Raw genomic sequence first — 57,671 nt, forward strand, 5'->3', positions numbered from 1 at the left:
GTCTTTTTTGTTTGGTTATACAAATTTGGCTTGTTGCTGTTCTATCCAGCGACGCATCTTGATAAATACAGGTACAAATAGTACACCAACAATAATGCCTTTAATAATATTAAAAGGGAGAATACCTACAAAAATAGTACCTATCATAAATGAGTGTGTCACATCCCACCCCATCATGAGACCATAAGCAGGTAAAAGGATAAAGTAATTAAATACTCCCATGCCGACAGCCATTATAATCGTTCCAGTAATCAGACCGGACACAATACTTTTCACACTCTTAAATTTGTGGTAAAGGATTCCGATTGGAAGAACTAGTAAAGCACCTGCTAGGAAGTTTGCCGCTACACCAACTATCTCTCCACCACCAACTGCTAAATAAAGCACATTCTTAATCGCTACCACGATTACACCTGCTAACGGGGAGAATATTAGTGTTGCCATAATAGCTGGTACATCACTAAAATCAACCTTCAAATAGCTAGGTAGTAATGGGAGTGGAAAATTAATAAAGAATAATAATAACGAAACGGCTCCCAGTAAAGATAAAATAATGAGTCTTGCTAAGTTGGATGATTGCTTGTTAGTTTGTTGCATCATCATACTCCTCCTTCATCTAGTTATCGATTCCAATCTCGTGATGAAGGATAGCCTATTCCTAAACATCGAAAGAACCCTAAAGCCTGACCTAACCGGGGCTTTAGGGTTCATCATTAATCAATAGGAAATAAAGGTACCTTATTGTACCAAAGTTCAGCTCGACATCTTCTCCCATCCAGACTTTAACTGTCGGTCCTGGATTTGCACCAGGTCAACCATTTGATGAAGTTCAAATGGCTCACGGACTTAGAACCTTTGTTCATTACCGTCGGTCGGGAATTTCACCCTGCCCCGAAGATGGAATCGATATTTTATTGTCAACTAACATTATACATCCCTTCTCATCATTTGAAAAGGGGATTGCTCAATATTCATTAATCTAATGGATTAAGGCTTTCTTCTCCTGTTAAATTACTTATCATCTCTACTAAAAGATTAATCTCTTGATCGATATCATCAAGACTTGCAGTTTCCACCGGGGAATGCATATATCGTAATGGTAAAGAAACTAGTGAAACAGGAACTCCTCGTCCGGTATAGCGCATTTTATCGGCATCAGTTCCAGTATGTCGTGGTGTTAATTCATATTGTACATCCATTTGTAATTTCTTTGCCGTATTTTCCAATAAATCATTAATTTTCCGATTTATTGGAGCTCCTTTGGCAAGTACAGGTCCTTTTTCCAGACGGACATCTCCATACTTATTTTTATTCACACCAGGATAATCAGTTGCAAATGTAACATCACAAGCAATTGCCATGGTTGGCTCTACTCCAGCAGCAGCAAAGTATGCACCACCCATATTTGTCTCTTCATTTACTGTGCTAGCAGCATACACGCCAACCTTGCACCCTTTTTTCTTCAACTGTCTTAGCACCTCAGCCACAATAAAGGCACCTGTACGGTTATCAAGACCTCTTCCAGATACATAGCGGTCCAGTAAAATTTCAGGCTCTGTTTTATAAACTACTAAATCACCGATTTGAACATATTGTTCCGCTTCTCCTTTTGTTCTGAAGCCACAATCGATGAACAAATCATCTAAATCAAAATCATTTTTCAAACCGCCGTGATGCTGGGCATTTACACCAATTACACCTGTTACAGTTTTCCCGTATCCTAATACCGTTGCCTTCATGCCAACCGCTGCTTTCGGATTGATTCCGCCCATTTTATCAAAATGTAGAAAGCCATTCTCATCAATGCGATTAATAACTAAAGCTATTTCATCACAATGCCCAGCAAGCAACACTTTAAATGATGCTTCCGGATTCAATACACCAATTACATTCCCTGCATTATCTGTTAAGACATCATCAGCAAATTCCTTATAATAAGCTAGCATCTTTCTTTGGATTTGCACCTCATCACTCGAGGGAGATGGTGTACGTAATAGTTCTAATAAAAAATCTCGATTAGTATTGTCCAAACTAGGCAACTCCTTTGTATGTATATCTTAGGTTTATCATAACAAAATAATCCTACCCAAGCACAATTATTTACGCAAAAATCTAATATGTTACAATTTATAGGAAAAGCGTAAGTGACTAAAACGAGACATCTAAGTAAATACTTAACTTTTTTTAAAAAATGAAATGAACTAAGGAGGATATCCCATGACATTAAACGATTGGTTCAACAAGGCAATGACACACCAGGAATACATCGATGCGATGGAAACACATAAAGAAAATCTACTACATATTTATCATTCCTATACACTACCAGAGGATACGGACTTCTTCTCCACACTACGTGATAAAAAATTACGGGTTATCGTTATAACGGAAGATTGGTGTGGTGATGCAATGTTAAATACACCTATTCTACTTCACCTGGCTGAGAAGACGAATATGGAGGTTCGTATGTTACTTCGTGACCAAAATCTCGAGCTAATGGATCAATATTTAACCAATGGAAAATCACGTTCTATCCCCATCTTTATTTTTATCGATGATGCGGGAAATGAAGTTGCTAAATGGGGGCCACGTGCTGATTACATTCAAAACTTTGTTGATGAAATAAGAAAAGACTTACCTTCACAAGATTCAGAGGAGTACAAAGAGAAGTTTAACCAAATGATTAAAACGATGACACAAACATTTGTTTCCGAAAAATCTTTTTGGAATGAAGTATACACTAGCTTAAAACAAACGCTGTCCAAAATTTGATTAAGATACCTTAACCTACACCCACGTGTAGGTTTTTTTTATTCATGAATGAATCAAGAATACTAATAGTTTTGCATCAATCGTACATACTAACTAAACACATACATGGTAAGGTGAGAAAATGAATATAGAGCTCTTTAAACATATTTACTTTCGACTTCCCATCCTTATTCGATTGTTCCTAACGATATTATTTGTGATGATTCTCTTCGGAACGGTAATACACTTTATCGAACCGAAACAATTCCCAACTATTTTTGATGGAATATGGTGGGCTGTCGTTACAGGAGCAACAGTTGGTTATGGAGACTTTGTCCCCTTGACTACTCTTGGACGATTTATAGGTATTGTCTTAATTCTTACTGGAGGAGGCTTACTAACCTTTTATATTACCCAATTTGCAGCGGCAACTGTTCAACATGAAAACGATCTTTCGCAAGGGAAAGTAACGTATAAAGGTAAGAACCACATCATTCTGGTAGGCTGGAATGAACGAACTCGTATTCTTATGGATCATATCTTAAAACAGGATTCCAAAGCAGAAATCGTGCTAATTGATCAAACACTCTCTGAGATGTCTTATCAAGCCTTCCCGATTCATTTTATTCACGGGGATCCTACAGATGATTATTATTTACAGAAAGCAAATATTGCCGAAGCGGCAAAAGTCGTTATCAGCGCTGACAACCATAAAGCTGAGAAACAAGCAGACAATCAATCGATTCTAACTGTAGTTGCTGTAAGAGGGAATCATGCATCCATTCCAATTATTGTTGAAATTATGACGATGAGTCAAATTGATAATGCCCTCCGTGCAGGTGCAAATACGATACTGCGCCCTAATGACTTTATGAGTGCATTACTCTTTCAAGAGGTATTCAAAAGCAAGTCAAAGCCCTTCGAAACAGTTTTACATTTACTAAAAACGCAACAGTTTCATCATTTTCTCGTTCCCGAGGAACTTATCCATAAGCCATATATTGAGGCGATGTATTCACTTAAAACAACCGATTCTCTACTAATCGGAGTTATAAGAAATGAGGAATGGATCCTCAACCCAGCAAAAGATTTTGTCATAGAAAAAGAGGACATCCTAATCACATCTATTCAATGGTAATCTTAAAATTTTGCCCTAATCCAAAATCTATGATAAAATTATTTATTGTGTGAAAAAGAAACAGAAACATAGGTATAGGAGATGTTCAGCATGGCAGAGAAGTTAGAAGTAGGACAGATATTAAAAGGGAAAGTAACAGGAATTCAACCATACGGTGCGTTCGTTGCACTAAATGAAGAAGTACAAGGTTTAGTTCATATTTCAGAAGTAACACATGGTTTTGTTAAAGATATTAATGACCATCTAACAGTTGGTGATGAGGTATCAGTAAAAGTACTAAGTATTGATGAAGAAAAAATAAAGTATCTTTATCTATTCGTGCTACAGAAGAGCCTCCAAAAAAACAACAACAAACTAAACCACAGGCTAAAAAAGCTGTAAAACTGGAAGAAAATACTTCTGGATTCAACACTCTAAAAGAAAAATTAGAAGAGTGGATTGAACAATCTGAATTTAAGAACTAATAAATATTGACTGCTAGAGGCTTCCCCCATCAACGTTACGGTTACGTAATATTGATGGGAGAAGCCTCTTCATCTATAAATATATTTATTTAACAGTATTTTGTTTTCATAAAAGCGAAAACTATTTTATAATGACTTTTTAGAAGGAGGATATTATGACACACATACAATTTTCATATCAACATGCATTAGATTTCATGAACAAAGATGAATTAGATCATTTATCTGAGTTCGTAACGGTTGCCCATCACGCAATACATAATAAAACAGGTCCAGGTAATGACTTTTTAGGTTGGGTAGATCTTCCGAAGAATTACGACAAAGAAGAGTATTCACGTATTAAAGCAGCATCAGAGAAAATTCAGAAAGACTCCGATATTCTACTAGTTATCGGGATTGGTGGTTCTTACTTAGGTGCTAAAGCTGCTTTAGAAATGCTTAACCACTCATTCCAAAGTATGCTGACAAAAGAGCAACGTAAGGTTCCTCAAATTATTTTTGTTGGACACCATATGAGTTCGACTTATATGCAGGAATTATTCGATGTATTAGAAGGTAAAGATTTCTCTATCAATATTATTTCTAAGAGTGGTACAACAACAGAGCCAGCTATCGCGTTCCGTGTATTCAAGAAACACTTAGAAGAAAAATACGGAAAAGAAGAAGCGAAATCTCGTATCTATGCAACCACCGATAAGGCGAGAGGTGCCTTAAAAGGAGTTGCTGATGAAGCAGGTTATGAAACCTTCGTTATTCCTGATGATGTTGGTGGACGTTTCTCGGTACTAACTGCAGTTGGTCTTCTTCCTATTGCTGTTAGTGGAATTAACATTGATGATATCATGCAAGGTGCTACTGATGCATCAACTGATTTTAACGAACCTTCTCTAGAAAAAATATTGCCTATCAGTACGCTGCAGTACGTAATATTCTGTACAATAAAGGTAAAACAATTGAGATGCTTGTAAATTACGAGCCAAGCCTTCAATATTTCTCTGAATGGTGGAAGCAGCTCTATGGAGAAAGTGAAGGAAAAGACCAAAAAGGGATATTCCCAACTTCTGCTAATTTCTCAACTGACCTCCATTCATTAGGTCAATATATTCAAGATGGTCGCCGTGATTTATTTGAAACTGTAATCCATGTAAATCAATCTAAAATAGATTTAACATTAGAAGTAGAAGAAAACGACTCTGATGGCTTGAATTATTTAGCAGGTAAGACCGTTCATGAGATAAATGATAAGGCATACCAAGGTACATTACTTGCACATACCGATGGTGGGGTTCCAAACCTTATTATTGATGTACCTGCACTGGATGCGTATACGTTTGGTTATTTAGTGTATTTCTTCGAAAAGGCTTGTGCATTAAGTGGCTACCTATTAGGAGTAAATCCATTTGATCAGCCTGGTGTGGAAGCATACAAGAAGAATATGTTTGCTTTATTAGGAAAACCTGGCTTTGAAGCGGAAAAAGCGGAATTAGAAAAACGCTTGAAGTAAATAGAAAGACAGCTCCAATTAATTGGGGCTGTCTTTTTGTATATGTTTTATTTTCCATATATCATTATCTTTTATCATTTCTATTGTTAATAATTTCGTTTTCCCTACATCCATTTTTTCCCAATCCGTAAAAATAACCGACGCAGAATCATCATCATGATATTCTGTTAGTGCATAACCAGCTAAATTTCTTAGATCTTCCCATTTTGTAACGGCTGGTTGATAAGTTTTTTGCGATAATAAAGTGGAATAGGTTTCCTTATCTTCCTTCTCATAAGAATAACCAAATAATGCTACTATCTCGAAGGGACTTAAATTTAATAAGTAGGTTGTATCCAAATTGCTACTATATTCTTTATAAACCGCACCAATACCACCCACAAATGGCCATCTACCCATTACAACAATATCTTCATAGTTAACATTATCATATTCAAAGAGTAAGTCTATTGGCTCTGGGGTATACGAATGTCCTTGCGTTCTCTTCCAATCATTTGCTTCCCATTCAGATAAGTAGCTCTGCACAACTTGTGCCACTTTGGTATCGGGATAATTGTTAATAAATGAATAATATTCGTTCTTTTCTTCCTCCGAAACTTCGTAAACGTCTCCCCAGTATCGTAAATAGCTATACAAATGCTGTTCTATACTATTATATAGTTCTCTTCGCATCTCTCTATTATAGGAATCACCATATGTTACTAATAGGGATTCAGCCTCTATTAAAATATTAGCTAACTCCTTCCAATTGTTCCAATCGAAATCATGGGCAACCACATAATAATCTAAATAGGCTAAATAGGCATCTCCATACCCTTTTTCGGCTAACTGATTCTTCAACCTTCCCACATCAATATCAACCACTAAATAATTATCAAATGGATCCTTTTTAACTAGATAGCCTTGTTCATTAAAAATCTGTAATAGTGTTTTAATATCCTCAGGTCCGTTGTAATTCTCAGGATTATCCTGCAGTTCATAGATAACATCATATTCTTCAATTGGCAATTCAGAAAGTAGTGTAGCTAAATAATTCTGAAAGTGATATTCATAATTATAATAAACACCAAATGTTTCCATTAATGAATACGCCTCTGTATCTTGAGGAGCTTTCATCTTCTCTAACTGTGCTGCTGGAGGAGTTAACATCATATCAATATAATTTTTCGTTTCCGACACATCCGTACCTATCACATGATCAGGACTCTGATACAAATCATAGATAATAGTCTGGACCTCCACAACAATAGGAAAGTCACTTACATCTTCAAGCCCTAATTCTAATGCAAAATTATCAATTGCTTTTTCAAGATATTCAGTAATTTCTGGATTAAGCTCCCGCTCCTCTTTAACTTGATCTGTGTCTATTGGATTTGGCATCTGATTCGACTTTTCCATCTCCTTAGCAGCCTCTATCGCAACCTTTTGTTCTTGCATATAATTCAACCCAAAAACAGCAAAAACACAAAGGCCTACGACCGCTCCAACAGGAGCAATATATTTTTTCCAATGATTCTTTTTCTAGACTGCTCTACCCTTGTCATGATATCTACCGTACTCGTAAATTCAGGTAAAAGTTGATAACGATAATTCAGATCACGGAATACAGCTTCAAACTTATCAACTAGGTAAGGATTTTTTGTGGCTGCCTCCTTGTATGAATCTGATAGTAGGTTTTCCCCTTGCTGGATTCTCTTTGTTATCGTTTCTTGATTCATTTTAAGAATAGTTGAAATATCTTCCAACTTTATATCGTGATAGTGATTTAAAATAAGTGGGAGTTTATATTTATTATCCAGCTTAGCTAAAGCATCTTGTATCGATATATGTCCGTGATTCTCTAAGTAATAACCATAACTAATAGGCTCGTCTAAAGCACGCCCTATCTTTTTGGCTTTTTTTTGTTTACTTTCATATTCTCTAAGTGTTCGAATGACCACATGATAAAACCAGCTAGATAAACTTCCAGGTTCTTGTCTTTTAATCTTCTGGTCAACCTTAATAAAAACATCTTGTACTACCGTGGATATTTCCTTTGGTTTCACCCCATATTGAAAGCATAATCGTTCCGCTATTACTCTATACCGTTCAACGATATGCTCCAAGGCTTTCGGGTCATTGGAATCGAAATGAATTGCACCTTCTCCTTGCATTGGTATCCCCCTTGTCTGGATCATCTGTATGTAAACATATCCCATTATGGGAAAGTTTCAAGATTACGAAAAAAAATTAAAAACATAGGTTTAATTTTATTCTAACAGGGTATAACTATTAACGTAAGACTTTCTCGTATTCCCCCTGTAGGCAAGGCGTTATGAACGCTTTGCTCTTTTTTTTGGCTTTTTTAGGATATAATGACATTAATGATATTCTGGGAGGCTATTACTATGGAAAATTTTGAAACGGTACATAACCGAAAAAATACTCGTTCCGTAAAATGGGATATGGTGAGAGAACTATTTCACTCTGAAGATGTACTGCCTATGTGGGTTGCTGATATGGATTTTAAAGCTCCAGATGCAGTTAACCAAGCCATCATCGAACGGGCCAAGCATGGTATATATGGTTATACTATAGCAGATAATTCTGTGAAAAACTCGATTGTAAGTTGGATTTCTAGAAGGCATCAATGGACGATTCAATCGGAATGGATCTCGTTTAGTCCTGGTGTCGTTACAACGCTACATATGGCTATCCAATCGTTAACTGAACCAAATGACTCCATACTAATCCAGACACCAGTCTATACACCCTTTTATCACGTAATTAAAGCACATAATCGAAAAATAGTTAAGAGTCCATTAATTCGAGAAAACAACTATTACCAAATAGACTTCCAAGACTTTGAGGAGAAGTTAAAGAATGGTGTTAAAGCTTTTATTCTTTGTAATCCTCATAACCCAATTGGTAGAGTATGGACAAAGGAAGAATTAACTAAGATTGCAGAGCTTTGTAAACAGTATAATGTACTTATTATATCGGATGAAATCCACTGTGATTTAACATATCCAGATCACAATCATATTTCAATCGCATCTTTATCAGAAGAAATCGCTGATCGAACAATAACTTGTATGGCCCCATCCAAAACTTTTAATTTGGCAGGTTTGCAAGCTTCCTATGCGATTACTTCTAATACAATAATGCGTAAAAAGCTAGAACGACAATTTTTAAATCAAGGATTTCATGGATTAAACACCATGGGAACGACCGCATTAGAAGCTGCATACCATCATGGGGAAGCATGGTTGGACGGATTACGAGAGATTCTTAAAGGTCACTATGATTATGTAAAAGAAGAAATTGAGAAACATACGCCTTTTCAAGTAACTATCACGGAAGGTACTTATTTAGTATGGATAGACTGTAGTGCTTTAGGTTTAGACTCCAAAGCTTTACGTAAATTCTTTAATGTGGAAGCGAAAGTAGGCTTAAACGCTGGGGTAGAGTATGGGGAAGAAGGCGATCAATTTATGAGGATGAATATCGCTTGTCCTCGAGCTATTCTTGAAGAAGGCGTTAACAGGATAATTGATGCTCTACAAAATAGATAACAAGTATCCCCTAGGGAAATGAGTGGTGTAGGTATTAGAATTATTTCCAACTAGTTTGACCGAGCTATAAAGGTTTACCATAATTAATATTAAGGTTTATTAAAAATAGGAGTAAGCATCTATTTCGATGATACTCCTATTTTCGTTGGTTTATTCTTGCTGCTCCTCATTAAATTCTGTCGGATCTGTCGGTGACTCTGTTGCCTCCGCTTTTTTGCCTGATTTAATTTCGCCACAGATAATTCTTGCTCCAGCATTACCGCTCGGTTGTGACACCCCATCATCTTGCCCTTCACTTACAATCAAAGAGGTTCCTTCTCCTCTTAAAATAGACATCTTTCCTTCTTTTAAGGTTGCTCTTGGTAACATTAAGTCAGCATCAACTAATCCACCAGCATCCGCTTCAATATTTGGCATATCACCTAGATGGGCCCCTTTAGGATGTATTAGTCCATGCTCTTTCCCCTCTGGATCTAAATGATTTCCTGCCGTCTTAAAGTCAGGCCCCTCACATTTAGCGTACTCATGGACTGCAATTCCATGTAAACCTGGCGTTAATCCTTCGAGTTTTAATTTCACCTGGATCCCATCAGGAGACTCAAGTAATTCGGCAGTACCAACCATATCACCAGATGTATTATACATCTCCACTGATTTCGATGTTTCTTCCTTACTTTGACAGGCTGTTAAAACACTAATGGATAAAAGGAATAAAAGTATGATACGCATCTCCACTACTCCTTTTTTGCATGATAAAGATAGTATTCGCAAAAAAGGTAAGGATAAACACATAAAAAAAGACAAGGTAGCCCTTGTCTTTTAATTAGACTTATTTTGTTCCTCTAATTTTTGTTGGTACTCCCTATTAAACTTTTCTTCTTGTTTCTTTGAGTGTTTCAGGAAAAAGTATAGTGCTACTACTGCTGCTATAATAAAAATCGCTAAAGTTATAACCGCAGGAATATATTCTGATTTATCCTCAGGAAAATACAAAAATGGCATCATGCTCTCATCACGTCCTTCTTTGAATCAGTATATCAAATTTGTTGCATATGTTTAAAGCATGAATATATATGTTCGCTAATTTGTTGAAAATTTGGCAAAATAGATATAACGAAAGGAGTTGTTTTTGATGAGTGATTTATCAATTGGAGATTTAGTCCAAGCTCCATATAAATCGGGGATTTATGTAGGTGAGATTATCGAAGAAAAACAAGATAAATATTTACTTAAGATTAATGCTGTGTTAAAACATCCCATGCAAGGTGATTTACACCACCCAAAACAAGTGGAAAATGTAGTATTCCATGAAAGAAAAGCTTTGTCTCAATTTGAAAAGGTCTATGTTCTAAAGGGAGTCATCACCCCTTTTAAAGAAAGTAATATAGATTATGGCATATCACTCAAAGAAGCTGTAGAAACGTATCGTGCGCAACTAGCAAGTAAGGATACTACATTTAATAATCAGGCACTCAAAGCACTAGAAATTGTTGAGTCCAGTTATTATACCGGTCGTTATTATGAATAATACAAACCTAAAAAGGCTGTTACAGGAATATTTCCTAAAACAGCCTTTTTATTACTCACCTAAGTTTTCTTTAATTACTTCAGCAAGACCTTGGATTGCTTCCTCTTCATCATTACCAGTAGCAGAAATTTTAATTTCAGCACCTTTTGGAATTCCTAGAGACATAACACCCATAATGGACTTCAAGTTTACAGTCTTATCATTATAAGTAAGTTCGACTTCTGATTGATATTGTCCTGCTTTATTTACTAATAAAGTAGCTGGGCGTGCATGTACACCAGTATCCGCTGTAATTGTAAAAGTTTGTTCTTTCATTATTTTCATCCTTCCAACTTAATATTCGCTAGTACAAATTTTATGTACTTTCTTATCAATTATACAGATAAATGCTCGTGAATAATTGAACTATCTATATTATAAACAATTTTTGTCTAGATTGAAACTAATATGTTAGGTAATTATTTGTCTTTACAGAAGGGTTATGATAACTTTATTTTGTATGAAAGGAAAGATTTCACAGTTGTAGTCATGATAGTTTTTCACATTAGCTCATATAGGCTAGTTATTACATCAAGTTATATTAGGAGGAATAAAACATGAGTGTACATATTGGAGCAAAAAAAGGCGAGATCGCTGACAAAATATTACTTCCTGGAGATCCGTTACGTGCTAAATATATTGCGGAAACTTTCTTGGAAGATGTAACTCAATATAATCAAGTTCGTGGAATGTATGGATTTACAGGAACGTACAAAGGAGAAAGAGTGTCTGTACAAGGAACAGGTATGGGTGTACCTTCTATCTCCATCTATGTAAACGAATTAATTCAAAGTTATGATGTTCAAAAGTTAATTCGAGTTGGAACTTGTGGCGCCATTCAAAAGGATGTTAAGGTTCGTGATGTCATTCTTGCACAAGGATCTACTACAGACTCAAGAATGAACCAATTAATCTTTAATGGTATTGACTTTGCTCCATTAGCGGACTTTGACCTATTGCTTAAAGCATATGAGGCAGGAACTGCAAAAGGCTTAAATCTTCGAGTAGGTAATGTATTCACTAGTGACACATTCTATCGTGATAATGCGAAAGAAGTGAACGAATTGCTAGCTAAATATAAGGTTCTAGCAATTGAAATGGAAACAACAGCTCTATATACACTTGCAGCTAAATTTGACCGTCAAGCACTTTCTATCCTTACAGTATCTGACCATATTATCACTGGTGAAGAAACTACTGCTGAGGAACGCCAAACTACGTTCAATGAAATGATGGAAATTGCGCTTGAAGCAGCAGTTAAGTAAGTAGTTTAAAAAGTAAATAATGAAAAAATAAGAAACGCTCGGTAAGTATTCCGAGCGTTTCCTATTTTTTCATTTACTTTCATTTTTATTACTGCTTCAAGCCCCTTAGTATAAGGGAATTTATGCACAGAACGAATATTGTTATAATATTCAACTCGTAAACACTTGTGTAATTCTTATATCCTTTTCTATTCGTTCAGTAAAGTCTCCTCTAGTAAACTCCTTGATGACATTTCTCCAAAATACCTGTGCCGGTTTATTTTTTTCAATTTCGAATACTTCCCAATTCCCTTTATGTAAACGAAATATATCACTAGCGACTGATTTTCCTAAACCTAGTCTTCGATACTTTTTCATAATAAAGAATTCAGAAATCGAAAAATAGGATTGTTTTTCTGTAACCTCCAGTTTCACTAAAACAAATCCTGCGTAATTTCCGTCCAACCTAATTTAATACGCAAAGTGATTATTTTCCGTCCAATAATCTTGTAAAGGGTATTCACCAAATCTTCCATCCTCTTCAACATGTGCATCAATAAACTCTGTAAAATCATAAATGTAAAATTGTATTAAGTTCCTAAGTGTTTCTTGATTTTCTTGACTTACTTTAACAATCTCGTAGTTCATTCGTAACGTATTCTCCTTCCATATCTAGCTCTTTAATTCAGGACGACATCGTTTGAATTAAAGAGCAAGAAGGAATGATTATGTTCAATCCTCATTCGAAAATGATTCATTATTCTTATCTGTTCTTCTGATAATTTGTCTTTATTCCAATACATGTGCATGAGGCTGTATTCAAATATTTCTTTTAGTTTTATAAATAAGGGAAGACTTTCTAACATTTCCTTCGAAAATTCGTTTTCCTTTTGATATCCTTCGATAATTGCTCTTGTTATGCCTCTTCCGTACTCAACAATGTTACCTCCACCGACAAACGAATACTCTATTGCACTATATATCGGAACAGCTAAATCGAAAATATAAAAATTTTTCTCGCAATCTTGAAAGTCAACGATTGTTAATTGTAAATCCTGATCAACTAAAATATTCTCTAACCATAAATCACCATGTAACAAGCCATAATTCGAGACGCTTTTTGGCATATCTTTTACTTGTGACAGAACCTCTTCCGCAACAGTTCTAATGACTGTTTCTTCCTCAGGAATATATTTAAGAAATGCGTATTCCTCATTCTCATGCCAATCGTTGATGAATTTAGTTGGATGTAACTTTTCATATTCTTTTGAAAAACGATGCAATCTACCTATTTGTCGACCTAATTCTTTTAAGACATTAGCATTCCATTGTTTTCTTGGTAAGTGTATACCTGGTGCCGCCTTATAAAGAACCGTTAAAACTTCATGGTGGTTAAGTGTAATCTTCTCTACAATATTGCCATTTAATGAAGATATTGTTGGTGAAACACCTAATCCTTCTTGATATAGGAAGTTTGTATAATTAACTTCCTCTAATTGTTCATCATAACTTTTATAGTTTGTGATTCTTGCGAAATATTCACCTTGTTTTGCAGTACAACGATACATCTCATCTGTTACGGACTCGACTTTAATTAACTCAACTGGATATATTTCATTAAGTAATTCAAGAATTGTTTGTTCCATTTTTCTTCCCCCAATAAATAAAGATATCTTAGGATTAAGTAGCTACTCTATTCTGATATCATCCTCTATCTTAACTGTTGTTTATATTTTTCTTACGATAACGATCCTTGCTAATATTAATAAGGTTCTTCTAACTTTTCCATAAGTGATTTTCATGCTGGGAGCGAATAACAAAGATGCAGGATCCATTATGTTGCCCACATAAATTTCTCCTGGAACTATTTTTTGTTATTACTGCATCACAATAAATAACTCTTGATTCGTACTTCTATCAACCTAGATACTTTACTGTAATCACTCTCTTCCAATCGATAAATCAAACAAACAAACCCTTTTTACAGTTTTTAAGATATATCCCATTTTCCCTCGGTATATCACTCAATTTTTAATTTCGTAGAGAAGAATAATATCATCATTGGGCAATTTCATCTTAACCAGCAACCCTTTAACTTATCTGTTAAAAATAAAATAAGCCACAGAATTATATACATAACCCTGTGGCTAGTTGTTTGTTATCACGATACAAAAGCCATGCTTACATTTGCCAATACTAAAATCTTCAGGATTAAACTAATATCCCTTACAAGATCTAAAAGAATGAGAGGCATTATGTTTACATACCAAGGTTATCTTCTCTAGAATTCTCATTTTACCTCTCACTCCCTTCTTTAATATTATGAAAATTATAGCAATTTATTTAAATGAAATCAACCACAGCTTGTGAAACCCTGGATTTTTACTGTTTATAGACCAATTTAGTTGTGAACTTGAAGTTTATTTCCACTTGGATCGTAAAAACAGAAAAAGTTATGCCCCTGATCCTCTTGTATGGGTTCTACTCGAACATCTCTTTCTGCTAGGTAAGAGTGAAGTTCTCTAATTCTAGTTGTGGTAAATCCAACTGAAAATTCAGGATGTCCGTTAACTGTAAAATGCCCTTGTGAATCATGATCTGCTTCGACTAATACATAAAGAGCACCTGATTTAAGTGCTAATACTGCCAAATTATCCTGAGTAAACCTCAGTTGAAGTCCTAAAACTTCTGTATACCATTTTAAAGATTGTTCTAGGTTATTTACTGGAACTCGAAAATAGTGTATTTCTTCTAAATAATTATTACTCATGATTCGTTTTCTCCTTCTGTTAGTGGTCTTATTATTCTTGCTTTGTACTAATTCAGCACGTTACACGAAATTAATTATATATAATTTTTGCGAAAAAGTAACTATATGTTCTAAATTTTTAAAAACAAAGCAAAATTACAGTGCTATATTAAAACCATTATAGCTCCTATTGTTAACCATTTAAATAATAGGTTGACAATAGGGGTATTTCTTATTATTCTATTGTTAATAAGAGAGGAGAAAAATAGATGAAAAGGCTTAAACCAATCGAAATAACAGTTGGTGCATTATTTGTTTGTTTAATGGCTATTGGTGCGAATATCACCGTTTGGTTCCCGTTTCTTGCTATCCCTATTGGAGGAGCAACGGTACCTTTATCTTTACAGACTTTCTTCGCAATTTTAGCAGGACTTATGCTTGGTAAGAGACTTGGGAGCTTTGCAATGATTACATACATATTAGTTGGTATTGTCGGTGTCCCAGTTTTTGCAGGTATGAAGGCTGGTCCAATGCAATTAGCAACACCAACGGGAGGATTTATTATTTCATTTGTCTTTATTGCACTTCTTTCTGGTTGGCTAGTAGAACGTCATCGAAATCCTACTGTTCCAACCTATGTATTGGCCTCATGTTTAGGACTAGCGGCTAACTACGTTATTGGGGTATCACTCATGTATTTGGCCATGAACACGTGGTTAGAACTAGAGATTAGTTATGTAACAGCATGGGCTGGAATGATACCATTTCTAATAAAGGATATCGCATTATCATTTCTAGCTGGAATCTTTGCGGTAAGGATAGCAAATCGCATACCGATGAATTGGAAAACTGCAAAGGCTTCTTAATGAAATGGGAGAGGAGGTGTTCAACCTCCTCTCTTTTAATGTTAGGTTTTGATCAAATTTAATGCCAAAATGGAAAAGTTTTTGCTTGACATGATATTCATTCCCACTGGCTTTGGAGTATGATAAAATGACAACAAATATATAACCGAAGGGAATAACATCATGGAATTTTTATCTAACTATCCAATCGTGTCCTCCTTATCCGCTATTGTTTTCGCTCAAATCATAAAGATCCCCATTCATTTCATTGCTACCAAAGAATTCCTACCTGGTCTAGCCTTTAGTACTGGTGGTATGCCAAGCAGTCACTCTGCTGCAGTAACCTCTCTAACTGCTGCAGTTGGATTAATTGAAGGTTTCGATTCTACTCTGTTCGCCGTAGCAGCAGTATTTAGTATAATCACCATGTATGATGCTTCAGGGGTTCGGAGACACGCAGGAACACATGCCACTCTATTAAATCAATTAGTCAAGGATTTCCAAATACTAATTGACGGAGCTAAAAACTGGGAGAATAAAGAAAAGTATCAAAAACGAGAAGATTTAAAAGAACTACTTGGACATCAACCTATAGAAGTATTCTTTGGAGCGATAACGGGTATTATCGTTGCTATTTCACTTTATCAACTATATTAAAAAAAAGGGCTAATGTATTATACATGTAGCCCCTTTTCCTTATTCTTTGCTTTTATTAATTTGTTCTCGAAATACTTGTAATGCTTTATTTTCATTTAGTGTATTTAATACTTCTTCTGATAAATCACCGGAACCTTGTTCAATAATATAGACTTCTACTTCACGTTTCCCCCACTTCGAATAAACCTCTTCAACGGTTGGAAAATATAAGTCTATCTTATTACCATTGATTGCCCCACCCTTATCGGCAACCACACCAAATCCGTAATCTGGTATCCATAAGATCGTACCAATTGGATAAACATTTAAATCAGCTGCAATTGTAGAATATAAGTCCCGCTTTACTTTAACACCTGAATACGTAATACCATATTGTGGATGATCTGGTGTTTTGCCAGTAGATTCAACCCCAGCTGTATAACCAGTGGCAATTACGGTGGCTTTTGGATAATCCTGAATATTGATAGCCTCTTCCACTGATTTCGGCCCGTCAATTTGTTCACTGGATATATATTGCTCCTGAGCCTGTAGCACCAAGAAATCCTTCTCCTCTAAAGCTACTTTTCTATGTTCCGCAGGTTGAGATTCCATATACGTTGCAGAAACAGGGTAGCTTTCTCTCAGCATGACTGCAATATCTGCATAGGTGACATTGGATAGACTGGATAGAGTTGTACCAAATGCAAGCAAAAATAATATTGCCATGCCAATTCTTCTAAGAATTTTTTTGATTTTCAATAACAACACCTCTCTGGATGTCATCATTTCCAATCTAGTAAGATTTTATTCATGGTAAGTAGTTAACTTGTATTTTGGAAGCCTTCAGTTGGACATTCTATAAAGTGATAGACTTTAAAAAATATATGCTTAGAAAAATGATTATCGGGGATAATAAAAAAACCAGCACGTATCTATGCTGATTTTTTAGACCCTTTTTAAAACATCTGATAACCGCTTTTTCGTAAGAACTTGATGACAAAACCTGAAACAATTGTACCTAGAAAACCTGCAGACAAGATTACAACATCCCAAGTATTAATGGTTATTAATTTAGAAAAAGCTTGTGAAAATGCATCACCTGGTGATGAGAAATACTTGCCAATTGAAATATCATCTACAATAAATAACACAATAATAGGATAGATAAATGCCATCAACCAAGTTCTTCTCAGTAACATGTTTAAGATAAATGCAATTCCAAAAAAGATAACAAAAAATAAAATAACAGAAACAATTAGTTGTATCAATTTATGTATTCTCCTTTTACATGAAGGTCTAAAGTCAATCTTTGGTCTTATATATAGTAAAGTAATACAAATATACATATCAATTCTATAAGCAAATCATAAAAAAAGCAAAGACGAGATATCGCCTTTGCTTATAAACACTATTTTTAATAAAAGAAATTAAATTTACCTTTTTTAAGTAGTAATCCAATACCACCTAATTTTAATAGGTAACGGTTGTCACTCATTTTCTTCATGAATGTAGCTTTCCAACCGAATAATTTCTTATTACCAAATACAACACCCATTGCATCATTATGACCTAAAGATGCTAATGTACCTAGTGGCTTATACTCAAACCCTTCAAGCTCTCCATGCCCTTTAACCAGTGATACTACGTTATGAGCAACTGTAGCAGATTGCTGAATAGCAATTTGAGCAGTTGGTGGGAATGGTCTACCACTTTCTTCATTCATGATTAATGCACAGTCTCCAATTACAAACACATTATCATACTCAGGAGAACGCATATCTGGACGAACTTCAATTTTACCACGGTTTGTTTGGAATCCTGATTGTTCAACGATAGAGTTCGCTTTAACACCAGCAGCCCATACAGTAGTTAGAGTTGAAATTTCATTCAGTTTACCATCTTTTTCGTATACAACACTGTCAGGCTTACTTTCCTTTAATAAAGCACCTGTAACAAATTCTACTCCACGAGCTTCCAGTGAATTCATTGCGTATTCTACTAGTTCGGGATCGAATCCTGGTAGTACAGTAGGCGCACCTTCCACATTAATGATACGAACTTGTGATTTATCAATATCATATTCCTTACATAGTTCAGGAACTTTATTCGCTAATTCACCAACAAATTCGATACCAGTGAAGCCACCGCCACCTACAACGATATTTAAACGAGCAGGGTTTTTATCTTTGTGGTACTCAGCAAAGTTAAATTCTAAATGCTCTCTGATTAAACGTGAAGAATTAATATCGTTAATCATAAGTGCATTTTCTTCTAGTCCAGGAATACCAAATGTTGCAGATTCGAAGCCTAGACCGATTACTAGATAATCATATTCTAGTTCACTGTTCTCTAACTTCACTTTATTTTCTTGTGGTTTAATTTCTACAACAGTATCTTGTACAAAGTTTACTTTATGTGGATTAATAACATCTTTAATTTGAACTCTTGCTTGATCTTGATGAACTGTACCTGCTGATACTTCATGTAACCAAGTTGTTTGATAATGATAGTCATTTTTGTTTACTAATGTAATGTTTGCTTCGTTTGCTCCTAATGACTTCTGTAATTTAACAGTCGTCATGATACCACCGTACCCAGCACCTAAAACAACGATGTTAGGCTTCTTCATTCATCATCACATCCATTTTTTATTATTCTATTACTTTTGTATGTGACATTTTTCACGAATTAAAATAAAAAAAGAGATAAAAGCTAATTTTAAAGTGGATGTCACATATTCGTAATATATTGTCCACTCTATATGATAGACCTTTTACATCTAATTTTCAAGCCTTAATATTTATTTAAATAGATTACCAATATAAAGAGGATTTAAGAATAACTTCTGTCTGTAAGGGTTTTCCCCTCACCAAGTGTAACTTATCTACTTTATATGCTGGAAAAATTACAAGATTAACTATTTGTGGTACGATGTTAGTGGAATTTTGTCCATGGAGGTATTGATGATGACGGAAAAAATATTCGACGTTACAATAATTGGCGCTGGACCTGTTGGCCTTTTTACCGCATTTTATGGTGGAATGCGTCAGGCAAGCGTAAAAATCATTGAAAGTTTACCACATACAGGTGGGCAACTTACTGCTCTTTACCCAGAGAAATACATTTATGATATAGCAGGTTTTCCAAAGGTTCGTGCACAAGACCTTGTTGATAATTTAGAAGAACAGGCAAAAATGTTCGACCCAACTATTGTTCTTGGACAATCCATTAAAACAGTAGAGCGCGTAGAGGACAACATTCTAAAGCTAACCTCAAATACTGGAGAAGTTCACTATACGAAAACGATGATTATTACCGCAGGAAATGGTGCGTTCCAGCCCCGTAGATTGAACCTTAATCATTCGGAAGAGTTTGAAGGTGTAAATCTTCATTACTATATTAAAGACATGAATCAATTTAAAGGAAAGAAAGTGGCTATCCTAGGTGGTGGGGATTCTGCAGTTGACTGGGCACTAATGCTAGAACCGATAGCAGAGAAGGTTTCACTTATTCATCGCCGTGATGAGTTCAGAGCTCATGAACATAGTGTTGAAGTGTTAAGAAATTCTAAAGTAGAAATCTTAACACCATTTACAGCCTCTGATATTGTTGCATCTGACAAAATTGAAAAGATCCTATTAGAAGAAGTAAAAGGTGAACGTAAATTAGAGCTTGATGTAGACGATGTTATCTGTAACTATGGGTTTATTTCTACACTTGGACCGATTAAGGACTGGGGTCTAGATATTGAAAAAAATAGTATTGTCGTCAATACGAAAATGGAAACAAACATACCTGGCATTTATGCTGCAGGCGATATTTGTACGTATCCTGGAAAAATAAAATTAATTGCAACAGGCTTTGGAGAAGGCCCAACAGCAGTAAACAATGCAAAACAATATATTGATCCAAAAGCAAGAGTCCAACCAAAACACTCTACCAGCATGTTTGAATAGAGAAATGTGTGACTGGTCCCTTGTCCCACAACAACATAAAGAACCTTCGGGAATCACTACAAGAAATTAATACAAAAAGGTTCCAATCATCAAAGATTGGAACCTTTTTAGTTATCGGATGACTTGCATTAACATTTATCTGGCGCACCTACTGTTTCTTTCGTACGGAATGACGAGCCACAACCACATGACATGATGGCATTGGGGTTATCAATACTGAATCCGCCACCCATCAGGTTTTGTTTATAATCAATTGTCGTCCCATCGATTACTGGGATATCCAGTTTCGATATAATTACTGGAATATCTTTAATTACTTCTACCATATCTAGTTCTTCATTTATTTCTTCATCAAAGCCGAGGGAATAAGATAATCCGCTGCAGCCGCCACCTTTTACACCGAAACGTAGATGTGCATTCCCTGTTTCGTCCTTCATCATTTCTTTAATTTGAAGACTTGCACTATCTGTAAGCGATATTACCATCTTTATTCCTCCTAGAGTATCCTTACTATATAGTATACATAGTGTCATGAAAGGTTTTCAAATAAAAAGATTTTCCAGTCTCTTATTCATATTGATAGAGACCTTTTGCAATTAACTTAGCCTCCCCAGTCATCCATACCGTACCATTCTCGTCCCACTGAATGACTAAATCACCACCTTGAAGGTGAACGGTGATAGGTTTACCGATAGGTATATGATTATTAAGCGTTGCTGCAACTACTGCTGCACATGCACCAGTTCCACATGCTAATGTAACACCTGAACCCCGTTCCCAAACTCGAAAGTTAAGCTCACTATCGTTCACCACTTCCACGAATTCAACATTCACTTGTTCTGGAAAACGAGAATCCTTTTCAATATCTTCCCCTAATGTATACAGTGGTGCATCATGAATATCATCTATAAAAAATACTGCATGAGGATTCCCCATTGAAACAGTAGTAACGAATAATTCTTGTCCTTTTACGACAAATTTTTCACCTACTACTTGATCAATATCTGAGCCAACCATCGGTATTAGAGACCTTCTCAGAATTGGTTTCCCCATATCTATCGTAACTTCAGACACATGATGATTTTCTTCTAAGACCTCAGCTTGCACAATTCCTGACCTAGTTTCAATTGTAAACTGTTTACTGGAAACGATTCCTGCTTCATAGGCGTACTTAGCGGTACATCGTAAGCCATTCCCACAGTTCTTTCCCTCTGATCCATCCTTATTAAAGATTCTCATTCCAACTGCAGCTTTATCACTTGGATGGATTAAAATTAAACCGTCAGAACCAATTCCTGTATAAACGTTCGACACCTTTATAGCGATATCCGATAATAATTCCTCAGGTAAATCGTTTTGAAATAAATCAACATAAATATAATTATTGCCTAGTGCATGCATCTTAATAAAAGGTATGTCCATTATTCCCCTCATTTCTCAGCATCCAGTAACGCAATATCATGCTGGTCTAACGCTTTATAAATTGTCTTTAATTGAGGGATTCCTTCCGCTACCATCTGATCATTTACAAAAACAATCGGATAAAACAAATCCTCTTCAAGGATTTTCTCAACAAAATCTCGACGTTTTTCCTCTTCTTGTGGTTCATTTATATCAATATATTCATAGCGTATACTTTCCGTCACGTATTTACGGCCAATTGCTGCTTGTAACCATTCATACGTATCTTTTGACCCTGGAGCTCCTACACAGCTTGCACAAATTTGTTCTGCTCCATAAACGGTAATTAATACTTCTCTATTTTCCACCCTTTACTCCCCTCTCCCTAGACATCTAGTTTCTTTTATTTTACAAAATCTTTATATAAAGATAAAATAATATTGACTAACATTAACGTTCAAATAACAATAGATTTTTAACCTTTACAATTATATAATGATATTAGGAAAGGAGAAGATGGATAATGCGTGAACAGGTACAAGAAGTATTAAATAAATTACGCCCATTTTTACTTCGAGATGGTGGAGATGTGGAGTTAATTGATGTTGACGATGATGGCATTGTACTTCTTCGTCTCATGGGTGCATGTGGTAATTGCCCGAGCTCTACAATTACGTTAAAAGCTGGTATTGAACGTGCATTAATGGCAGAAGTACCAGGAGTAAAGGAAATCGAACAAGTATTTTAATATATACTGAAGCAGGCAACCGAATAGTTGCCTGCTTTTTTTATACATCCTTCTCCGTTATAGAGACTAGTACTCTTTTCCATTTTACTCTTTCACAACTGGAATCCAAATCTCACTTTTCACGTCGGGTGAGGTCAAATCTTTTGATTTAATCGATAGAATTTCTGGTCCTTCTGTCAATTGATAATTGGAAGAAGGAAACCACTCCGAATATATTCTTCCCCAAGTTTCTTGTAGAGTACCAGGAAAAGGTCCAAATGATTCAAATACCGCCCATGTTAATGCAGGAACTTCCAGCATGGAATACCCCTCTGGACATCCATTGGTGGTTGCCACTCCTATAAATTGATCAAGCTCTCCTTTTTCATCCATACGTCCATCGGAAAAGTTTACAGATGCTTGTATCATTCCTTTCGGTTCCACATTAGAAAGCTCTTTTAACTGGGTTATCTTTTCCATTGTAAATGATTTCCACATTTCTGCAATTTCCGGATTTTCTCCTTCGAAAATAATAGGAACTCTTTTCATCAAACCAACAATCTGAAATGCTTTTTGTTGTTCTATTCGGTAATTCATTTCATTTCCTCCTCTAATTGATAATTGGAAGGTCATGGGAGGGAAGGCTTTTAGTTGCTTTCCTTTGATTCTTGCCTCAGATGGTATTACACCATGTAAATGTTGAAACGCTCTAGAAAAAGAGTCTGGTGAATTATAACCGTATTTAACGGCGATATCGATAACCTTTACATTACTATTGGTAAGATCAAATGCTGCCAAGCTTAGTCGACGACGACGAATGTATTCTGATAAAGGTATACCAGCAAGGAATGAAAACATTCTTTTAAAATGATATTCAGAGCATTGAGCTATTCTCGCTACTTCATTAAAGTCTATTTGGTCAATAAGATTGTCCTCGATATATCTCATCGACTCATTCATACTTTTAAGCAAATCCATTACATGACCTCCTTTCTCGATTAGAATACCAGAAATACAAGAGTATCGACCGACATTTTGTGCACGATATTGTCGGATTAATTAAGCCTATAACAGATTTACTCAATAACTATTATTTCACAAACCACTCAATCGTCGGGATAGCCAACTCTTCAACATCTACATTCAGATCATGAAATAGGTTGCCTAATCGGTATTCATATTCGGTTTGTTTTTGTAACATATTCTTCAACTCTTCATAGTATTGTTCAAAAGAATTCCCATGAAATTTCTCTTCCATAAAATCAAATAAATGAATAGGAAAGGTTAAACGGGCATATAGGAGTCTCCAGCTAAATATAGATAGAGGTCGCTCACGTTGATAGTCATGCAAGAACGTTACTATCTCTTCCTGGCTTACTGTATCATCTAGTAAACGGTACCGAATAAACTCTGCTATATCGCGTGTCGGATGATCATAAACAAGGTCATCCATCCATATGATTGGATTAAGCATATTTCCTCTGTACCTTCTAAACGAAAATACACCTTGATCACTTTGATCGTAGCGTTTTTCTGTCTCACTTTCTTGCAAGTACTGAATCGCATTTTCACTAATACCTATAATATAAGGAAAGCTATCCACCAGCAGCCGATAATATCGGTTCATGTTTGCTGATGCTTCTTGCTTTATTTTCTGTTCAAATGCGGTTAGTTTCTGAATCCACAATTCCTTCCACAAGCCATAACTAGATATCTCTTTTGGTTCAAAACTATATGTAGCGCTGACATGATGAAATTCAGCTAATGCTTCTCCGTGCGAGCTTTTTTGGTCATTCCGCAAATCAGATACACGTAAGACCATGTAATATTGATTATCTTTTTCTACAAACCATTTATTGTGAATTGTAGGTATAGGAATTGCTGTATGATAGTATCCATTTTCGGTAAGATAATAGGCAAGTGCTGCTTGTTCTAAATGAATCATTTCCTTGTCAACAGAGGAAATGATAAAATAATAGTAATTCTTATCCCGATACCCAGTTCGTTCGTTTACACTTAGTTGTTCTATTGCATGAATATTGTAATTGACTAAAAGTAATTCTTTCATCATAATTCCCTCCCACACACCATTACTATAAATGTATGAAAAATTTAACCAATCTTAACCTATAAAAGGAGAATCAATAATAATTATGGAGAAAAAAATTAAGAATCAAGAACTAGAGCAAAAAGCTAGAGAATTATTGGAAGAAAGAGGTGTTACATTAAACGATATAGCAGAGTTAGTATATTACTTACAATCAAAATATCACGAAGACCTAAGTATGGACGACTGCCTATATAATGTAAACCGAGTGTTAGAAAAACGTGAAGTGCAGAATGCGATACTTACTGGAATACAGCTAGACAAACTTGCAGAGAAAAAGATGCTAGAAGAACCACTGCAATCTACTATCGAGATCGATGAAGGCTTATATGGGATTGATGAGATTATTGCTTTTGCCATTGTGAATGTTTATGGATCTATAGGCTTTACAAATTATGGTTATATTGATAAGCAAAAACCAGGAATATTACAACGTCTTAATGATAAATCAACTGGTGAGTGCCATACGTTTCTTGATGACATTGTTGGAGCAATTGCTGCTGCCGCTTCCAGTAGACTAGCACATGCTGCTGCAGATGATCATGTCGAGTAATTAAATAGAGACTAAATATCATTCGTAAAAAACAGTGGGATGAAGAATCCCCACTGTTTTTTGGTTTTCCTTAGTTTGTAAACCACTCACTTAAATTTTGCACAAAATAGGTTGGTTTAGTTGGTAATGATTGATACTGCTCAAAAGGAGTGACACCGGTAAATACCATTAAGGTATCTAATTCTGCCCGAATACCTGCCTGAATATCCGTATTGTAATTATCTCCCACTAAAATAGTGTCCTGTTTCTCTGTCCCTAAGACTTGAAGCGCTTGTTCAACAATAATGCTCTCCGGTTTACCGACAAATTGAGGCTTAACTCCTGTGCTAACAGAGATAACTGATGTTAACGCACCATTCCCTGGAAGAAAGCCCCTTTCAGTTGGTAAAGCATGATCACTATTTGTTGAAATGAAGTGAGCTCCATTTCTTACTGCCAGACAAGCTTTTACTAATTTTTCATATGTAATATCTCGATCAATCCCAATAACAACAACATCACATTGTTCACTGTCTGTTACTTTGATGGATTCACGTTCCAATGCACGAAATAGCCCTTCTTCCCCAATACAATAACAAGTTGATCCAGGAAAAGTATCCTTAATATATTTCGCTGTAGCCATACTGGAATTAAATACGTTATCTGGCTTAGATTCAATACCTAAGTCATTTAGTTTTTTTGACACTTGCTCCTGTGTTTTGGAGGAGTTATTCGTAAGAAATAAATAAGGAATTCCTCTCTCATTCAATTCCTGAATAAATACTGGGGCATGTTCGATTACTTCATTCCCACGATACATGGTTCCATCTAGATCAATTAAATAGCCTTTATAATTCTTCAACTCTGTTACCTCTATTCTTTCGTAAAAGCGTTCGCAACTCCGATTTCATTGTCTAGATAAACACGAATACGAGTGGAGAATTGCGTTAGTACCGAATAATTTTCATTTATTACTTCCGATAATTTATCATGGTTTATTTCTAAATAATCTTTTACCAGCATTTTACGTAGCTCAATTACCGCTTTATACGGTTTACTCTCTGCGGTAGGAATCACTTTCTCATCTTCTAGAATATCAATGATGTCCTCGTAGCTACCCGGATCTCGCATGATAAATCCATCTATCATCATATTTCCAACATCAATAATAGACTCTATCAGTAACTGGACAAGCCTTTCCAAGGCTAACTTTTCCTGGTAAGATTCTACAGTCATCTTTTCATATTCTGTTAAAAGCTGTTCAATAAATTGCAGTGTCATTTCTATTTTTTTACGTTCTACAAAATACATCCCTATTCCCTCCAACTTTCTTGTACTCCTTTATCATAGCATAAATAAATACCAATGAATAAGTATCCAGGTTTCTAAAATATAACCAACAAATGGAATAGTAATATTTTCTTGTATCGGAAAAGCTAATTATAAGAAAGGGTGGAGGTTTATGGGAAATAAAGACAAAAAACGTTATTCTGACTTCTCTAATGTTCGTGACCAAAAGAACTATTTGATACCTGAGGAATTTCCTGATGGGTCGTTTGGTTCTAGTATAAATAAAAATGATCCCGTTGAGAGTAAATCAACGCCTTGGGAAGAAGGTCAAAGGAGATTAAGTTCATTTGTTTATCCTTATAAGGAGTTACACGAGGATTTACCAAGACAAATTGATGGGGCACATCCCATCCATGACCATCCAGATGACATCAATCCTGAACAGGAAGAATAGGGGATTTACGGATAAGAAAAACTGCCTCATACAAAATGGGGCAGTTTAAGGGTTAATCTTTCTTTTGCAAAACAAAATAAGCACAACCAAAATTACAATACTCATAAAGATAGTCATCAAGTGCACTGATTTTAGCGTCCTCAGATGCTTTCGTGTTGTGATTATGATAGAAGCCTTTTAGCCTCAACTGTTCGTAACCCCAATCACCTACTATGAAGTCATATTTCTTTAGAATGTCAGAATACCGATCTTCTAATGCTTTTTGTTGAAAGCCATCTTTTACATTTTCAATTAACTCGTAATTTTTACCAAATAGTTCTATCAACAAACTCACCTCTCTTGCGTTGTCTATAGTTTACCACATTTTTCAGACTGTCAGCTATTCTGTTTTTTGTTGCATGATTTCTTATGTTTTCAACAAACTACAAATAACACTAATTGTAATTACTTAGGAGGAATATAGAAATGATTCGTTTATTAAGCTTCCTATTATTAGGAATCATGCTGGCAGCATGCACTACCAATGAAAATTCATCCGGAGAACGAGAGCAAATGTTAGACGAACTGGACCCAAATCGAGAAAATAAAATTCAAAACACATCGAACCTAGATGATAAATTAGGTTATGTAAATTACACGAGAGATCAATTAAACGGTGATGAATCACAACACGAAGGAACAATTGATCGTACAAAAATGGCTGATATGATTGCCAGAATCATTTTAAGAACAGACGGGTTTAACCGAGTAGCAACCTTAGTCACAGATGAAGAGGTATTAATTGCCTATGACCGAGATGAAGAATTAGACGAAAACATGGCTGCTGATATAGCAAGTAAGACAGCCGTTTCCGTAATGCCTGGTTTTTACCATGTATATGTCAGTGATGATGAGATGCTCATACAGGATATTCAAAGCTTGCATAACTCTTCAAGTGCAGACAAGGACTATGACAATACTTTAAACCAGATCATCACACGCATGAAAGAATCGCCACAAGGAGTTGAAAATAGAGGGGATGCAGCGGACTAACACAAACGTTAGTCCGATTCCCTTTTGGAAAAAGAGGTGAACAAATTGAAATATAAACATCTATTCTCCTGTTTTTTTGCGGTTATCCTTATCTTCTTTACTAGTCATGTCATCATAGCAGAGGAAAAAAACATATATGAAGAACGCATAGCTCTATACAAAAAAACGGAAGCTGTAAGTGAAATACCATGGTATTTCATTGCAGCAGTTGACCAGTATGAACGTCAAATCTATAAGGATATTGAGGACGACCAAATCATTTCGATAAGAATACCACAAGAGTTATGGTTTGGTGCTGGAAATCACGCCACTGATAAACATGCGATTCAACTATTTGATGGGATAGGTAAAGACGGAAATGGTGATGACCAAGCAGACCCAAATAACGGTGAAGATGTATTATATACGATGGCAATGTATATAAAACAATTTGGCCATTCAGAAGAAGATTTTAAAATTGCATTATGGAATTATTACAAAAGAGATCTCACTGTACAAACAATTAAGAACACTGCCCGTGTATTTAAAAAGTTCAATGGAATTCATCTAACCAATCGTGATTTCCCCGTTGCGATTAACTATAACTATAGTTACCGTAATACATGGGGAGACAGAAGAGGTTTTGGTGGAAATAGAATTCATGAAGGAACTGATATATTTGCTGACTATGGTACACCCGTACATTCCACAACATATGGTGTAGTGGAATTAAAAGGTTGGAACCTTTACGGAGGATGGAGAATCGGCATCCGCGATATCTTTAATATTTACCATTATTACGCGCATTTAAGCGGGTTCGCTGAAGGGATAAAAGTAGGACAAATCGTGCAACCGGGCGATGTTATCGGTAGTGTTGGTTCTACCGGTTACGGTCCACCAGGAACATCTGGGAAGTTTCCTCCTCATTTACATTATGGTATGTACAAGGATAATGGATATAGTGAATGGTCGTTTGATCCTTATCCATATTTGAGGAAGTGGGAAAGAATGGCTAAAACTAAAGATTGATTGCAAGTTAAATGGAGACTGTCCAAGAACATAGACAGTCTCCATTTTATTATCTTGCTTCTTTCGCTTTTTTAACAGCCCACCAAATACTTGCTGCTAATCCTCCCCATACAATAACAATTGATAATATCATGAAAAAGACCCACATATTATTGTGCCTCCTTCTTGTATGTTTCCTCTTCTACTACAGATGACTTTTTCCATTTCGTTAGCGCCATAAGAATACCGATTACCAACGCTCCAATTGCTACAGACCAACCGCCCCATAGGATAAATGAATCTGTGTAATTCGAGTAATTACCAGTATCCGTTTCAAACTGTCGAAGTAAGTTTTGCTTCAGTAATCCATACATCATATAACCAAGAACGATTGGTGTAATACCAACTAAACTAACTGTCCACCATGCGCCTAGTTTAATATCCGATATTTCATTCGCATGCTCTTTAAGATTTTTCACTTCTCTTAAGATCCAAGCAATTAATACAACCTCAACAAGACCTAATAAAGCAACACCAAACTGATTGATGAAATAATCAGCGGCGTCAAGGAAATTAAGTCCCCCTTGAGTTGCGAATAAAAGGGAGATTACTGCTGCTAATCCCCCACCAAAAGCAACTGCTTTCGTTCGGGATATCTTAAACTTATCCATTAATCCTGCTACATATGTTTCGGTTATTGACATTAAAGAAGTTAAGCCAGCCAATACCAAAGATGCGAAGAACAGGAATCCAAATAATGCATTTAACCCTGGGAATTGATTGATAATTTCTGGGAATACGATAAATGCTAAACCAACCCCATCAGACACTACTTGATCTACTGCAACACCGGATTGAACTGCCATGAATCCAAGCACTCCAAACACACCAATACCAGCTAGGAGTTCAAAGCTAGAGTTTCCAAAACCTGTGATAAAAGCATTGTTCGTCAAATCAGATTTTCTTGGTAAATAACTCGAATAGGTTATCATAATTGCAAAAGCAATTGATAAACTAAAGAATATCTGTCCATATGCTGCGACCCAAACATCAGGGTCTAATATCTTACTAAAATCTGGTGTAAAGAATGCCTCAAGACCTTCAATTGCTCCTGGTAGAGTTATCGCTCGTATTACTATTATAAGAAAAATAATAACCAATGCCGGAATAAAAATACGGTTTGCAATCTCAATACCTTTTTTAACTCCTTTAAACAGGATACCTAAAGTTAAAACCCATACAAGAATTAGTGGAATTAATACACCAGGTACAAAACTTCCTACTTCTCCTGCGTCAGCAACTTTTAGATAATCTTGAAATAAAAATGTTTGTGTATCGGAACCCCAGTTTAAATTAAATGAAAACACAGAATAGGACATTGCCCAGGCAATAATAACCGAGTAATAAGTCGAAATAACAAAGGCTACCAAGACAGCCCACCAACCAATAAATTCTGTCTTTTTATTCATTCTACGATATGTTAATGGTGCTGATCCACGATATTTATGCCCCATCGTAAATTCCAAAATCAAAATTGGTATACCTGCTGTTAACAAGGCAAATAAATAAGGAATTAAGAATGCACCACCACCATTTTCATAAGCTACAGTTGGAAATCGCCAAATATTCCCTAATCCGATGGCCGAACCAACTGCAGCAAGAATAAAACCTGCTCTTGTTCCCCATTGAGAACGTGTTTCCATCAAAAGACCTCCTCGTCGTAGTTTTCCTTATTACTTTATGTAATTAATTAGTAATAAGCATAATGATTTTTAATTTTTCAGAAATTACTGAACTTGTCTGTATTATAACGGTACTTTTTGCTTATGTCAAAGTATTTTTTAAATTTTCCCACAAATACAAACAAAATAAAAAGGGCCTTATCTCTTTAGCTTTATTCATACAAATTACCAAGCATTTACGAGATTTAGCCCTTTTATTTATTAGTTTGTTTTATTTTGCAATAGTTTTATGATAACAGCCGTAGCGATAATGATTGTCAATGTTGCTAATAAGCCAATAAATAAGGAGTCAGTCAATCCTATTAACATATAACCTACTATCGATGCTACTGCAACGATTATTGCATACGGCAGCTGGGTAATAACGTGGTCAATATGATTTGCACCTGCACCTGTTGATGATAAGACAGTTGTATCCGAAATCGGTGACACATGATCCCCAAATACTGCACCAGCTAAAACAGCAGATAGTGATGGGATAATAAGCGTTGGATCTGCAATCGACATAACCTCCGCAGCAATCGGTAGCATGATCCCAAAGGTTCCCCATGAAGTCCCTGTTGCTAATGCCATAAATCCGGAAACAACAAAGAAGATTACAGGTAACATACTAGAGTTTATATTCGCTGTCTCCACTAGATTCGCTAAATATTCACCAGTTTGTAAAGTAGAGATTATAGAACCTATCATCCAAGCTAAGAATAGAATATAAATAGCTGGCAACATAGCTTTAATACCTTCTATCAACACAAGCCCTGTCTTAGCATTTTTATTTCCTTGTACAAGATATAAAATAAACGATACCAAAACAGCAACCAGTCCACCTATAAATAATGAAAAGTTTACATTCGTGTTTTCAAATATGGTTAGTATCGTTACATTTTCACCGCTTGCATTGGCACCGGTAATTAGCATTGAACTTATCGTTACAATTAATAGAACAACAATTGGTATGATTAAATGGTAAACTCTGCCATTTTTACTCGGTTCAAATGCCTGCGACAAATCTCCTGGAACTGTTTTGTCACTAGGCATCACTTCTCCTGTTTCAATTGCATGGTTTTCATGTTTTTTCATCGGACCAAAGTTTATCTCAAAAATGGCAACCAAGAACACAAGTAAGATTGCACCTAGTGCATATAGATTGTACGGAATCATTTGAACGAACGCTTCTAACGGTTGAAGTCCTGTCACAGCTACTAACGGTGCAACAACAGCAATCAAATATGCACCCCAACTGGATACTGGAGAAATTACTGTAACGGGCGCTGATGATGAATCAATGTAATAAGCCAGTTTCGCTCTTGAAATTTTATATCGATCTGTAATAGGACGTGCAATCTGTCCAACTGCTAAAGCATTAAAGTAATCATCAATAAAGATGATGATACCAAAAATTGGCGCCATTAATTGTGCACCTCTTCTTGTTTTCACTTTACTAATCATCCAGTCTCCAAAAGCACGACTGCCTCCAGAAGCTTGTAGAAAAGCGGTCATGATTCCTAATAATAAAAGGAATCCGATTAACTGCATATCACCTGTATTGAAGGTACCGTCAGAAATAAAAATCCCGAAAAAAACAGAGCCTATTTCTTTTACTGTTTCAAGAACATTAAAATCCTGGATTAATAATGCACCAACAATGATCCCTACTCCAAGTGAAAGAAGAACCTTTCTAGTTAATAATACTAATACAAGCATAATAATTGCCGGAATAAGTGAAAAAATTGTTCCTTCCATAAACTTACCTCCATTGATGTTGTTAGTTTGTGCTGTCGTCGCATGGAGATACGCTTTTAGAAAAAACAATTTTTTTCTGCGCAAAAAAGCAATGATAGAAAATAACCTACCATTGCTCATGTATACGTTATCCTCCATCTCGATCTGTAGTCCTCCATGCGACGTACGCATGACAGTGTGCTCCTTATTTAAGAACACCCCAGCGAATAATAAGTTCGACACTTATTACGCTTCGGCAAACAAGCCTTTCATCAATAATCATAGTTGTCATCCTCCTATTGACTACTCATCTTGTTCGCGCCTCTACCTCACCGATCTGATAAGGTTCACTATTAAGTTATGACACTACTATACTATATTATTCCTCATCCTGCAAGTCATCTTTCGGAACCGCTACATTAGGTGTTTTTCCTTCTCCACCACCATAGAATTCAGGTACATCACCCATTACTAGATTTTTATCAATTAGTATTTTCGTTGTTACCGTAGTAACATCCGTTGTAAAGGGAACGACGATTTGAACATCTGCCTCTACTTGCACGTATATAGAAACAAAGACATTATTTATCTGCATTGGTTCTTTTTCTTCAATTAACTCGGTCCGAACACTTCCAACCAACTCTAGATTAACTGGTATCCTAGGACCCAAGTTAGCTAATATTGAATTCCCGGTTGCCTGACCGATAGGGATTTCAATAACTGTAGGATCCCTATCTACTAGCTCATCAACTGTATCACCATATACATCCGGTTCCCCAAGTGGATCACTGTATTGTGGTGGAGTACCACGATTCATATTATGAAAGAACTCCTCCACACGATCGGTTGCAGCACGATTAATTTTATTTACCACCGAGGAATTCCATCCAACAATGGAGATATTGCCTTGTTCATTCGTTTTAATATTCGCTACATCTTCAAAGGTATATTCTTCGGCAAATTTAACTGCTGAATTAATCCCTCTCGTTGCAAATTCAGTCACCTTGACCTCAGCAACTTCCAAGATGGTGGGAGTAATCCGTTCATCAACAAATTCAAGACTAAAGTATGTAATAACAATAAATAAAATAAACGATATCATTAAAATATATCTCGATGGAGGTGCTTTTCTCCTTCCGATAAATCCCACTCGTCGTCTTCGCATACGAAAACCCTCCTCAGTACAATCTATGCTTGTTCCAAGGAGGGTATACATGAATGTGCAACTTTATCTGTTATACTAGGTCACATTCTGTAATGGTTATCGTCAATTCTTTTGACAAATCAATCGTATATGGTTCAATCGCATTCGACTCTTCTTTTAAAATTCTAATTATCGGACGATCACATATATGTTTGTTTTGCTTCAGTACAACACCTAGACGATTATCATTTAATTTAACTGTTATTCCATTCGGATATACCGCTACACTATTTTTAAACGCTTCAACAATTCGGATATCAAATTGATTGATAGCACTCGTGTATAAGAGCTCCAAACCTTCATGAGGAAGCATTGCTTTTCGATACACTCGAGTACTTGTAACAGCATCAAATACATCTGCTACCCCTATTATTTGCGCATATAAGTGGATATCCTCCCCCTTTATCCCACGAGGATAGCCCGTCCCATCAATTCGTTCATGATGTTGGAAAGCACAATGAGCAATAACAGAAGAAATGGTATGATTCTTACGAAGAAATTCATATCCTAGGGTAGTATGTGTTTTGATTATTTCATATTCATCATTCGTTAATTTATCTGGCTTCTGTAAAATTTCGGGATCAATAAAAACTTTCCCAATATCATGTAAAAGAGCACCTTTACCTAATTCGGTTAACTCGCTCGCATTTAGTTTCAAATTGGCACCAATTGCTAGGGCATAAATGGTTACATTTAATGAATGCTGAAAGATATAGTTATCAGTTAAATATATGTCTGTTAGGAGATTTATCGTTTCTTCATGGTCGTTCAATTCATCCATGATTTTTGTAATGATATCGGTTATCTGTTTACCATGGTCATCTAAGGCAAATGATTTTGTTAGTAATTTTTCTTTACGAATCTTCGTAAAAATTTCCTTCATGGATGAAGTAGCTTCCTGCCTCAACCGTTCTGAAATAGCAGGTTTGATTTCTATATCCTTTGTTAATTCATCCTGTATGTATACATAAGTTATTCCTCTTTCCTCTAATCTTTCAATTAATCTTTCTGATAAGGCAACTCCACTATGAAGCAAAACTGTTCCATTATCACGAAAGATGGATTGTCCCAGTATCTCTCCGGGTTTAATAGAGGTTGTAGCAACTAATCTCATTATGTAACTCCTAATCCGCCATCATCTCGGCACTTTTCGACAAAAATACATACGTTTATCGTATCAAATCTAGCCATAAAAATCTATTGGAGATAAGCAAAAAAAACAAAAATGTCTCACTAGGAGACATTTGACTATGATATTCGTTTTAATGCTTCCTTTCCACTCATACCAACTTGCCAACCGAATTTTTCTTTGGAAGCATCTGTAATTTTTTCTAATGGAGCGTTTAATAAGTCATCTATAGTTCGAACGCCGACAGCACGTGCAGCAATAACCTCACGTTCCTTCAATTTTTCACTAAGTAGGTCCACGTCTAGAGCTCCACACATAATGTATCCAATTTCATTGGTAATCATTAAAAGATTTGTTTTTGGAAGTTCAACTTTTATCGCTGTAAACATAATTCCATCTACTTCGAGGGGATTAATTGTAATCATGAACAAAATTCCTCCTTCGTAATGTACACTATATTACTATGCAAGAAGGATGATATGTGTCACGACCCAAATTTTTCTCTTAATGTATCTGCTAAGAAATCCCGTATAAATTCAGGTAAGATATACGTCTTCTTTTCCGATTTTGCTACTTCAGGTAATAATCTACCAAAAGTAAATGCATCTGCTGTAACGACTGAATATACCTTTTCATTATCAAGTGGCTTGTCATACATCAAGATCTCTTTCACATATTCTTGACCACTCGGATGTCTTCCTGTCTCAACTTGTATACCGGAGAATATCATTCTCCCCAATACTTCCCCTCTAAAGCCAAATCCTTTTAAGTGGTACTCCATAAATTCTTTTGTTAAACTCGCTCGAACAACTTCTGTAATTTCATTTCCTGATAATTCCACAATACACGGGTTTATTGGATGAGGACATATTCGATGGATATCCCCTAATGTGATATCCCCCTTCGGAAACCCGTCCAATAATAATCCCGTATTAAACATGGCACACTCCGCACCTGTTTTTTCCCTTATAAAATCAGTTAAAGACTGCATAATATCAGAATGTATATACCAGTCCATTTCTATTGGATTATCAATTGTAACAACTGTTCGATCAAGGATATTTTCCGATTTCATTTGTAATATTTGAAGTTTGTCCACTGTTCCAGGTTCTTGTGGGAAATCTGAAATATCAGTCGTGTACGCTTCTTTCTTAACTAGTTTATTTTCATCGTGATCCCATGTGAGGATAACTTCTCCAACATCATAACAATGCTTTCCAGCAGCTGTTATGATAGCTTGATTAACTTCTTCACCTGTTCGAAGTAAATGATGTGTATGTCCTCCAATAATAACGTCTATCTCGCTAAATCGCCTTGCAATCTCTTGATCCTCACTGATGCCTAAATGGGATAGTAGCACGATAATATCTACCGTTCCTTTTAATGCTCTTATTATTTTTTCAATTGTGATATATGGGTCATCTATATGCCACCCTAATAACTCATAGTAATCATTAAAAGGAGCAGTAAGTCCAATCACAGCGATTTTTACACCTTGGATTGATTCCAATTTAACGTATGCTGAAAGCCAATCCGGTTGATTATTATCCAGACTCACTAAGTTAGCACACACTACTTGAAAATTTGCTTCATCATATAGGTGGTATAAGTCCTCATGGGAAAATGTTATTCCCTCATTATTACCAATTGTGACAAGGTCGTAACCAATATCATTTAACAGTTCAACATTACCTTTCCCCCTGAGCGCTTCAGAGATTGGATGAACACGGTCTACGTGATCACCAATATCAAATAGCCAATACGAATCCTTTTTTCGTTTGGCCTTGGCTTCTTTCATATATTGGGCAACTTTTGGCCATTGACCAAAATTACTGTGTAAATCATTAGTATAGTAAAAGTATATTTTTTCTTGCACGTTATAAAACTCCTTATACGGATAAACCATTCATTATCATACGTATTCCAATAAGTATTAACGTTACTCGTAATATCCATTCGAGGGTATTTCCTTTTAATAATTGGCTAATTTTGGCACCAACCTTTCCACCAATCCAAGCTCCCGGAATGAAGAATAATACATATTCCCAAGCAATATGTCCAAGAAAAATATGTGAACTTGCTCCCATCATACTTACAAAAAAGATCATAAACATGGAAGTTGCTGTTGCAATATGTACCGGGAATCCAAACAGTAAGATCATTGCCGGCACCATGATAGATCCCCCTCCAATTCCAAATAACCCCGACAAAGTTCCCACTACAAGCGCTAAAATAATAGCTAACGGTATGGAAATGGAATACTCATAGACGTTATCTCCCACTTGGAAACTTCTCATACTATTTCCATTCATTCTCTTCTTTTCTGGATTTCTCTTCAAAAATAGTAGCATGGAAATTAGAATAATTAAGACTCCAAAGTAAAGTAGAAATTGTTCCGTTCTCATAAATTGATTTAACCAAGAACCTAGCATACTACCGGGGATGCTTCCAATTAAAAATAACAATCCCGTCTTATAGTCCACTCTTTTTTCTTTAAAATAGGTTAGTGTTGAAGCAAGGGAGGTAAATACCATGGTGATTAATGAAATCCCCACAATAGACTGTGGAGTTACCCACTCGAACCCTGGCACAAATTGTTGTAATAATAACAAGCTTGGAATGAGAATAACCCCACCTCCAAGACCAACTAAGCTACCTAAAAATGCTGTTAGTATTCCAATTGTTAAGCAAATAATAAATATCATATTAATATCCTCTGTATCTATTTGTAACTATTATTTTAACATTGTTTTGAAGAGAAGCCTATACAGTTGGATGTAAAAATGCTGTTAAGAGGTGTAAGTGCACTTAATCAGGATACTCACTCGGTCCATACTCTTTCTTGAGAGGGGTAAATATTAACTTGCGCCTATCTTAGTTAATGTCACGCGGGATATTCTATTGCCCACGCGGCAGGATGGTACTCTCGTGAGTTTTGTGTTTCCCAGCGCTATCTATATACTATCTTGCGCGGAATTATTAGAGGGATGCGTTACATTTGTTTCTAGTCATGCGAAGGATGCAAGCTCACGTGGGTTCAATGAATGATTAGGCGCAAATAATAGTACTGTATTACGCAAGACAGTATAAATCTCGCGCTTGTATCTATTACATGCGCGCGGCATAATTTCTTTCTAACGCGGGTGCATAGTTCTCGAGCAAGTTTCAAAAAACCACGCGTAACTTTTATTCGCACCCGCGCGATACAAACTATTAGTGGCGTTACTACGAGGAATCCCCCCACGCTCCCCAAGTTTGTTTTTTGACACTATATAAAAACCCCCTAATACAACATCTGTACTAGGGGGAGAATTTATAGGTATTATCCAATAGAACCTTCCATTTCGAACTTAATTAAACGGTTCATTTCAACCGCATATTCCATTGGAAGTTCTTTTGTAAATGGTTCGATGAAGCCCATTACGATCATTTCTGTAGCTTCTTCTTCTGTTAAACCTCTACTCATAAGGTAGAATAGTTGTTCTTCTGATACTTTAGAAACTTTTGCTTCGTGCTCTAATGAGATATTGTCATTTAGAATCTCATTATATGGAATAGTATCAGAAGTAGATTCATTATCAAGGATTAATGTATCACACTCGATGTTCGCACGTGCGCCATCTGCTTTACGTCCAAAATGAACGATACCACGATATGATACTTTACCACCTTGTTTTGAGAATGATTTTGATACGATAGTAGAAGATGTATTTGGTGCTAAGTGATGCATTTTTGCACCAGCATCTTGTACTTGACCTTTACCTGCAATCGCGATAGAAATTGTATTACCACGAGCTCCTTCACCTTTTAGAAGAATTGCAGGGTATTTCATCGTTAATTTAGAACCGATGTTACCATCAATCCATTCCATTGTTGCGTTCGCATCACATACAGCACGCTTCGTAACTAGGTTATACACGTTGTTAGCCCAGTTTTGGATTGTTGTATAACGGCAGTATGCATCTTTCTTAACGATGATTTCTACAACCGCACTGTGTAGTGAGTTTGTTGTATAAACTGGTGCTGTACATCCTTCTACATAGTGAACAGATGCGCCTTCATCCACAATAATTAATGTTCTTTCAAACTGTCCCATATTCTCAGAGTTAATACGGAAGTATGCTTGAAGTGGTGTATTTGTTTTAACACCTTTTGGAACATAGATAAATGAACCACCAGACCATACTGCAGAGTTTAAAGCAGAGAATTTATTATCAGAGTATGGAATTACTGTTCCAAAATACTCTTTAAATAAATCTTCGTTTTCTTTCAATGCAGTATCTGTATCTTTGAAGATAATACCCATTTCTTCAAGATCTTCTTTAAGGCTGTGGTAAACAACCTCTGATTCATATTGAGCGGATACACCAGCAAGGTATTTCTGTTCTGCTTCAGGTATACCTAGCTTATCGAATGTTTGTTTGATTTCAGCTGGGACTTCATCCCATGTTCTACCTTGTTTCTCCGAAGGTTTTACATAGTAAACAATCTCATCGAAATCTAAACCAGATAAATCTCCACCCCATTGAGGCATTGGACGCTCATAGAAATGCTCTAATGCTTTTAGGCGATAGTCTAGCATCCATTCAGGTTCTTCTTTCATCTTTGAAATTTCTTCTACGACTCTACGTGTTAAACCACGTTCTGTACGGAAAATAGATACGTCTTTATCACGAAAGCCATATTTATACTCTTCTATTTCAGGCGCTTTCTTTGCCATGTTGTACCCTCCTTTTAGTATTAATCCATACTAATTACTTGTCATTTACTCCCTTTTCCATTGCCTTCCATGCTAAGGTAGCACATTTAATTCTTGCGGGAAATTGCGAAACACCGCTTAATGCTTGTGCATCTCCTAAATCGGTATTCGAATCAACTTCTTCCCCTAGCATCATTTCAGAGAAGACCTTGGACATTTCTAATGCCTCTGCTATTTTCTTACCTTTAATAGCTTGAGTCATCATGGAAGCAGAAGACATACTAATGGAACATCCTTCCCCTTCAAACTTTGCATCCTTCACAACGCCATCTTCAATTTGCATTTGGAGCTGTATACGATCACCACAGGTAGGATTATTCATATCCACTGTAAGTGCATCACCTTGGAGTGCACCGCGATTTCTAGGGTTTTTATAATGATCCATGATCACTTGTCTATAAAGTGTTTCCAAGTTGTTAAAAGACATCACCGAAAAACTCCTTCGTTTTCAAGAGTCCGTCCACTAATTTTTCAACATCATCTTCTGTATTATATAGATAGAAGCTCGCTCTAGCTGTTGCCGTAACATTTAACCATTTCATAAGTGGTTGGGCACAATGGTGTCCTGCACGAACTGCAATCCCAAAAGAATCTAATGCAGTAGCTACATCATGTGGATGAACATCACCAAGATTAAATGTTACAAGTGCTGCGCGATGTTCCGGACCATATACCTTAATGTCTTCAACAGTACGTAAGCGATCCATCACATAATCGGCTAGTTTTTGTTCATGTTCTAGAATATTATCCATTCCAACATCTTCTAGAAAGTCTATAGCAGCTGCAAGTCCAATAGCACCAGCTATAATAGGTGTGCCACCTTCAAATTTCCAAGGAAGCTCCTTCCAAGTAGATTCTTGTAGGGAAACAAAATCTATCATTTCTCCACCGAACTCCACTGGTTCCATATTCTCAAGCAGTTCTCTCTTTCCATAAAGAACACCAATACCTGTTGGAGCTAACATCTTATGTCCAGAAAAGGCGTAAAAGTCACAATCTAAATCTTGTACATCCACTTTCATATGGGGTACACCTTGTGCACCATCCACTACAAGTATTGCACCCTTTTCATGGGCAATCTTTGCTATTTCTTTAATTGGATTTATAGTTCCCAAGACATTTGATACGTGTGCAATTGCAACAACTTTCGTATTTTCCGTTACAAGCTTACGAATATCCTCAAGAGCTACTGTTCCATCATCTTGTAATGGAATATAATTTAAGGTTGCTCCAGTTACTTTTGCAGCTTGCTGCCAAGGAATGATATTACTATGATGCTCCATTGGCGTAATAAGAATCTCATTTCCTGGTTTTAAGTTTTCTCTTGCATAACTTAATGCAACTGAATTAATCCCAGTTGTTGTACCACGATTAAAAATTATTTCTGCAGTACTTCTTGCATTAATAAATCTTCGGACCTTTTCACGAGCACCCTCATATTGATCCGTTGCACGTGAACCTAGAGTGTGAACACCACGGTGCACATTCGCATTATCAAAACGATAATAGTTTTCCACTGCCTCAATTACAGAGATTGGTTTTTGCGAAGTAGCAGAAGAATCAAGATAAACTAATGGATGACCATTGACTTCCTGATCGAGAATCGGGAACATTTGCCGGATGGCTTTAACATCCATTAGTTAACTTTCCTTTCAATTACTTGTTTCAACTGCTTCTTAACTGCAGCTATCGGTAATTGAGCGACTACTGGATCTAGGAATCCATGAATAACTAATCGTTCTGCTTCTTCCTGTGTGATACCACGACTCATTAGGTAGTAAAGCTGCATCGGATCTACTCGACCAACAGATGCCGCGTGACCTGCAGTAACATCATCTTCATCAATCAATAGAATAGGATTTGCATCACCACGTGCTTTTTCACTAAGCATTAGAACGCGAGATGTTTGTTCGTTGTTAGCTCCTGAAGCTCCATGCTCAATTTTACCAATAGCATTAAAGATTGATGTTGCACTTTCTTTCATAACACCGCGTTGTAAAATTTGTGCATCAGAATTCTTGCCCCATTGTGCGATTTTAGCAGTAAAGTTTTGGATTTGTTTTCCACGACCTACTGTAACCGCATTTGCATTGGAAACTGAACCATCACCAATTAAGTGTGTTACGTTTTCAGATACTGTATTACCATCGTTCATTTGTCCAAGTGCCCAGTCAATTGTTGCATGACGATAACCAACACCACGACGGTTTACATAAGTAGTCGTACCAGCAGCAAAGTTATCAACCGCGCCAAATGAAACCTTAGCATTATCTTGAGCAATCACTTCTGTTACAATATTTGCAACAGTTGCTTCTTCTTTATTATTAGAAATGTAGTTTTCTACATAAGTTAATTCACTATTTTCTTCCGCTACAACTAGCACATGGTTTACTAATGCTACTTCTGGATCTTCTTGCCAGAATACTGCTTGAAGTGGTTCTTCGATTTGTACATTTTTGGGTACATATACAAATACTCCACCATTCATTAGTGCTGCATGTAGTGCAGTTAATTTATGTTCCTCAACAGCCACAGCATCTTTCATGTAATAACGTTTCACTAAGTCTTCATGCTCTTTAAGTGCAGTGAAGATATCTGTAAATATTACACCTTTATTGGATAGCTCTTCGTTTAATTGTGCGAAGGCTACCGTATGGTTACGCTGAATAACAATATTTTCTGGTAAATTTTCCACATCAAAGAAATCTTGAATCTCAGCAGGTAAATCTGTCAAAGAAGCTATTTTTTCACCTGTAGCGACATGTTTAAAACGTGTGAAATTCCAGTTACCAATTTTAGTTTTATCTGGTTTAGGTAATTCTAATGACTCAGCTTGATCTAAAGCGTTTAAACGTAATTCTTTCATCCATTCTGGTTCATTACGCTCAGCTGAGAACTGTTCGATATAACTTCTATCATAAGGTAGCTTTGTGTCTACAGTCATATTACCCCTCCTAACTTTTAAGCGTTTTGCCCAACTGTTTCGTCTTCGATACCTAATTCTTCTTTAATCCAGTCATATCCTTCAGCCTCAAGACGATGAGCTAATTCAGGACCACCAGATTTTACAACTCGGCCTTGCATCATAACATGTACAAAGTCTGGAGTAATATAATTTAATAGGCGTTGATAGTGGGTGATGATTAAGCAACCGAAGTCTTCTCCACGCATTTTGTTAATACCTTTTGAAACTACTTTTAAAGCATCGATATCTAGACCTGAGTCTATTTCGTCAAGGATAGCAATATCAGGTTTAATTTGCATTAATTGAAGAATTTCATTACGTTTCTTTTCCCCACCTGAAAAACCTTCATTTAGATATCTAGTAGCCATGCTTTGATCGATTTCTAGGAAATCTAGGTCTTTATCTAAATCTTTAATAAATTGCATTAAAGGAATTTCATTACCTTCTTCACGACGTGCATTAATCGCTGAACGTAAGAAATCAGAAGTAGTGACACCACTAATTTCACTTGGATATTGCATAGCAAGGAACAGACCAGCACGTGCACGCTCGTCAACTTCCATTTCTAGTACGTCCTCACCATTAAGAAGAATGCTACCTTCCGTAATTTCATATTTTGGATGTCCCATAATAGCAGATGCTAATGTAGATTTACCAGTACCGTTTGGTCCCATGATTGCATGGAATTCCCCACCCTTTACTGTTAAGTTAACACCCTTTAATATTTCTTTACCTTCAATTGAAACATGAAGATTTTTGATTTCTAATGTAGATCCTGCCATATTGATACCTCCATAAATTATTAGGTTTTTGGATATATGATAATATTGATATCCATTCTCAATTTAGTCTCATTACAATCTTATAGCATTTAGAATTTATAATCAACTTTTTTAGGTTATCCAAGCTTGTCTATATAATAATAGGAAACTTTTAGTACTAGCTTGCTATTTTTCTCTAAAAATAAAATACTGGTACTCTCTTAAAAGCACCAGCATATAAGCCATTCTTATTTAAATATATTATTATCTATTTCAGAAACAATCTGCTTACTTTTTTTATAGTTTTCTGTTCGCTTACGTTCAACCTTCATTCGTTTGTCTAAATTTCGACAGTAATCCGCGTACCCAATTCTATGTGACGTTTGCATGGCCTTTTCCATTTCCGAGGTATAATTCATTTTAATCTCACTATTGATAGTGAACCATCCTTTCATTTGTTTGACAATTATAATTTTAGCACTAGGATACTGCGGACACCAAGTTTGATAGAATCCCTTATCAGGATGAATTCAGCTTAATTTCTACATGAAGTTTATATAATATTCATTTCTATAAATATTGAGGAAGTTCCTCGAGAATGCTCCGTATCAGATGAAATTTAGAACTGGATAAAGGACGCACTGTTTTATTAATACGTACTTACTTTACTACCATTTAACGTAAAATAGGCGTCCATTATACGTTCACCTATCCTAGCATTCACATGTTCACCTTCTCCTGTATGTGGTACAACAATTGCCATGGCTATCTCCGGATTTTCCATTGGGGCATAGCCAATCAATGTAAGATTCTCCGTATATTCACCGTTCACGACATTTTCTGCTGTTCCTGTTTTTCCAACAGGATCATATTTCTTATCACGGAACTCTGCATAAGCGGTACCACGTGGCTCTTGGAAAACTCGTCGAAATCCTTCCTGTACACGTTCTATATATTCCTGTCTTATTTCAATTTGATTAAGCGCCTCCGTCGGATTACTTTTGTATACCGTTCCAAGACTATTCTCGAAAGGAGTTGGATTACGAATTTCTTTTAAAAAACGTGGTTTAACACGTAAGCCATCATTAGCTATTGTGGAGACATATTGAGCAAGCTGCATTGTCGTATACGTATCATATTGTCCAATAGCAAAGTCCATTAGATTCCCAGCAACAGGGTTAGTCCCTCTATAACCAATAGCCTCATTTGGGAAGTCAATTCCTGTATGCACTCCTAATCCGAATTGATAAAAGTAATTTCGCATTACTTGAAAGGCATCCTTTCTAAACGTAACTGGGTGATTATATTGATAGTTATACTCGCCACCCATCCTCAGTGCAATATAGAACATGTAAATATTCGAAGATTCCTTCAATGCATCAATATCATTTAACCAGCCCAGAGCATTGTCAGTATAAGAACTTTTTTCTGGAGTCCCTTTAATTTTCATTGGCGTATCATATAACATTTCTCCAGGAGTAACTACTCCAGATTCCAACCCTGCCAATACAGTAGCTCCCTTGATTGCAGATCCCGGAATATGTTGTTCGTAAATCGTTTTATATGCGGCATCTACAAAAGAATCACTTTCTCTGTTATAATGCTGACCAGAAACTGCTAATAATTCCCCTGTTCTAGGTTCTATAACTACAGCTAAAGCGTCATTCATATGTCTGTTTTCATATGGAAATTTCTTAATCACACGCTCTAATTCTTCTTTTAATATCTTATCGACTAACTGCTGAAATTCTATATCAAGGGATAGGACAACATCTTTACCCGCTAGACCTTTGACTAATATTTCTTTATCTACAATCTCCCCAAGTTTATTCGTTTTATAGCTTATTTGTTCTTTTCTCCCTTTTAGAACTGGTTCATATTTCAGTTCAAGACCACTTTTTCCCACTCGTTCATTACGACTATAGCCTAGCGCTAAGTAATCATCTGCTGTTTCAGCAGGTATTCCCTCTTTATGGGTTGTAACTGTTCCAAGTAAGCTTTGTATCGCATCTCCATACGGGTACAATCTATTCCAATCTGTTGTAACATTCACTCCTGGAAGCACCTTTAAGTTTTCAGCTATCTTGGCATACTCCTCTGTAGTTACTCCATCATTTTTAATTGGAAATGGGGTGAGCTCTACCGCTTGGTCCAACCTTTTTTTTATCGTTATAACCTTTTTATCATAATTTGTAAGATTACCTATTTCATTCTCCGTTATTAACTCCAGTATGGCATTATACTGTTCCCCATTACTCATATCATTCTTTGTTAATAACCTATTATTTGCTTCCTCCACATTTAGTAAGTACCAATATTCCCTTAAGTCTCTATTGGTTAATTCTTTATTATAAAACGTATCAGGACTCTCTCCTTCAGGAACGATTTCCATCCATTCAGAGAGTTTTATTGCTATATCCAGTCGTTCTTCAGATGTGGTTCCCTTCGGTGGGGTATAAGTTATTGCTTTCACTGGTTGATTATCGACGATTACACGATGATTGCGATCATATATTTTCCCTCTTGGTGTAGGATTATGGATAACATCCTGACTAGTTCGGTCAATCTCAGATTGAAACTCCTCTCCATTCAAAATCTGTACCACACCCAACTGAATTATTAATGCACAGAATAAGATAAAAGTGATAATGAACAGAATATTTATTCGGAATGGTAGCTCTTCTTTTCTCTTTTTAACCATAATTTTTTTCTCTCCACTTTTATTTAATGTAGGTAGAATTGAAAGATGTCCTTGACTTTAGGAAGAGCATAACTACTGCCTCCTCTGTCCTTTACATCCTCAATCATCATGGCCAATAAAAGTTTAGAATTCTTACTATCAAGCCCAATAAACCAACCATTCTCTGTTCCGTTGTCATCATTTTTACTCGCTTTTATCTCTGCCGTACCAGTTTTTCCTGCAATGGACATACCAGAGATGTAAGTACCGTGTGCACTACCGGCTGGATTTTCTACTACTTGAAGCAAATAATTGTGCAATAAAGCTACTATTTCGGGTTTAATCAGATTCTGCTTCCAAACCCTCCGTTCATTTTCTAGTAATAGAGTTGGGTATAACATGTCTCCATTATTTGAAATTGTCGTATATATGGCCGCAAGATGAATTGGGCTCATCATTACTTCACCTTGACCATACGATGTATCTGCCAATTGAATTTCATTATGAATTCCATCATTAGAGAGAGTGGAAGGTATAATCGAAAACGGGAAAGGAATTTCCTCATTAAATCCATATTTTGTTGCTTCCTGAAGAAATACTTCGGTTCCCATATCTAACGCTTCTTGAGCAAAAAATATATTATCAGAGTAGACAAAAGCATCTTTTAAATCAACGGATGGTCTCTCTATAACACGTGTTATATAATAATCCCCCCATGATTCATCCTTCGTCCAATATCGTCCATCTATCCGTCTAACTTCATCTGTTTTAGTAACACCTGTTTTCAATCCTATCGCACCAGTAATTGTTTTAAAGACAGAACCAGGAGCATAGCGATTCGTAAATCGATTTAAAAATGGACTATCAGGGTCGTCACTCCACTCTTTCCACTGTTTCTCTGTAAGTCCTCGAACAAAAGCATTTGGGTCAAATGAAGGTGAACTGACTAAGGACAAAACCGAGCCAGTTAAAGGATCTAATGCTACTGCAGTCCCAGCATCTTTTGCAAATTGTTTATAGACTTCAACTTGTAACATTGCATCAATAGTTACATGTATGTCCTTACCATGTTCAGGCTCTTTTTTGGCAAGTGTCTCTTTAAAACTACCATCTGCTTTCTTTATGGAAATATGCCATCCGTTTTCCCCTCGCAGTTCCTCTTCAAACATAGACTCTAGACCTATTTGACCTAAAATATCTCCAGTGGAATAGCCTTTTTCTTTTAACTTAGAGAGTTGCTCTGCATTTATTTCGCGAACATAACCTGTTAAATGTGCTGTCGCTTCTCCAAAGGGATATGTACGAACAACATTTTCTTGAATTGCTACGCCCGGAATTTCCAGGTAAGGTTGTATATCATTCTCATCCATTGGAAGTATGGTAATTGGTACAAAAAGATCGGGCTTTACCCAAGTTGCATTTAATTTACTATTTATCTCATCAACCGAAATACTTAATAATTTCGCAAGCTCTGAGATACCACTTTCAGAATCCTCCCCAAGTTTACTTGGAACAATTCCAACTATATTTGCATTGGCATTAATAGCTAATCCACTACCACGTCTATCCCTAATTTCACCTCTTGAAGCTTTCAATTTCTGTACGGAAACCCGATCACCTTCTTCTAAAGATGGAAATATAAGTGATGGTTCCCAGTCAATATACCAATCTTCTCCTGAATCATTGTCTTCCATCACTATAGTTGCTGTATGCTTATATTCAATCTGACCTGCTACCGTCTGCATGGTGACTTGATAATCAAAAGGTATCGTTTGATTATCTTGATTTTCAGTCATCGTAAACAAACTTTTCATGTGTAGATTCGTTGCATTTATTCCCGAGTAAATATTCTTATATCGCTCGATAAATTCTTGTTTATCTATCATTTCCTTTGATCGTTCAGAGAGAAGTTCATACATAGCTTCATAGTCCATTTCTTCCCAACTTGACAAGTAGGAGTTTATAATTGCCTCAGGATTCTTATCCTTTGAACATCCTATTGTGCATACTAGTATTCCGATTAAAACGAAAGCGTACAAGCATCTATTCAAACAAAACATCTCCCTTCCAAAAATGTATATAAAATTTCAAACTTGTTTAGACTACATTTGTAATACAATACTACAAATGTAGTCCAAATATGTCAATTACTTTACTCCTTTATTTGCGATTTGGTTAACAAAATGCTACTATTTTTGTATTACAATTGAAATCTCAGAAGAATGGAGATGAGTAATTTGTTCCTTACTCAGCTTAGCCTATGCTTTATGGTTTCTTCCTACACTGTGGTAATCATAATGCTAATAAAAAAGATTTTTCATAATCAACTTTCAGCAAAATGGCAGCACCACATCTGGTACTTCTTATTTCTTGGATTAATGCTCCCGTTTATACCTAGTAACTGGATAGATATAGGTGAAAAATTCACTTTCACTTTTTTTAATTGGAATTCTGGAAATAGAAGTAGTATCGGTTCATCCATTTCTGAGACTGCACCATTACAAACCCAGGAAAATTGGATACAAGACTTTACCGTTTCCGTGAACCAATCCACATCAGGGATTCTAAATACAGTAATTGGAATCATTTGGATATCTGGTATATGCTTATTTTCGATATTAACGTTGATTGCATGGTTTAATTTGAGGAAGATAAAACAGAGTATATCCGAGGTGGAACACGAAGAATATTGGAGAATATTTGAACAATCCAAACAAAAATTAAATATTTCTAAACGATTAATTATCGGAGAGTCACCGCTAATTAAATCTCCCATGACCTTTGGCATCTTCAAAACGTATATTGTATTACCGACACATTTTGATGAATATCTTTCAAAAGAAGATATCAACCATATATTTCTGCACGAGTTAAATCATTATAAATATAACGATATAGTATCAAATTATGGGATTGTATTTTTTCAAATTATATATTGGTTTAACCCCCTAATTTGGTTCGCCTTTCGAGAAATGAAGTTAGATCGAGAAATAGCTTGTGACATGGCTGTATTAAAATCAATCGAATCTGACAACTATTCAGCATACGGAAAAACAATTCTTCGATTTATTGATTTTTCGTCTAAACTGAAGCGATTCTCGCTAGAAAACCAACTTAATGGTTCCAAAAAACAAATAACAAAACGTATTAGAAAGATTGCGGCTTTCCAATCCGAAACCAAACAATTACAACGAAAGAGTATTACCATATTCTTATTAGTTGGTATTATAATCATGGGGCAAATACCATTTATTTCTGCAATGGCGGTTGACCATAATAAGTACCAATTTAATAGTAACAAAGCAGAATATGTCAATTTAGATGAACACTTCAAGGGATATGATGGAAGTTTTGTGCTGTATAATACCCGATCAAACCAATACGAGATTCACAATAAAGATTTAAGCACTACAAGAATTTCGCCAGATTCTACTTATAAGATTTATAGTGCATTAATAGCCCTAGAATCCAATGTCATCTCACCTAGTGATTCTTACAAAGAATGGGATGGCACAGAACATCCATATGAAGCATGGAATAATAACCAAGATTTATCTACAGCAATGACTAATTCTGTGAATTGGTACTTTCAAGAGATTGATAAAAACGTTGGAATAGATACTATTCATTCCTATGTTAAGCAAATAAATTACGGAAATCAGGATCTTTCTGGTGGCATTGAGCAGTACTGGTTAGAGTCATCGTTACGGATATCCCCCGTTGAGCAAGTTCAATTGCTAAATGCATTCTACACGAACCAATTTGGGTTCAATCAACAAAATATTGAAACAGTAAAATCTGTGATGAAACTAGAAGAAAAAAACGGTTCCATACTCTTTGGTAAAACCGGCACAGGTACAATCAATGGTAAAGATATAAGTGGTTGGTTTATCGGGTTTGTTGAAACGACCGATAACACGTATATATATGCTACCAATATCCAGAGTGAGGCTAATTCCAATGGAAGTACGGCAGCGGAAATAACCTTAGCAATATTAAATGATCTTGGTATTTATTAAGATAACAATGTAGGGAGGAATTTCTATATGTCCAAATATGTTCCTAGTATCTCTGAGGCAGAATGGGAAGTCATGCAAATTCTATGGAAGAAAAATCCCATAACTGCAAATGAAGTAATTCTTTCTTTAGAGGGAAGAGTAGATTGGAAGCCTAAAACCATTCGTACGATGTTAGATCGTCTTGTTCAAAAAAGGGTAGTGGGAGTTAATAAAAATCAAAAAGTATATACTTTCTATCCTCTGTACTCACAGAATGAATGTCAAAGAGCTGAAGCCCAATCATTTATCAAACGTATCTATGGAGGTACACTCAAGTCACTTCTAGTACAATTTATGGAAGAGGATTCCTTATCAGAAGCCGAAATTGATGAATTGAAGAGCATCTTAGATAGAGGCAACAAAGAACCTTCCACCACAAACAAAAAGCAAGCCAGTAAATGATTGATCATTTACTGGCTTTTCTATTGATTAGTTGTTCCCACCAACAGGCACAACAGCTCCACTATAATTCTCAATAATGAAATCTTGAATTTCTTTTGATTGAAGAACTTCTACAACTTTCTTAAGGTCCTCATTATTTTCATCCTCTGCTCGGGCAGCAATAATATTAACATAATCGGATTCTTCACCTTCAATAAATAAAGCATCCTCTAGTGGAGATAACCCACCTTCAATTGCATAGTTTGTATTGATTGCTATAAGTGTATCTTCTTCTGTGTTATATGTTTCAATTAAGAATTCAGGGTTTACTTCACCGAATAAGAATTTAAGGTTTAACGGATTTTCGGCAATTGCATCTTCTGTTACATTTTGTTCATCGATATCATCTGCTAATGTGATTAGTCCTTCTGCTTCAAATAATTCTAGAATACGTAGATGGTCTGGGACGTTACGGCTAATGATTACTTCTGTTCCTTCAGGGATATCATCGATGTTCGTGATGTTTTTAGAATAAATCCCCATTGGCTCTACATGGATTCCACCTAGATTCACTAAATCATATCCTTTATCTGGATCAGTTGTTTCATCTTCAAAGAACGGAATGTGTTGGAAATAGTTTGCATCAATTGTTCCTTCACTTAAATCAAGGTTTGGTAAACTGTAATCTGAATACTCTTCAATCTTGATTGTAATACCTTCTTCTTCAAGAATCGGCTTTGCTTCTTCTAAAATTTCCGCGTGTGGTGTACTTGTAGCACCAATCTTGATCACATCTTTGTCGCTACTACCTTTGTCACTACCACAAGCAGCTAATAATCCTACAATTAATAAAACTAATACTGCTAATAATTTCTTCATTCTTTTTACTCCCCTTTAAGTTTATAATTTATCTTTTATCTAATCTATTGGTAATAAAATCACCAATAGATTGGAAGATGAAAACAATAATCACAATTAATACGGTACATACAAACACGACGTCAAAATCACGACGTACAAATCCGTGGAAATAAGCAAAATCACCTAATCCACCTGCACCAATTGCACCTGCAACCGCAGTGTAGCCAATTAATGCTATTGCAGTTACGGTTGCCCCTGAAACCAATGCTGGCATTGATTCAGGCAATAACACTTTAAAAATAATCGTTTTTGTTTTTGCACCCATTGATTGAGCTGCTTCCACTACACCTTTATTTACTTCTCTCAAACCGATTTCAACCAATCTTGCATAGAATGGAGCTGAACCGATAATTAATGCTGGTAAGGCTGCATTAGGTCCTCTTATGGTACCAATTAAGAAGTTAGTAAAAGGTATTAATAATAGGATTAAAATGATAAAAGGAATTGCTCTAAAAATATTAACAATGGCTGCGACAATCGTATTTAGCACCTTGTTTTCCCATAGTCCGCCGGTTGACGTTAAGTAAAGTAATAGTCCTAATAAAATTCCAATAATAATTGTTCCTATTAGTGCAATAATCGTCATGTAAAATGTTTCTCCTGTTGCGACTACTAAATCCTCTATCACAACATTTGGAAATAGTTCGTTAAGCATTTTTCAATACCTCCACTTCAATAGAGGTTTTCTCTTTAATGTATTGGATAGTTTGGCTTATCTCGTCTTGCTCTCCAATTAACTGAACAATTAATGTACCATAAGCTCCTAGCTTTGTTTGGGTAATCTTCCCTTGAAGAATATTAACTTCTATGTCAAATTCCTTGGAAATTTTACTAATAAGAGCCTGATTAGCAGATTCTCCGACAAAATGTAACCGGACTACTTCACCAGTAGAGTAATTCTCAATTAATTGTCCAATGTCATCTTCTTGACTGCCCATTACTTGTTCTACAAACTTCTTCGTCACAGGTTGTTTTGGCTTCAAGAAGACATCTAGAACATCTCCTTGTTCTACAATCTTCCCTTTTTCCATCACAGCAACTCGATTACAAATTTTACGAATTACATGCATTTCATGTGTGATGAGAATAATGGTTAAACCCAATCGTTCATTGATATCAACCAATAAATCTAAGATGGAGTCTGTTGTTTCCGGGTCTAATGCAGATGTTGCTTCATCACATAATAAAACTTTTGGGTTATTGGCTAGTGCTCGTGCAATACCAACACGCTGCTTCTGCCCTCCACTTAACTGGGAAGGATAAGCTTTTTCTCTCCCAGTTAAACCAACTAAGTCGATTAACTCTTTGACGCGTTGTACTCTTTTTTCTTTAGGTACTCCTGCTATTTCAAGAGGAAATTCAATATTTTCACTTACTGTTCTTGACCAGAGTAAATTAAAATGCTGAAAAATCATCCCGATATTCTGACGCGCATTACGAAGTCTATTCTTTGATAATGACGTTATCTCATTATCTCCAATGGTTACTTTTCCTGAAGTTGGCTCTTCTAACCGGTTCAAGAGACGGATTAATGTACTTTTTCCAGCACCACTATAACCGATTACACCGAATATCTCGCCATTCTTTATCGTTAAGTTTAAATCATCTACGGCAACTACTTGTTTTTTATCTATCTGAAATACTTTTGTTAAACCTTTGATGGATATCATAATGCATCCCTCCTCTTTCTATGATGTACTAATCGTTTTAGAAAATTACGTTTTAGGCTTTCTTAAGCCCTTTTTGATATATTGCAAATTTAATGCAATATATCAAATTTCCTATCAACAAAAAAACGTCTTTCTGTAAGAGAACAGAAAGACGTAATAATTAGTATATTAAAGCCTCACGTTCCCTCATCTTTCAAAGCAATATGCTTTGTAGGAATTAGCACCTTTTTCAAACTCGAATGTTTGAAGGTTGCCGCGGTTTCATAGGGCCTTTCCCTCCACCGCTCTTGATAAGAGATAAATAGATATTCAGTTTTTGTGAATGAACTAACTATATCACCCGTACTAAAATGTGTCAACATATAATTTTATAGTTTTTCTATACCGAAAATAATTCGGGCTGGTATTCTAGTAAATAACGATATATGTTGGGAATGGAGCGAAAGGCATAGATTTTTTCTTTCATCTCGTTATCCTTCTTAATGATTAAACAAGGAACACTTTCCACTTTATGTTCATGCATAAATTCCGGGTATAATGATGCATTCATTTTATAAAAAATATCCTTTTGATGTACACTCTCTATCTTTTCTAACATGGTTCTGGCTACCTGGCAAGTACCGCAAAAAGGAGTGTAAATATAGAGTAGATAGTCTTTAACCGAGAGTTGTTCTTGTGTCATTTCTTGCAAATTATCACCTACTTATCACTAAACGAGAAAATGTGGATTGACCGCAATATGCTTTCCGAGGAGCAGCATTGCCAATATTCTTTCTGGAGTAGCCGCCACTTCACGATATTCACTACTAACATAAATATGTTCCGCATGGGGCAATTCTAGCGAAAGTTGTTTCCTCAGTTTTATACCAGACTTATCCTCATCAACAAAAATATAGACATCTTTTTCATCCAACTGATAAGTTTCTAACATTTCATCGAATCGTTCGACATCAAAGGTTCCATTCGTACAAATAATCGTTACTTGATCATCAATAATTTTTTCCAATTGCTTCTTATCTGTTAAGCCTTCAACAATTATAACACGATCCGTCTGATGTGAAATCATGATAAATCCCCCTCATGTTTAGAAAAACAGTATTCGCATACTTTACTCGGTTACGTAAAGCTTAGCGAGTGCTTTATAAAAACAAGAAATTTATTACGATAGCTCTGGAAACTAGCATTCACTAGTCAATATATTCTTATGCAAATCAGATAACTACTTATCCTTCACGAACTGCTAAATAAAACTGACTCTCTTCCAAAAAAGGAAAAAAGTCAGTACTCACGACACTATATAATTAGTCTTGTTCAATTAACTCTTTATACGCTTCAGGTGACAGAAGGCTTTCAAGTTCTGATTCATCTGAAGGTTCAATAACAATCATCCACGCACTATCGTAAGGAGATTCATTAACAAGCTCTGGGCTATCCTCTAGCTCTGTGTTTACTTCGACAATTTTCCCACTAACTGGTGCGTATAGTTCCGATACTGTTTTGACTGATTCTACACTTCCAAACGGCTCGTCAGCTTTAATTTCTTCTCCAACCTCTGGTAGTTCTACAAAGACAATATCACCTAGTTCATCTTGTGCAAAGTCAGTAATACCAATACGTACAGTGTTTCCTTCTTTTTTATCCATTCGTGTTCTTTAGAATATAATAAATCATTTGGTAGACTCATTAAAATCCCCTCCGAAATATGTAATTGTATCTTAACTATACAAGCTATTATGGTGAAATGCTAGTATTAATACTTATTATTTAGTCCAATTTTTTTGATATTCTTCTTCTTTAAAACCAACTGTTACAACTTTTCCATCTGTTACAATTGGTCGCTTAATCAACATACCATCTGAAGCAAGAATTTCTGCCATTTCTTCAATGCTTGCATCCTGAATTTTTTCTTTAATATTTAGCTCTCGATACTTCTTCCCACTTGTGTTAAAGAACTTCTTAGCAGGAAGTCCACTTATTTCGATAAGGTTCAATATTTCCTGTTTGGAAGGTGTTTCTTCCACAATATGTATGCTATTGTATTCAACGTTATGCTCATCAAACCACTTCTTCGCATTTTTGCATGTTCCACAGTTAGGATACCAATAAAATGTTAGTCCCAAAACAACCCCTCCTTTTCTAATGCTATTTTACCATGATGAGCAGGGAAATATAAGGAATATGGATAGAAATGGTCTGGTTTGCATTAAACTCGGCTAAGTTGACATAATCTTTAGCGAGGATTCAAAAAGCTTTAGCGAAATAAAGGAAACTTTAGCATTTATCCTTATTTCCCTTGCTGACAGAGATAGTAGTCTCTTATACTGATAGTATCTACTTATTACTTAGGAGCGCTTATGCAATATATAAATAATATCCCTATTTTATTGATTCTCATTTCTCTAGTTTTCTATATTATAGTAAAACTTATTTACATAAGAGTTTTAATAAAGAAGCTAGTATTAAGACAAGAAATCATTATTCTTTTATTAATAACCTACATGGAATGCCTTTTGTATCTAACACTATATCCAACCTCGGCCGATATACCTAACAACGTTTCAGTTAATTTAGTGCCATTCAAGACCATTCATTTATACATAAAATTTGAAGGAAATATCATGTTACAGATTATTAATCTATTAGGAAATGTAGTCGTCTTCATTCCAATTGGGTTATTTGCATTATCACTTATGAGAAGAGTAACACTCCTCATTATCTTCATAATTGGTTTGGGCAGTACGTTATTTATTGAATTCATGCAATTAATTCTTTCCATCACTGGAATAATTTCCAGAAGCTTTGATGTGGACGATCTTATATTAAATACACTAGGCGTATTAATTGGTTATATTATTGGGGTAATTGGAAAAAAGTTAACTTTACTAAAGGCAGCAACTGTACGATAGAAACATGATAATTTTTGTTTGTCATTACCTTTTTGAGCTTTTTACTAATCGTCTGATAATGAATCACCATTTCTTTATTCTCTTACTTATTAGACAATCGAAAGAGCATATTGGCTTATCTTTTACATATTTTTCTAACTTCTATTATGTAATTTATATGGTCTTATTCTAACGGAAAAAGAGGTGCTAACCTTAATCCGGTTTGCACCCCTTCCTATTATGTTAAATCTGATGATAATCCTGCCCTTATACCGTATACTTCTCTGCTTCTATAATCCCAGCTGCAATTTCACGCTTTATAGCAATTACATTTGTAGGAGTATGGCGAGTTAGTTTACGTAAGGATGTAAGCATCATCCGTAACGTGTCACCTTCTTCAACTGCAATAAGGGTTTCTTTTGCATCTGCTTCAATACGGTTGAATGCTTCTTGTACATATACTTGTGTATAAAGAAGTTTTTGCTTATTCTTCTCAGCTCCAGTAGCGTTGATAGCTTTTTCTGTACGTAAAATCGCACTTTCCATATTGTAAACTTCTGCTACCATGTCAGCAAGATTTACTAGGATTTCTTGTTCTTGGTCAATCTTTTGCATGTACTTTTGTGCAGCTAATCCAGCACCAAGTAAGACGATTTTCTTTGCGTTTCTTAGTAAATATTTTTCTTGTTCTAATGGCTCTGAACCTGGCTCTTCTGGCATCATCATCATAAGTTCTTCCTGTAAGCTCATAGCTTTTTGGAATAGAGGTAACTCGCCTTTCATTGCTTTCTTCAATAATGTACCAGGAACTAGTAAACGGTTGATTTCGTTTGTTCCCTCAAAAATACGGTTGATACGAGAATCACGATATATACGTTCTACTTCATACTCTTGCATGAAGCCATACCCACCATGCATTTGTACTGCTTCATCAGCAGCATGATCTAGTAATTCTGTTGCTGTATATTTGTTCATAGAACACTCAATTTGATATTCTGCGATTGCACGAGCAATCTCACGGCCATCTTTTAGTTGTTCATCTGTAAGGGAGCCCATGCGTTGCTCAAATAAACCTACAGTACGATACACTGCACTCTCGTTTGCATAAATTTCAGATGCTATCGTTGCTAGTTTTTCCTGTGTTAAAGAGAACTTAGAAATAGGAGTGTTAAATTGTTTACGTTGGTTAACGTATTGGGTTGCAACCTCAAGTGCTCGTTTTGCTCCACCAACACCACCAATTGCTAGCTTGTAGCGACCTACGTTTAGAATATTAAAGGCGATAATATGACCACGGCCTTTTTCGCCAAGTAAGTTCTCTACTGGAACTTCTGCATCTTCTAGGATTAATGTACGAGTAGAGGAAGATTTTATACCCATTTTCTTCTCTTCAGGACCTGTTGATACCCCTGGAAATTCACGCTCTACAATAAATGCAGAGAAGTGCTCTCCATCAATTTTTGCGTAAACAACGAATACATCAGCAAATGCAGAGTTCGTAATCCATTGTTTTTCACCATTTAAAATATAATGAGTTCCTTCTTCATTTAACTTAGCAGTTGTTTTTGCACCTAGTGCATCAGATCCTGAACCCGGCTCAGTTAGAGCATAGGCTGCAATTAGTTCGCCTGTTGCTAATTTTGGAAGGTACTTCGCTTTTTGTTCTTCATTACCAAAGAATACGATTGGAAGCGAGCCGATACCTACGTGTGCTCCGTGAGTGATTGAGAAACCGCCAGCACGTGCGAATTTTTCTGTGATTAAGGATGAACTGATTTTATCTAGTGCTAGGCCACCGTATTCTTCTGGTACGTCAGCTCCTAATAGACCTAGTTCTCCTGCTTTTTTCAATAAGTCTA

Annotated in this window: 61 protein-coding genes, 3 pseudogenes and 3 riboswitches (1 of these 67 running past the window's edge); of the genes and pseudogenes, 18 read left to right on the top strand and 46 right to left on the bottom strand. The window is 35.9% G+C overall.

Annotated features, from left to right (window positions below; genetic code table 11):
* Positions 1 to 15: 15 nt before the first annotated feature.
* Together G5W_RS0105735 and G5W_RS0105740 are read right to left on the bottom strand one after the other, a co-directional pair.
* Positions 16 to 597, bottom strand: coding sequence for an ECF transporter S component (locus G5W_RS0105735; protein ID WP_010094978.1), 582 nt, complete (start codon positions 595 to 597; stop codon positions 16 to 18).
* Positions 598 to 759: 162 nt separating this feature from the next.
* A riboswitch (FMN riboswitch) is annotated at positions 760 to 903 on the bottom strand.
* 71 nt (positions 904 to 974) lie between these two features.
* Positions 975 to 2,030: a M20/M25/M40 family metallo-hydrolase gene (locus G5W_RS0105740; RefSeq protein ID WP_010094980.1), complete on the bottom strand. Its 1,056-nt coding sequence runs from the start codon at positions 2,028 to 2,030 to the stop codon at positions 975 to 977.
* Between the two features lie 187 nt (positions 2,031 to 2,217).
* On the opposite strand from G5W_RS0105740, the gene G5W_RS0105745 reads away from it, so the two are divergent.
* The 4 genes and pseudogenes from G5W_RS0105745 (at position 2,218) to G5W_RS22020 (ending at position 5,857) form a co-directional block, all read left to right on the top strand.
* Positions 2,218 to 2,772, top strand: a complete 555-nt coding sequence (locus G5W_RS0105745) for a thioredoxin family protein (protein ID WP_010094981.1) — start codon at positions 2,218 to 2,220, stop codon at positions 2,770 to 2,772.
* A 121-nt stretch (positions 2,773 to 2,893) separates the two neighbouring features.
* The gene (locus tag G5W_RS0105750; RefSeq protein WP_010094982.1) at positions 2,894 to 3,889 is read left to right on the top strand and encodes a potassium channel family protein; all 996 of its coding nucleotides are present in this window, start codon (positions 2,894 to 2,896) and stop codon (positions 3,887 to 3,889) included.
* Between the two features lie 90 nt (positions 3,890 to 3,979).
* Positions 3,980 to 4,353, top strand: a pseudogene (gene yugI, locus G5W_RS22015) (S1 domain-containing post-transcriptional regulator GSP13).
* Positions 4,354 to 4,505: 152 nt separating this feature from the next.
* A pseudogene (locus tag G5W_RS22020) lies at positions 4,506 to 5,857 on the top strand (glucose-6-phosphate isomerase).
* 18 nt (positions 5,858 to 5,875) lie between these two features.
* Here the strand turns inward: G5W_RS22020 and G5W_RS0105765 are convergent.
* Positions 5,876 to 7,294 (bottom strand): hypothetical protein, encoded by a 1,419-nt coding sequence (locus G5W_RS0105765; RefSeq protein ID WP_010094988.1) that lies wholly within the window; start codon positions 7,292 to 7,294, stop codon positions 5,876 to 5,878.
* A 35-nt stretch (positions 7,295 to 7,329) separates the two neighbouring features.
* Complete coding sequence (locus tag G5W_RS0105770) at positions 7,330 to 8,010, bottom strand: sigma-70 family RNA polymerase sigma factor (protein ID WP_010094991.1); 681 nt, start codon at positions 8,008 to 8,010, stop codon at positions 7,330 to 7,332.
* 234 nt (positions 8,011 to 8,244) lie between these two features.
* Here G5W_RS0105770 and G5W_RS0105775 point away from each other — a divergent pair, with 234 nt between their 5' ends.
* Positions 8,245 to 9,411 carry a MalY/PatB family protein gene (locus G5W_RS0105775; protein ID WP_010094993.1) on the top strand — a complete coding sequence of 389 codons (1,167 nt, stop codon included), beginning with the start codon at positions 8,245 to 8,247 and terminating at the stop codon, positions 9,409 to 9,411.
* Positions 9,412 to 9,561: 150 nt separating this feature from the next.
* Here the strand turns inward: G5W_RS0105775 and G5W_RS0105780 are convergent, their stop codons facing one another.
* Complete coding sequence (locus G5W_RS0105780; protein WP_010094995.1) at positions 9,562 to 10,140, bottom strand: superoxide dismutase family protein; 579 nt, start codon at positions 10,138 to 10,140, stop codon at positions 9,562 to 9,564.
* A gap of 90 nt (positions 10,141 to 10,230) precedes the next feature.
* A complete protein-coding gene (locus tag G5W_RS0105790; RefSeq protein WP_010095000.1) occupies positions 10,231 to 10,416 on the bottom strand; it encodes a hypothetical protein in 186 nt (61 codons plus the stop codon).
* Positions 10,417 to 10,543: 127 nt separating this feature from the next.
* On the opposite strand from G5W_RS0105790, the gene kapB reads away from it, so the two are divergent.
* Complete coding sequence (kapB, locus tag G5W_RS0105795) at positions 10,544 to 10,939, top strand: kinase-associated lipoprotein KapB (protein ID WP_010095002.1); 396 nt, start codon at positions 10,544 to 10,546, stop codon at positions 10,937 to 10,939.
* Positions 10,940 to 10,990: 51 nt separating this feature from the next.
* On the opposite strand, the gene G5W_RS0105800 is transcribed toward kapB, so the two are convergent.
* Positions 10,991 to 11,254: a phosphocarrier protein HPr gene (locus G5W_RS0105800; RefSeq protein WP_010095004.1), complete on the bottom strand. Its 264-nt coding sequence runs from the start codon at positions 11,252 to 11,254 to the stop codon at positions 10,991 to 10,993.
* A gap of 281 nt (positions 11,255 to 11,535) precedes the next feature.
* Between G5W_RS0105800 and deoD the strand changes: the two genes are divergently transcribed.
* Complete coding sequence (gene deoD / locus G5W_RS0105805; protein WP_010095005.1) at positions 11,536 to 12,243, top strand: purine-nucleoside phosphorylase; 708 nt, start codon at positions 11,536 to 11,538, stop codon at positions 12,241 to 12,243.
* 150 nt (positions 12,244 to 12,393) lie between these two features.
* Here deoD and G5W_RS24205 read toward each other — a convergent pair whose 3' ends face one another.
* From G5W_RS24205 to G5W_RS0105820, 4 genes are all read right to left on the bottom strand, one after another.
* Positions 12,394 to 12,657 carry a hypothetical protein gene (locus G5W_RS24205; RefSeq protein WP_010095006.1) on the bottom strand — a complete coding sequence of 88 codons (264 nt, stop codon included), beginning with the start codon at positions 12,655 to 12,657 and terminating at the stop codon, positions 12,394 to 12,396.
* A 36-nt stretch (positions 12,658 to 12,693) separates the two neighbouring features.
* Positions 12,694 to 12,870, bottom strand: a complete 177-nt coding sequence (locus G5W_RS24210) for a hypothetical protein (protein WP_010095007.1) — start codon at positions 12,868 to 12,870, stop codon at positions 12,694 to 12,696.
* Between the two features lie 32 nt (positions 12,871 to 12,902).
* Positions 12,903 to 13,868 (bottom strand): phosphotransferase enzyme family protein, encoded by a 966-nt coding sequence (locus G5W_RS0105815; RefSeq protein ID WP_010095008.1) that lies wholly within the window; start codon positions 13,866 to 13,868, stop codon positions 12,903 to 12,905.
* 755 nt (positions 13,869 to 14,623) lie between these two features.
* On the bottom strand, positions 14,624 to 14,992 hold the full coding sequence (locus G5W_RS0105820) for a VOC family protein (RefSeq protein ID WP_010095009.1): 369 nt from the start codon (positions 14,990 to 14,992) through the stop codon (positions 14,624 to 14,626).
* A gap of 248 nt (positions 14,993 to 15,240) precedes the next feature.
* Here G5W_RS0105820 and G5W_RS0105825 point away from each other — a divergent pair, with 248 nt between their 5' ends.
* A complete protein-coding gene (locus G5W_RS0105825) occupies positions 15,241 to 15,837 on the top strand; it encodes a biotin transporter BioY (protein WP_010095010.1) in 597 nt (198 codons plus the stop codon).
* A 162-nt stretch (positions 15,838 to 15,999) separates the two neighbouring features.
* Positions 16,000 to 16,473 (top strand): divergent PAP2 family protein, encoded by a 474-nt coding sequence (locus tag G5W_RS0105830; protein ID WP_010095011.1) that lies wholly within the window; start codon positions 16,000 to 16,002, stop codon positions 16,471 to 16,473.
* A gap of 39 nt (positions 16,474 to 16,512) precedes the next feature.
* On the opposite strand, the gene G5W_RS0105835 is transcribed toward G5W_RS0105830, so the two are convergent.
* From G5W_RS0105835 to G5W_RS0105845, 3 genes are all read right to left on the bottom strand, one after another.
* On the bottom strand, positions 16,513 to 17,211 hold the full coding sequence (locus tag G5W_RS0105835; protein WP_010095012.1) for a 3D domain-containing protein: 699 nt from the start codon (positions 17,209 to 17,211) through the stop codon (positions 16,513 to 16,515).
* Between the two features lie 197 nt (positions 17,212 to 17,408).
* A complete protein-coding gene (locus tag G5W_RS0105840; RefSeq protein ID WP_010095013.1) occupies positions 17,409 to 17,720 on the bottom strand; it encodes a YuiB family protein in 312 nt (103 codons plus the stop codon).
* A 146-nt stretch (positions 17,721 to 17,866) separates the two neighbouring features.
* Complete coding sequence (locus G5W_RS0105845; RefSeq protein WP_010095014.1) at positions 17,867 to 19,081, bottom strand: NAD(P)/FAD-dependent oxidoreductase; 1,215 nt, start codon at positions 19,079 to 19,081, stop codon at positions 17,867 to 17,869.
* 337 nt (positions 19,082 to 19,418) lie between these two features.
* Between G5W_RS0105845 and G5W_RS0105850 the strand changes: the two genes are divergently transcribed.
* Positions 19,419 to 20,408, top strand: coding sequence for an NAD(P)/FAD-dependent oxidoreductase (locus G5W_RS0105850; protein ID WP_010095016.1), 990 nt, complete (start codon positions 19,419 to 19,421; stop codon positions 20,406 to 20,408).
* Positions 20,409 to 20,536: 128 nt separating this feature from the next.
* Here the strand turns inward: G5W_RS0105850 and G5W_RS0105855 are convergent, their stop codons facing one another.
* The 3 genes from G5W_RS0105855 to G5W_RS0105865 form a co-directional block, all read right to left on the bottom strand.
* Positions 20,537 to 20,893 carry a HesB/IscA family protein gene (locus G5W_RS0105855; RefSeq protein WP_010095019.1) on the bottom strand — a complete coding sequence of 119 codons (357 nt, stop codon included), beginning with the start codon at positions 20,891 to 20,893 and terminating at the stop codon, positions 20,537 to 20,539.
* A gap of 82 nt (positions 20,894 to 20,975) precedes the next feature.
* Positions 20,976 to 21,833 carry a diaminopimelate epimerase gene (gene dapF / locus G5W_RS0105860; RefSeq protein WP_138918977.1) on the bottom strand — a complete coding sequence of 286 codons (858 nt, stop codon included), beginning with the start codon at positions 21,831 to 21,833 and terminating at the stop codon, positions 20,976 to 20,978.
* Positions 21,834 to 21,838: 5 nt separating this feature from the next.
* On the bottom strand, positions 21,839 to 22,177 hold the full coding sequence (locus tag G5W_RS0105865) for a YuzD family protein (RefSeq protein ID WP_010095022.1): 339 nt from the start codon (positions 22,175 to 22,177) through the stop codon (positions 21,839 to 21,841).
* Between the two features lie 155 nt (positions 22,178 to 22,332).
* Between G5W_RS0105865 and G5W_RS0105870 the strand changes: the two genes are divergently transcribed.
* On the top strand, positions 22,333 to 22,557 hold the full coding sequence (locus G5W_RS0105870) for a NifU family protein (RefSeq protein ID WP_010095023.1): 225 nt from the start codon (positions 22,333 to 22,335) through the stop codon (positions 22,555 to 22,557).
* An 84-nt stretch (positions 22,558 to 22,641) separates the two neighbouring features.
* Here G5W_RS0105870 and G5W_RS0105875 read toward each other — a convergent pair whose 3' ends face one another.
* Positions 22,642 to 23,514: an AraC family transcriptional regulator gene (locus tag G5W_RS0105875; protein ID WP_010095024.1), complete on the bottom strand. Its 873-nt coding sequence runs from the start codon at positions 23,512 to 23,514 to the stop codon at positions 22,642 to 22,644.
* 112 nt (positions 23,515 to 23,626) lie between these two features.
* A complete protein-coding gene (locus G5W_RS20560; protein WP_010095025.1) occupies positions 23,627 to 24,604 on the bottom strand; it encodes a protein kinase family protein in 978 nt (325 codons plus the stop codon).
* A gap of 85 nt (positions 24,605 to 24,689) precedes the next feature.
* On the opposite strand from G5W_RS20560, the gene G5W_RS0105885 reads away from it, so the two are divergent.
* Positions 24,690 to 25,196 (top strand): phosphatidylglycerophosphatase A family protein, encoded by a 507-nt coding sequence (locus tag G5W_RS0105885; RefSeq protein ID WP_010095026.1) that lies wholly within the window; start codon positions 24,690 to 24,692, stop codon positions 25,194 to 25,196.
* Positions 25,197 to 25,266: 70 nt separating this feature from the next.
* On the opposite strand, the gene G5W_RS0105890 is transcribed toward G5W_RS0105885, so the two are convergent.
* Positions 25,267 to 26,037 (bottom strand): TIGR01457 family HAD-type hydrolase, encoded by a 771-nt coding sequence (locus tag G5W_RS0105890; protein WP_010095028.1) that lies wholly within the window; start codon positions 26,035 to 26,037, stop codon positions 25,267 to 25,269.
* Between the two features lie 11 nt (positions 26,038 to 26,048).
* The gene (gene hepT / locus G5W_RS0105895) at positions 26,049 to 26,486 is read right to left on the bottom strand and encodes a type VII toxin-antitoxin system HepT family RNase toxin (RefSeq protein WP_010095030.1); all 438 of its coding nucleotides are present in this window, start codon (positions 26,484 to 26,486) and stop codon (positions 26,049 to 26,051) included.
* Between the two features lie 151 nt (positions 26,487 to 26,637).
* Between hepT and G5W_RS0105900 the strand changes: the two genes are divergently transcribed.
* Positions 26,638 to 26,919 carry a hypothetical protein gene (locus G5W_RS0105900; protein WP_010095032.1) on the top strand — a complete coding sequence of 94 codons (282 nt, stop codon included), beginning with the start codon at positions 26,638 to 26,640 and terminating at the stop codon, positions 26,917 to 26,919.
* Positions 26,920 to 26,971: 52 nt separating this feature from the next.
* On the opposite strand, the gene G5W_RS0105905 is transcribed toward G5W_RS0105900, so the two are convergent.
* Positions 26,972 to 27,244, bottom strand: a complete 273-nt coding sequence (locus tag G5W_RS0105905) for a YutD family protein (protein ID WP_010095033.1) — start codon at positions 27,242 to 27,244, stop codon at positions 26,972 to 26,974.
* 140 nt (positions 27,245 to 27,384) lie between these two features.
* Between G5W_RS0105905 and G5W_RS0105910 the strand changes: the two genes are divergently transcribed.
* Both G5W_RS0105910 and G5W_RS0105915 read left to right on the top strand, forming a co-directional pair.
* Positions 27,385 to 27,951 (top strand): YhcN/YlaJ family sporulation lipoprotein, encoded by a 567-nt coding sequence (locus G5W_RS0105910; protein WP_010095034.1) that lies wholly within the window; start codon positions 27,385 to 27,387, stop codon positions 27,949 to 27,951.
* A gap of 45 nt (positions 27,952 to 27,996) precedes the next feature.
* On the top strand, positions 27,997 to 28,959 hold the full coding sequence (locus G5W_RS0105915) for a M23 family metallopeptidase (protein WP_010095035.1): 963 nt from the start codon (positions 27,997 to 27,999) through the stop codon (positions 28,957 to 28,959).
* A gap of 49 nt (positions 28,960 to 29,008) precedes the next feature.
* On the opposite strand, the gene G5W_RS23520 is transcribed toward G5W_RS0105915, so the two are convergent.
* From G5W_RS23520 to G5W_RS0105995, 16 genes are all read right to left on the bottom strand, one after another.
* On the bottom strand, positions 29,009 to 29,107 hold the full coding sequence (locus G5W_RS23520) for a MetS family NSS transporter small subunit (protein ID WP_010095036.1): 99 nt from the start codon (positions 29,105 to 29,107) through the stop codon (positions 29,009 to 29,011).
* Position 29,108: 1 nt separating this feature from the next.
* Positions 29,109 to 30,641: a sodium-dependent transporter gene (locus tag G5W_RS0105925; RefSeq protein WP_010095038.1), complete on the bottom strand. Its 1,533-nt coding sequence runs from the start codon at positions 30,639 to 30,641 to the stop codon at positions 29,109 to 29,111.
* Between the two features lie 240 nt (positions 30,642 to 30,881).
* The gene (locus tag G5W_RS0105930; RefSeq protein WP_029191029.1) at positions 30,882 to 32,420 is read right to left on the bottom strand and encodes a Na+/H+ antiporter NhaC family protein; all 1,539 of its coding nucleotides are present in this window, start codon (positions 32,418 to 32,420) and stop codon (positions 30,882 to 30,884) included.
* A gap of 139 nt (positions 32,421 to 32,559) precedes the next feature.
* Positions 32,560 to 32,734: riboswitch (Lysine riboswitch) on the bottom strand.
* A gap of 44 nt (positions 32,735 to 32,778) precedes the next feature.
* A complete protein-coding gene (gene yunB, locus G5W_RS0105935; protein WP_010095040.1) occupies positions 32,779 to 33,564 on the bottom strand; it encodes a sporulation protein YunB in 786 nt (261 codons plus the stop codon).
* Between the two features lie 70 nt (positions 33,565 to 33,634).
* On the bottom strand, positions 33,635 to 34,717 hold the full coding sequence (locus G5W_RS0105940; protein ID WP_010095041.1) for an HD-GYP domain-containing protein: 1,083 nt from the start codon (positions 34,715 to 34,717) through the stop codon (positions 33,635 to 33,637).
* A 134-nt stretch (positions 34,718 to 34,851) separates the two neighbouring features.
* Entirely contained in the window at positions 34,852 to 35,157 is a 306-nt protein-coding gene (locus G5W_RS0105945; protein ID WP_010095043.1) for a YunC family protein, read from the bottom strand.
* A 59-nt stretch (positions 35,158 to 35,216) separates the two neighbouring features.
* Positions 35,217 to 36,608, bottom strand: a complete 1,392-nt coding sequence (locus G5W_RS0105950; protein WP_010095045.1) for a bifunctional metallophosphatase/5'-nucleotidase — start codon at positions 36,606 to 36,608, stop codon at positions 35,217 to 35,219.
* A 13-nt stretch (positions 36,609 to 36,621) separates the two neighbouring features.
* Entirely contained in the window at positions 36,622 to 37,437 is an 816-nt protein-coding gene (locus G5W_RS0105955; RefSeq protein WP_010095047.1) for a sulfite exporter TauE/SafE family protein, read from the bottom strand.
* Positions 37,438 to 38,054: 617 nt separating this feature from the next.
* Entirely contained in the window at positions 38,055 to 39,452 is a 1,398-nt protein-coding gene (sufB, locus tag G5W_RS0105960) for a Fe-S cluster assembly protein SufB (RefSeq protein WP_010095049.1), read from the bottom strand.
* A 34-nt stretch (positions 39,453 to 39,486) separates the two neighbouring features.
* Positions 39,487 to 39,918, bottom strand: a complete 432-nt coding sequence (gene sufU / locus G5W_RS0105965) for a Fe-S cluster assembly sulfur transfer protein SufU (protein WP_010095051.1) — start codon at positions 39,916 to 39,918, stop codon at positions 39,487 to 39,489.
* Positions 39,908 to 41,128 (bottom strand): cysteine desulfurase, encoded by a 1,221-nt coding sequence (locus G5W_RS0105970; protein WP_010095053.1) that lies wholly within the window; start codon positions 41,126 to 41,128, stop codon positions 39,908 to 39,910. Before G5W_RS0105970 ends, sufU begins: the two co-directional genes overlap by 11 nt.
* Positions 41,128 to 42,435, bottom strand: coding sequence for a Fe-S cluster assembly protein SufD (sufD, locus tag G5W_RS0105975; protein ID WP_010095056.1), 1,308 nt, complete (start codon positions 42,433 to 42,435; stop codon positions 41,128 to 41,130). Before sufD ends, G5W_RS0105970 begins: the two co-directional genes overlap by 1 nt.
* A gap of 17 nt (positions 42,436 to 42,452) precedes the next feature.
* Positions 42,453 to 43,238 (bottom strand): Fe-S cluster assembly ATPase SufC, encoded by a 786-nt coding sequence (gene sufC / locus G5W_RS0105980; RefSeq protein WP_010095058.1) that lies wholly within the window; start codon positions 43,236 to 43,238, stop codon positions 42,453 to 42,455.
* A gap of 227 nt (positions 43,239 to 43,465) precedes the next feature.
* Positions 43,466 to 43,672: a YuzK family famiily protein gene (locus G5W_RS24980; RefSeq protein ID WP_138918974.1), complete on the bottom strand. Its 207-nt coding sequence runs from the start codon at positions 43,670 to 43,672 to the stop codon at positions 43,466 to 43,468.
* Between the two features lie 194 nt (positions 43,673 to 43,866).
* The gene (locus G5W_RS0105990) at positions 43,867 to 45,918 is read right to left on the bottom strand and encodes a peptidoglycan D,D-transpeptidase FtsI family protein (protein WP_010095062.1); all 2,052 of its coding nucleotides are present in this window, start codon (positions 45,916 to 45,918) and stop codon (positions 43,867 to 43,869) included.
* Positions 45,919 to 45,941: 23 nt separating this feature from the next.
* A complete protein-coding gene (locus G5W_RS0105995) occupies positions 45,942 to 47,948 on the bottom strand; it encodes a penicillin-binding transpeptidase domain-containing protein (protein WP_010095064.1) in 2,007 nt (668 codons plus the stop codon).
* Between the two features lie 216 nt (positions 47,949 to 48,164).
* Between G5W_RS0105995 and G5W_RS0106000 the strand changes: the two genes are divergently transcribed.
* Positions 48,165 to 49,916, top strand: coding sequence for a BlaR1 family beta-lactam sensor/signal transducer (locus G5W_RS0106000; protein ID WP_337445656.1), 1,752 nt, complete (start codon positions 48,165 to 48,167; stop codon positions 49,914 to 49,916).
* A 27-nt stretch (positions 49,917 to 49,943) separates the two neighbouring features.
* Positions 49,944 to 50,357 (top strand): penicillinase repressor BlaI, encoded by a 414-nt coding sequence (blaI, locus tag G5W_RS0106005; RefSeq protein WP_010095067.1) that lies wholly within the window; start codon positions 49,944 to 49,946, stop codon positions 50,355 to 50,357.
* A 27-nt stretch (positions 50,358 to 50,384) separates the two neighbouring features.
* On the opposite strand, the gene G5W_RS0106010 is transcribed toward blaI, so the two are convergent.
* The 7 genes and pseudogenes from G5W_RS0106010 to G5W_RS0106040 form a co-directional block, all read right to left on the bottom strand.
* Complete coding sequence (locus tag G5W_RS0106010) at positions 50,385 to 51,215, bottom strand: MetQ/NlpA family ABC transporter substrate-binding protein (protein ID WP_010095068.1); 831 nt, start codon at positions 51,213 to 51,215, stop codon at positions 50,385 to 50,387.
* A 28-nt stretch (positions 51,216 to 51,243) separates the two neighbouring features.
* The gene (locus G5W_RS0106015) at positions 51,244 to 51,912 is read right to left on the bottom strand and encodes a methionine ABC transporter permease (RefSeq protein WP_010095069.1); all 669 of its coding nucleotides are present in this window, start codon (positions 51,910 to 51,912) and stop codon (positions 51,244 to 51,246) included.
* Entirely contained in the window at positions 51,905 to 52,927 is a 1,023-nt protein-coding gene (locus G5W_RS0106020) for a methionine ABC transporter ATP-binding protein (RefSeq protein ID WP_010095070.1), read from the bottom strand. The genes G5W_RS0106015 and G5W_RS0106020 overlap by 8 nt, the downstream gene beginning before the upstream one ends.
* Before the next feature lie 183 nt (positions 52,928 to 53,110).
* Positions 53,111 to 53,224: riboswitch (SAM riboswitch) on the bottom strand.
* An 82-nt stretch (positions 53,225 to 53,306) separates the two neighbouring features.
* Positions 53,307 to 53,609, bottom strand: a complete 303-nt coding sequence (locus G5W_RS0106025) for a thioredoxin domain-containing protein (RefSeq protein ID WP_033445588.1) — start codon at positions 53,607 to 53,609, stop codon at positions 53,307 to 53,309.
* A 27-nt stretch (positions 53,610 to 53,636) separates the two neighbouring features.
* Positions 53,637 to 53,993 (bottom strand): toprim domain-containing protein, encoded by a 357-nt coding sequence (locus G5W_RS0106030; protein WP_010095072.1) that lies wholly within the window; start codon positions 53,991 to 53,993, stop codon positions 53,637 to 53,639.
* Positions 53,994 to 54,228: 235 nt separating this feature from the next.
* Positions 54,229 to 54,611 (bottom strand): annotated as a pseudogene (gene gcvH / locus G5W_RS22030) (glycine cleavage system protein GcvH).
* A 76-nt stretch (positions 54,612 to 54,687) separates the two neighbouring features.
* The gene (locus tag G5W_RS0106040) at positions 54,688 to 55,047 is read right to left on the bottom strand and encodes an arsenate reductase family protein (protein WP_010095075.1); all 360 of its coding nucleotides are present in this window, start codon (positions 55,045 to 55,047) and stop codon (positions 54,688 to 54,690) included.
* Between the two features lie 378 nt (positions 55,048 to 55,425).
* Between G5W_RS0106040 and G5W_RS22690 the strand changes: the two genes are divergently transcribed.
* Positions 55,426 to 55,833, top strand: coding sequence for a VanZ family protein (locus G5W_RS22690; protein ID WP_237706206.1), 408 nt, complete (start codon positions 55,426 to 55,428; stop codon positions 55,831 to 55,833).
* A gap of 246 nt (positions 55,834 to 56,079) precedes the next feature.
* On the opposite strand, the gene G5W_RS0106050 is transcribed toward G5W_RS22690, so the two are convergent.
* Positions 56,080 to 57,671, bottom strand: the 3' portion of a protein-coding gene (locus tag G5W_RS0106050) for an acyl-CoA dehydrogenase family protein (protein WP_010095078.1). 193 nt of this gene lie beyond the right edge of the window; the window shows 1,592 of its 1,785 coding nt (coding positions 194-1,785); its start codon lies beyond the right edge, outside the window — the gene reads right to left on this strand; its stop codon occupies positions 56,080 to 56,082.

This window comes from Ornithinibacillus scapharcae TW25 (genome assembly GCF_000190475.1).
Classification (GTDB): Bacteria; Bacillota; Bacilli; order Bacillales; family Amphibacillaceae; genus Ornithinibacillus; species Ornithinibacillus scapharcae.

What these genes read in the sequence shown, in the direction of transcription:
- G5W_RS0105875 (WP_010095024.1), bottom strand. Translation starts at nt 23,514, where the DNA reads ATGGATTTGCTTAAAAGTATGAATGAGTCGATGAGATATATCGAGGAC.
- sufC (WP_010095058.1), bottom strand. Translation starts at nt 43,238, where the DNA reads ATGGCAGGATCTACATTAGAAATCAAAAATCTTCATGTTTCAATTGAA.
- G5W_RS0105925 (WP_010095038.1), bottom strand. Translation starts at nt 30,641, where the DNA reads ATGGAAACACGTTCTCAATGGGGAACAAGAGCAGGTTTTATTCTTGCT.
- G5W_RS0105790 (WP_010095000.1), bottom strand. Translation starts at nt 10,416, where the DNA reads ATGATGCCATTTTTGTATTTTCCTGAGGATAAATCAGAATATATTCCT.
- G5W_RS24980 (WP_138918974.1), bottom strand. Translation starts at nt 43,672, where the DNA reads ATGAAAGGATGGTTCACTATCAATAGTGAGATTAAAATGAATTATACC.
- G5W_RS0105800 (WP_010095004.1), bottom strand. Translation starts at nt 11,254, where the DNA reads ATGAAAGAACAAACTTTTACAATTACAGCGGATACTGGTGTACATGCA.
- blaI (WP_010095067.1), top strand. Translation starts at nt 49,944, where the DNA reads ATGTCCAAATATGTTCCTAGTATCTCTGAGGCAGAATGGGAAGTCATG.
- G5W_RS0106000 (WP_337445656.1), top strand. Translation starts at nt 48,165, where the DNA reads ATGGTTTCTTCCTACACTGTGGTAATCATAATGCTAATAAAAAAGATT.
- G5W_RS0106010 (WP_010095068.1), bottom strand. Translation starts at nt 51,215, where the DNA reads ATGAAGAAATTATTAGCAGTATTAGTTTTATTAATTGTAGGATTATTA.
- G5W_RS23520 (WP_010095036.1), bottom strand. Translation starts at nt 29,107, where the DNA reads ATGTGGGTCTTTTTCATGATATTATCAATTGTTATTGTATGGGGAGGA.
- G5W_RS0105845 (WP_010095014.1), bottom strand. Translation starts at nt 19,081, where the DNA reads ATGAAGAAGCCTAACATCGTTGTTTTAGGTGCTGGGTACGGTGGTATC.
- G5W_RS0105910 (WP_010095034.1), top strand. Translation starts at nt 27,385, where the DNA reads ATGATTCGTTTATTAAGCTTCCTATTATTAGGAATCATGCTGGCAGCA.
- G5W_RS0106030 (WP_010095072.1), bottom strand. Translation starts at nt 53,993, where the DNA reads ATGATTTCACATCAGACGGATCGTGTTATAATTGTTGAAGGCTTAACA.
- G5W_RS0105765 (WP_010094988.1), bottom strand. Translation starts at nt 7,294, where the DNA reads ATGCAAGAACAAAAGGTTGCGATAGAGGCTGCTAAGGAGATGGAAAAG.
- G5W_RS20560 (WP_010095025.1), bottom strand. Translation starts at nt 24,604, where the DNA reads ATGAAAGAATTACTTTTAGTCAATTACAATATTCATGCAATAGAACAA.
- G5W_RS0105855 (WP_010095019.1), bottom strand. Translation starts at nt 20,893, where the DNA reads ATGGTAATATCGCTTACAGATAGTGCAAGTCTTCAAATTAAAGAAATG.
- G5W_RS0105885 (WP_010095026.1), top strand. Translation starts at nt 24,690, where the DNA reads ATGGAGAAAAAAATTAAGAATCAAGAACTAGAGCAAAAAGCTAGAGAA.
- G5W_RS0105940 (WP_010095041.1), bottom strand. Translation starts at nt 34,717, where the DNA reads ATGAGATTAGTTGCTACAACCTCTATTAAACCCGGAGAGATACTGGGA.
- G5W_RS24210 (WP_010095007.1), bottom strand. Translation starts at nt 12,870, where the DNA reads ATGAACTACGAGATTGTTAAAGTAAGTCAAGAAAATCAAGAAACACTT.
- kapB (WP_010095002.1), top strand. Translation starts at nt 10,544, where the DNA reads ATGAGTGATTTATCAATTGGAGATTTAGTCCAAGCTCCATATAAATCG.
- G5W_RS0105870 (WP_010095023.1), top strand. Translation starts at nt 22,333, where the DNA reads ATGCGTGAACAGGTACAAGAAGTATTAAATAAATTACGCCCATTTTTA.
- G5W_RS0105820 (WP_010095009.1), bottom strand. Translation starts at nt 14,992, where the DNA reads ATGAGTAATAATTATTTAGAAGAAATACACTATTTTCGAGTTCCAGTA.
- sufU (WP_010095051.1), bottom strand. Translation starts at nt 39,918, where the DNA reads ATGTCTTTTAACAACTTGGAAACACTTTATAGACAAGTGATCATGGAT.
- G5W_RS0105780 (WP_010094995.1), bottom strand. Translation starts at nt 10,140, where the DNA reads ATGCGTATCATACTTTTATTCCTTTTATCCATTAGTGTTTTAACAGCC.
- G5W_RS0105815 (WP_010095008.1), bottom strand. Translation starts at nt 13,868, where the DNA reads ATGGAACAAACAATTCTTGAATTACTTAATGAAATATATCCAGTTGAG.
- sufD (WP_010095056.1), bottom strand. Translation starts at nt 42,435, where the DNA reads ATGACTGTAGACACAAAGCTACCTTATGATAGAAGTTATATCGAACAG.
- G5W_RS0105830 (WP_010095011.1), top strand. Translation starts at nt 16,000, where the DNA reads ATGGAATTTTTATCTAACTATCCAATCGTGTCCTCCTTATCCGCTATT.
- G5W_RS0105745 (WP_010094981.1), top strand. Translation starts at nt 2,218, where the DNA reads ATGACATTAAACGATTGGTTCAACAAGGCAATGACACACCAGGAATAC.
- hepT (WP_010095030.1), bottom strand. Translation starts at nt 26,486, where the DNA reads ATGTATTTTGTAGAACGTAAAAAAATAGAAATGACACTGCAATTTATT.
- G5W_RS0105750 (WP_010094982.1), top strand. Translation starts at nt 2,894, where the DNA reads ATGAATATAGAGCTCTTTAAACATATTTACTTTCGACTTCCCATCCTT.
- G5W_RS0105990 (WP_010095062.1), bottom strand. Translation starts at nt 45,918, where the DNA reads ATGGTTAAAAAGAGAAAAGAAGAGCTACCATTCCGAATAAATATTCTG.
- G5W_RS0105900 (WP_010095032.1), top strand. Translation starts at nt 26,638, where the DNA reads ATGGGAAATAAAGACAAAAAACGTTATTCTGACTTCTCTAATGTTCGT.
- G5W_RS0105945 (WP_010095043.1), bottom strand. Translation starts at nt 35,157, where the DNA reads ATGATTACAATTAATCCCCTCGAAGTAGATGGAATTATGTTTACAGCG.
- G5W_RS0106020 (WP_010095070.1), bottom strand. Translation starts at nt 52,927, where the DNA reads ATGATATCCATCAAAGGTTTAACAAAAGTATTTCAGATAGATAAAAAA.
- deoD (WP_010095005.1), top strand. Translation starts at nt 11,536, where the DNA reads ATGAGTGTACATATTGGAGCAAAAAAAGGCGAGATCGCTGACAAAATA.
- G5W_RS0105930 (WP_029191029.1), bottom strand. Translation starts at nt 32,420, where the DNA reads ATGGAAGGAACAATTTTTTCACTTATTCCGGCAATTATTATGCTTGTA.
- G5W_RS0105970 (WP_010095053.1), bottom strand. Translation starts at nt 41,128, where the DNA reads ATGGATGTTAAAGCCATCCGGCAAATGTTCCCGATTCTCGATCAGGAA.
- G5W_RS0106015 (WP_010095069.1), bottom strand. Translation starts at nt 51,912, where the DNA reads ATGCTTAACGAACTATTTCCAAATGTTGTGATAGAGGATTTAGTAGTC.
- G5W_RS0105850 (WP_010095016.1), top strand. Translation starts at nt 19,419, where the DNA reads ATGACGGAAAAAATATTCGACGTTACAATAATTGGCGCTGGACCTGTT.
- G5W_RS0105770 (WP_010094991.1), bottom strand. Translation starts at nt 8,010, where the DNA reads ATGCAAGGAGAAGGTGCAATTCATTTCGATTCCAATGACCCGAAAGCC.
- G5W_RS0105825 (WP_010095010.1), top strand. Translation starts at nt 15,241, where the DNA reads ATGAAAAGGCTTAAACCAATCGAAATAACAGTTGGTGCATTATTTGTT.
- G5W_RS22690 (WP_237706206.1), top strand. Translation starts at nt 55,426, where the DNA reads ATGGAATGCCTTTTGTATCTAACACTATATCCAACCTCGGCCGATATA.
- sufB (WP_010095049.1), bottom strand. Translation starts at nt 39,452, where the DNA reads ATGGCAAAGAAAGCGCCTGAAATAGAAGAGTATAAATATGGCTTTCGT.
- G5W_RS0105955 (WP_010095047.1), bottom strand. Translation starts at nt 37,437, where the DNA reads ATGATATTTATTATTTGCTTAACAATTGGAATACTAACAGCATTTTTA.
- G5W_RS0105775 (WP_010094993.1), top strand. Translation starts at nt 8,245, where the DNA reads ATGGAAAATTTTGAAACGGTACATAACCGAAAAAATACTCGTTCCGTA.
- G5W_RS0105735 (WP_010094978.1), bottom strand. Translation starts at nt 597, where the DNA reads ATGCAACAAACTAACAAGCAATCATCCAACTTAGCAAGACTCATTATT.
- yunB (WP_010095040.1), bottom strand. Translation starts at nt 33,564, where the DNA reads ATGCGAAGACGACGAGTGGGATTTATCGGAAGGAGAAAAGCACCTCCA.
- G5W_RS0106025 (WP_033445588.1), bottom strand. Translation starts at nt 53,609, where the DNA reads ATGACACAAGAACAACTCTCGGTTAAAGACTATCTACTCTATATTTAC.